Source organism: Erwinia sp. MMLR14_017 (genome assembly GCF_033657285.1).
Lineage (GTDB): Bacteria > Pseudomonadota > Gammaproteobacteria > Enterobacterales > Enterobacteriaceae > Erwinia.
This window is the reverse complement of sequence record NZ_JAWVWP010000004.1, coordinates 170,949-226,506: the sequence shown is the minus strand read 5'-3', so window position 1 is coordinate 226,506 and position 55,558 is coordinate 170,949. Positions and strand designations below refer to the sequence as shown.

Here is a 55,558-nt window from a genome sequence, read left to right as displayed (position 1 = left end):
CCTGACCCGCTGCACGCTGAGATCGCAGCCGCGCTGCTTAGGCTCCAGCAGCAGAATATCCCCTGCTACTTTATCCACGGTAATCGTGACTTCCTGATAGGTCAGCGCTTTGCGGCTGCCAGCGGCATGACGTTGCTGCCGGAAGAGCAGGTAGTGACGCTCTATAATAAACAGATCCTGATTATGCACGGCGATACGTTATGTACCGATGATGAAGGTTATCAGCGCTTCCGGCGCAAGGTGCAGCAACGCTGGCTGCAAAGGCTGTTTCTGGCTCTGCCGCTGTTTGTCCGCCAGCGTATTGCGGTGAAAATGCGCGCAGGCAGTAAACAGGCTAACAGCAGTAAAGAGAGTGCCATCATGGATGTGAATGCTCAGGCTGTAGCAGAGACGATGGCCCGACATCGGGTGAATGTTTTAATCCACGGTCACACTCATCGCCCCGCAGTGCATCAGCTTGAGGTAAAGGGTCAGCTTGCTGAACGTCTGGTGCTGGGCGCATGGCATACTGAAGGCTCGATGATCCGCGTCAGCGAGCATGAAACCACGCTCATTTCCTTCCCTTTCTGACCCGCAAAAAAAAGGGACAAATGCCCGTCTGAAGCCTGGGCAAACGTTTTCCTTGCTGCACAGTCATGCTATCCTCTTTGCCCTTCCCATCTGAGTGCCTGGGCAGTCAGATGACGTATGTCAAATCACAGGAGTCAGACCCGCATGTCATCCAACGCCGCACCGGCCCGCATTGCTATTGTTATGGGTTCCAAAAGTGACTGGGCAACCATGCAATTTGCCGCGGACATTCTCACCAGCCTGGCCGTGCCCTTCCAGTGTGAAGTGGTTTCCGCGCACCGTACGCCGGACAAGCTGTTCAGCTTTGCCGAACAGGCTGCGGATAACGGTATTCAGGTGATTATCGCGGGCGCAGGCGGGGCAGCGCATTTACCGGGCATGCTGGCAGCGAAAACGCTGGTGCCAGTGCTGGGCGTGCCGGTGCAGAGTGCTGCGCTGAGCGGCGTGGACAGCCTCTACTCTATTGTGCAGATGCCACGCGGCATTCCGGTGGGCACGCTGGCAATCGGTAAAGCCGGGGCGGCCAATGCCGCTTTACTGGCGGCGCAAATTCTGGCTATCCATGATGCCGATCTCTCCGCGCGTCTGGCCACCTGGCGTCAGACGCAGACGGATGAAGTGTTGAATAACCCGGACCCGCGGGAGGAAGCATGAAGCCGGTTTGCGTATTAGGCAATGGTCAGCTTGGCCGTATGCTGCGCCAGGCGGGTGAACCGCTGGGTATCGCTGTCTATCCTGTCGGGCTGGACGCGGAGCCAGAAGCGCTGCCGATCCATCAAAGCGTGATTACTGCAGAAATTGAGCGCTGGCCCGAAACCGCCCTGACGCGCGAACTGGCGAACCATCCGGCGTTTGTGAACCGCGACATTTTCCCACGTTTAGCCGACCGGCTGACGCAAAAGCAGCTTCTTGATCAACTGGGCCTGGCGACAGCGCCCTGGCAGCTGCTGGCAGAGAAGGCGCAATGGCCGCAGCTTTTTGCCTCACTGGGCGAGCTGGCGATCGTTAAGCGCCGTACAGGGGGTTACGATGGGCGGGGTCAGTGGCGTTTACGGGCGGGTGAAACAGACAGCCTGCCAGCTGACTGTTACGGCGAGTGTATTGTTGAACAGGGTATTAACTTCTCAGGTGAAGTTTCTCTGGTAGGCGCCCGCGCCCACGATGGCAGCACCGTGTTTTATCCGCTGACCCACAATTTGCATCAGGAGGGGATCCTGCGCACCAGCGTTGTGTTGCCTGAACCCGATCCTGCCCTGCAAAAACAGGCTGAGGTTATGCTGTCAGCTATTATGCATGAGTTGCAGTATGTCGGCGTGATGGCGATGGAGTGTTTCGTGGTGCCGGAAGGGTTGTTGATTAATGAACTGGCTCCCCGCGTGCATAACAGCGGCCACTGGACACAAAATGGCGCATCCATCAGCCAGTTCGAGCTGCATCTGCGAGCTATTCTGGACCTGCCGTTGCCCACGCCGGTTGTCAGCACCCCTTCGGTGATGGTGAACCTGATTGGCACCGCGCTGAGCCTGACCTGGCTGCAGCAGCCGCTGGTGCATCTGCACTGGTATGAAAAAGAGGTTCGTCCGGGGCGTAAAGTGGGCCACCTGAACCTTTCGGATATCAGTAAGCCTTCTCTGCAAAGAGCGCTAAACAGCCTGGTTACTCAACTGCCGGAAGAGTATGCCAGCGGCATTGCCTGGGCGGTAGAAAAGCTGGAAGCCTGAATCTGATGCGGGTAAGTCGCCCTCAGGGGCGATTTTCCTGCAAGGGCAGATAAAGGACAGTGCGCTACTGTACTTAAGTATGGCTATCTATTCGCTGCTGAAAATCGTATTGTATTAGCGAACCAAAAATATAAATATTCTTGATTATTAGTACATTAGATTTAATTTGCCAACACCAAGGGAACCAGTACCAAGCCAGAAGCGTTACAAAAGGTAAAGTAATCTTTCCTTTTGCTTCCCGAGTGCGATCTGGTTCACCCTCTAAATCTGCCCGTAACGCCGCATTTTGCCTCACTGCTCCTCCTCCTCGTTGACGCTTGATCAAGCGGTGCTGTTAACCCCTTCTGCTGCCCTTAAGGTTATGCGAAAGATTAAATATATGTTAAAGTCCCGAATCATCGATGGAAGCACTATTTTCCCAGGGAGATAATGACATGGCTAAATTATTTTTTAATAATCAGGCTATTAATACGTCAATAAAGGATTATCTGGAAAGGAAGCTTGTTCAGTTCAATAATATTAAATACGCTTATGCCATTATGAGTAAAAGGAATCCTGCGGATTTCAGCATTATCTCTAACCGGCAAGAGTGGTTTAAGGTTTATATAGATAATAACTTTCAGTTTATCGACCCGGTGTTAATGACCGCCCTTTACCGACTGACGCCTTTCTCCTGGGATGAAAACCTGATGCTGAATCAGGGAGTGAAGGTGCCAAAACTTTTTGATATGGCACGTAACCACGACATTATCAATGGTTACACATTTGTGCTGCATGATCATAACAATAACCTGGTTGTGTTGTCGATCATGTTGGATAAGCATTGCGACGATAATATTGAAGAGTTGATTCAGCTTAATAAAAACAAGCTGCAAATGTTATTACTTACCACCCATGAAAAACTGACTCAGCTTTATCAGGAGCAGGCCAGAAAAGCTGATTTTGAAGAGATGAATACCCGGGAGATTTTTTCTAACCGGGAAAATGAGATCATCTACTGGGCCAGCGTGGGTAAATCCTATCAGGAGATCGCCCTGATCCTGGGTATCAAGCTGACCACAGTGAAGTATCACATGGGGAATGCGGTGAAGAAACTGGGCGTGACCAATGCAAGACACGCCATCCGGCTTGGTATTGAACTAAATCTGATCAGGCCTGTTCTCCCTGATGGGGAAGGTTAACGGCCAGCTATCCAGCTGACAGCGGAGTGAAGGAACCCTGGATTCCACCAGCGAAATCAGGGTTTTCTGGTTTTCTCTATCTACCGGCATAAAAATCAAATAGATATTTTCATTTTTCTCCGACTTGCTCTGCTCTACTACAGAAACATCCCAGCCTGATTTTCTGAAGATCAGGTACATAGGATGACTCACAATGGCGTAAATCCCTGCATAGCCATAGTGGCGGGCATAATTAATCATGGAAAGAAACAGCAGAGCACTTACCGGCTGCTGGCGAAGCTCCAGCGCCTGGACACGCTCTTTGTCGATAAACAAACGGCTGGCCTCCACATAATTCCCTTGCGGCAGCTCAACATTTTTAAACCAATCTTTGAATGTGCCGGTAATCATATTAGGGTATTTAATTTCAATAAAGCGCAGACTGCAGATACAGATCTCTTTATAAATACCGAAAATATAGGTCGTACGGGAATTATCATATTCATCCGACTCCATATTATTCTCAGCATTGACCAGCCAGTTAAGCCGATCTTTAAACACCTTCTTTCTCAGGGTGAACAGCTCTTTTGATTTTAATTCAGAAAGAAAACTATAATTCACATCAAGCAAATGCAACATAATCATTCTATCCTTAGCTTAGCTTGCTGTTGATAATACCCTTATCATTCATCAGTCACCAAGGATTATCCTGTATCTTTCCGCCCTGAGCAGGTGAAAAGAGGTTGGCCAGAGGAAGAGTGCCCGGCCGGAAAGCAAAAGGCCGGTTTGCTACCGGCCTTTACGAGAGGAAATGGCTCCGCGCGGGCTAAGCGCCGTTAAAGCCGCGGAACAGCGCTTTGCCTTTCAACAGCCGGACGCCAAGCCAGCCGCCGCACAGGGAGAGCAGGAACGCGCCGGTCAGCGGCAGCGCTAACCACAGCAGGAAGTCTGGCTCCCAGGGGAAGTCGAACACCTTTCGTTGTAATCCCCATAATGCCGCTTCCGCACCGGTTGCGGCGGCAATTCCAGCCACTGCGCCCAGAAGCGCAAATTCGCACCACAGCGTCCCCCGCAGCAGCTTTTTGCTGGCTCCCAGCGTGCGGTAAACCACCAGTTCCTGCCGACGCTGGCGCATACCGACCTGAATCTGTGCCAGCAGCAGCAGAACACCGCAGGCGGTGACCAGCACCACCATGATTTCCAGCGCCTGGCTTACCTGCGCCAGCACCTGACCAATCTGGCGCAGGATAGAGCCAATATCAAGTAAGCTCAGCGTCGGGAATTCCCGGTTTAGCTGTGCCAGCAATGCATTACTTCCTGCAAGATGGAAACTGGTCAGCCAGGTGGCTGGTTGAACATCCAGCGCACCGACGGGGAAGATAAAGAAGAAGTTGGGTTTCAGGCTCTCCCAGTCCACTTTACGCAGGCTGGTAATCCTGGCAGAGAACTCCTGAGTATCGCCAGTAAACGTTAGCGTGTCGCCCAACTTCACGCCCAGCCTGCCCGCCAGCTCCTCCTCGACTGAAACTTCACCTTTTTTCGGCGGCCAGCTTCCTGCCGTTAGCGGATTGTGATCCGGTAATTGTGCCTGCCAGGTCAGATTCAGTTCCCGGTTAAGTGCGTTATCCATCGCCGGATCGGCTGGCTTGCCATTAAGCGCGGTCAGCCTGGCCCGGATAATCGGATAAAAGGTTTGCGGCCTGACTTGATGCTGTTCCAGGAACGTTTTGACCTGCGGCACCTGTTCCCGGGTCATATTGAGCAGGAAATAGTTGGGACTTCCTGGCGGAAGCTGCTGCTGCCAGCGATCGAGCAGATCGCCTCGCATCACCAGCAGCAGAGCCAGCAGCATAAACGACAGCGAAAAAGCCGCCAGCTGGCTGAGCGTGGTCCAGGGCTGACGCAGTAAGCGGTTGATCGCCAGCCGGAACGCCAGATTACGGACGCTAAGCCGACGCAGCAGCAGTAATCCCCCCCAACCGATAGCGCCCAGCAACAGCGACAGCAGCACAATCCCCACGACCAGTGCCCAGAGTAACTTGCTGCCGCCCACCAGCATCGCCAGCAGCCCAATCACCACCAGCGCCATCGCTGGCAGGTAATATTTCAGCGGCCAGACGTTGGCAATCGCATCGCGCCGCAGCACGCGTAAGGGCTGCGTTGCCAGCAGTAAACGGTAAGGCCGCAGCCCCACCAGCAGCGAGATAATAAATAGCGAGCCAATAGCCCACAGCCAGGGCCATGCGCTGGCTGGCGGTAACTCCCCCGGTAAAACAGGCTTCAGCATCCGCAGCAGCAATACTTCAAAGCCCATGCCAATTGCGCCACCGCAGACGGCTGCCAGCAGCAATACAGCCAGCCACTGCCCGACAATAAGTTTCCTTAACGCCGCGCGATTCGCCCCCAGCGTTTTCAGCACCGCCACCAGATCGTAGCGGCTGCGGCAATAGTGACTCATAGCAACCGCCACGGCAGCTATCGCCAGCATCAGAGTGAGCAGCGCCGAAAGCAGCAAAAATTGCTGCGCCCGCTGCATCGATTTCCCCAGCGCATCTTCAGAGTTCTCAACGCTTATCCAGCGCTGTTCCGGCTTGATGCGGGTTTCGATATAGCGGTCATAGGCGCTGAGCTGCGCTGGCGTACCCGCGAACTTATAGCGCCAGGTGACACGGCTGCCGGGCTGTATCGCCCCGGTCTTGCCCACGTCGGCCAGATTCATTAGCAGCCTTGGCGCGGTCTGGAAAGGGTTGAAGCCCGAATCAGGCTCCTGAATCACCTCGCCTGCCACCCGCAGCGTGGTGTCGCCCACATCAAGGCTCGCCCCCGTTTTCAGGTTTAACAGCGCCAGCAGGCGGGGAGCCGCGAGCACCGTTCCCGCAGCGGGCTTCACTCCTGCCGGTTCCGTTGCCAGCTTGCCGAACATCGGATAGAGATCGTCCACCGCTTTGACCGACGCCAACTGCGGCGTATCAGCAGCAAAAGTCATGGTCATAAAGGTGAGCTGACGCCCCACCTGCAACCCTTCTTTCCGCGCCGTATCCAGCCACTCCTGCGGCACTTCGCGTGAACTTTGCAGCGTCCTGTCACCGGCCATAAAGTCGCGGCTTTGCTGAGTCAGCCCCTTCTCCATCCGGTCGCTGAGCGAACCTAAAGCCAGCACGCAGGCGACAGCCAGGGTCAGCGCCAGCCAGACTATCAGCAGCGAAGGTGATTTCCATTCACGCCAGAACCAGCGCCAGATCATGCTTCCTCCCACAGCTTGCCGTCACGCACCCGCAGCCGCCGGTCGCAGCGAGCGGCGAGCTGCTCATCATGGGTCACCAGGATCAAGGTGGTGGCAAAATCGCGGTTAAGTGAGAAGAGTAAATCGGCGATGCGATCGCCCGTTTTGCGGTCCAGGTTGCCCGTTGGCTCATCGGCAAACAGCAGCGCGGGACGCCCGTTAAAAGCTCTGGCCAGCGCTACACGCTGCTGTTCCCCGCCTGAAAGCTGCGACGGCAAATGCGTCAGTCGCTCAGCCAGGCCAAGCTGGGCCAGCAGTGCCTGAGCCTGCTCACGGCTCTGGCGATCGCTCTCACCTCGTAGCAAGGCAGGAAGCTGAACGTTTTCCAGCGCATTTAGCGTGGGCACCAGCATAAAGGACTGGAAAACAAACCCGACGCTCTTCGCTCGCAGTTCAGCGCGCTGCTCCTCATCCATCTGATGCAGCGGCGAGCCAAGCAGAAACACCTCGCCTTCAGAACCGTCATCCAGACCGGCCAGGATCCCCAGCAGAGTGGACTTCCCGGAGCCGGACTCGCCGATCAGCGCAATGGTTTCAGCCGGTTTGACAACCAGCTCAACTCCGGTAAGGATGGAAAGGTGATGATCACCCTGACCGACGGACTTACTAAGACGATGAACTTCAAGAATGTTTTCCGCTGGCATTACTCTGTCCTGTTATTATTGGCTTTCATGACGCACATGGCGACGGCGGCAGACAAGCTGCTGGTGCTGGGCGACAGTTTAAGCGCCGGTTACCGCATGTCTGCCACCACCGCCTGGCCTGCGTTACTCAATGATAAATGGCAGAAATCTCCGGCCATTATTAACGGTAGCATAAGTGGCGATACCGCCACCCAGGGGCTGGCGCGCCTGCCCTCTTTGCTGAAACAGCATCAGCCGCGTTGGGTCCTGATTGAGCTGGGAGGAAACGACGGATTACGCGGATTCCCACCGCAAAATATCGAGCAGGATCTCAGTAAAATCATTGCTCAGGTCAAGGCCGCAAATGCCCAGCCGCTGCTGATGCAAATCCGTTTACCGGCCAATTACGGCCGCCGCTATACCGAATCTTTCAGTGACATTTACCCGAAGCTGGCGAAAGAGTTTTCTGTTCCGCTGGTGCCCTTCTTTATGGAGCAGGTCTACCTGAAGCCGGAATGGATGCAACAGGATGGGATCCACCCTAATCCCGATGCGCAGCCCTTTATCGCCGGTCTGATGGCGAAAGAACTGGCTCCCTTAGTTAAGCACGAGTAACGGGGTTTTCAGACGGCTTACAGGTAAAGTTATGCAAAAAATCATAGTAATAACCGGCTGTTCCAGCGGTATTGGTCTGGTGGCTGCCAACGATTTATTACGCCGGGGCTACCAGATTTTAGCCGCCTGCCGCAAGCCGGAAGATGTGCTGCGCATGAACGATCTCGGCTTTACTGGCATAGAACTGGATCTGAATAGCAGCCAGAGCGTGGAACGGGCCGCCGCGAAAATTATCGAGCTGAGCGGGAACCGTCTTTATGGCTTATTTAACAACGGCGGATATGGCGTTTATGGTCCGCTGGAATCTGTCAGTCGCCAACAGATGGAACAGCAATTTGCCACTAACCTTTTTGGCACCCACCAGCTAACCACTTTGCTGTTGCCCGCTTTGCGTGCCAGCGGCGAGGCGCGGATTATTAACACCAGCTCCGTTCTGGGGCTTATTTCCACGCCGGGACGGGGCGCTTATGCGGCCAGTAAATATGCGCTGGAAGCCTGGTCGGATGCGCTGCGTATGGAGCTGTACGGCAGCGGTATCCGCGTCAGTCTGATTGAGCCAGGCCCTGTCAGCACCCGCTTTACCGATAACGTCAGCCAGGCTCAGCAGGATAAACCGGTGAAAAATCCCGGCATCGCCGCCCGCTTCACGCTGCCTCCCGAGGCAATTTTACCGAAATTACGCCATGCTTTAGAGAGCAGGCATCCCCGCCTGCGCTATCCGGTGACCCTGGTCGCGCAGGCTATGACGGTGTTACGCCGTTTGCTGCCGGGCTGGATGTTGGATCGCATTCTGCGCGGGAAACAGGCATAAAGCGGCAATAAACCTTGAAGCGCTGCGGTGTGCCCCAATAAAGTAAGAAACCCTGTTAAAGAGACGAATTCATGTCACCACAAGCTGCAATAGTTACGATTAACGAAACCAACCTGCAACAGACGCTTGAGCAGTCAATGCAGGTACCGGTGCTGTTCTATTTCTGGTCTGCCCGTAGCCAGCACTGCCAGGAGCTGACGCCCGTTCTGGAGCGACTTGCGCAGGAGTATGCCGGGCAGTTTGTACTGGCAGAGCTGGATTGCGATGCAGAGCCTGCGGTAGCGCAGCAGTTTGGCCTGCGTTCTATTCCTACCGTCTATCTGTTCCAGAATGGCCAGCCGGTTGACGGCTTCCAGGGGCCACAGCCTGAAGAGGCAATCCGCGCCCTGCTGCAGAAAGTGCTGCCGAAGGAAGAGGAGCTGAAGGCGCAGGAAGGGATGCAGCTGATGGAAGAGGGTAAAGTGCTGGATGCGCTGCCGCTGTTGAAAGAGGCCTGGCAGCTGAGCAACCAGAACAGTGAAATGGGGTTCCTGCTGGCAGAAGCGCTGATAGCGCTGAACCGCAGCGAAGAAGCTGAAGCCGTACTGGCCGTAGTGCCGCTGCAGGATAAAGATACCCGCTATCAGGGGCTGATGGCGCAGATCGACCTGCTGAAACAGGCCGCAGACACGCCAGAAATCCAGCAGTTGCAGCAGCAGATGGAACAAGAGCCGGAGAATGCCGAGCTGGCGACCAAGCTGGCGTTACAGCTGCATCATGTGGGGCGTAATGAAGAGGCGCTTGAGCTGCTGTTCAGCTTCCTGAAAAAAGATTTAAGCGCGGCTGATGGTCACGCGCGCAAAATGTTGCAGGAAATTCTGGCCGCGCTGGGGACGGGAGATGCGCTGGCGGCGAAATACCGTCGTCAACTCTACGCCCTGCTCTACTAAAACGTCATCTACCGCTCAGCCTCCTGCCGGGCGGGACTGGGCCGAATGAATCGGCCCGTATAACAACAATCCGGAGGTTATATGCTGACTGTGATCCCCGTAATTATTGTGCTTGCCCTGATCGTTGTCTGGTCAGGGATCAAAATCGTCCCGCAGGGCTATCAGTGGACGGTGGAGCGCTTTGGCCGCTATACCAAAACGCTGCAACCCGGCCTGAATTTGCTGGTGCCTTTTATGGATCGTGTGGGTCGCAAGATCAGCATGATGGAGCAGGTGCTGGATATCCCCTCTCAGGAGATCATCTCGAAAGACAACGCCAGCGTGACCATTGATGCCGTCTGCTTTACGCAGGTGGTGGATGCGCCGCGCGCCGCTTATGAGGTGAGCAATCTTGAGCTGGCTATCGTTAACCTGACCATGACCAATATGCGCACCGTGCTCGGCTCAATGGAGCTGGATGAGATGCTCTCGCAGCGCGATAACATCAACACCCGGCTGCTGCGGATCGTGGATGAAGCGACCAATCCGTGGGGGGTAAAAATTACCCGCATTGAGATACGCGACGTCCGGCCACCAGCGGAGCTGATAGCCTCCATGAATGCGCAGATGAAAGCGGAACGCACCAAGCGCGCCGATATTCTGGAAGCCGAAGGCGTACGACAGGCGGCGATCCTGCGGGCAGAAGGTGAAAAGCAGTCACAGATCCTGAAAGCCGAGGGGGAACGTCAGTCCGCATTCCTGCAGGCTGAAGCCCGTGAGCGAAGCGCCGAAGCGGAAGCGCGCGCCACCAAAATGGTCTCGGAAGCGATTGCCGCAGGCGACATTCAGGCCATCAACTACTTCGTGGCACAGAAGTACACCGATGCTCTGCAAAAAATTGGCACCTCAAACAGCAGCAAAATGGTGCTGATGCCGCTGGAGGCGAGCAGCCTGATGGGATCTATTGCCGGCATTTCTGAACTGCTAAGCGAAACCAAAAAAGATCGGGGCGTAAAATGATCGCCGAGCTGATGGCGAACCCGTGGTGGCTCTGGCTGTCGGTGGGCGGCATCCTTCTGGCTGCCGAAATGCTGGGTGCCAGCGGCTATCTGCTCTGGAGCGGCGTGGCGGCGGTACTGGTCAGCCTGCTGGTGTGGCTGGTGCCGCTACCCTGGGAGTGGCAGGGGCTGAGCTTTGCCTTGCTGACTATTCTTTCCGCGCTCTGGTGGTACAGATGGCTGAAAGGGCGCGATCGTCAGCAGCCACCCTCCTCGCTTAATCAACGCGGCAATCAGCTGATTGGTCGCGAGCTGACGCTGGAGGAGGCGCTGATTGATGGCTTTGGTCATGTGAGAATTGGCGACAGCGGCTGGCGCGTACAGGCGACAGAAAACCTGCCGGCCGGTACGCCGGTCACGGTGGTGGCCGTGGAAGGCGTGACCCTGAGAATTGTCAGGCGCGCAGAAAATCGTGCCAGCGTCTGACCAGATAGTTATGCTCATCCATTACCGAGTTCCAGACGCCAATATGGCTCATCCGCTGATGGTAGCTACCGCCTTCGCGGCGTTCGCCTTTGGCGATAAGCGGTTTCCCGTCGGCATCAGGCAGAACTTCAGTGGCCGATTTCCCCTCGTACCAAAAGTCCCATTCCGCAGCGGAGAGATACGCACGGGATCTCTGTGGATTTGAGATGTAATAGCCCTGTCGCGCCATCACCGCGCCGGGCCAGCCCGATAGCCACCAGTTCAGGTAAGCATAAGCCGCATCTTTGATTTTTCCTGTTGCGCAGCGCGACAGAGAAAGTCCCCCATACCAGGCGCGATAGCCCTCACGCGGCGTAGCCAGCTGGTAACCGCTCTGCCGAAAATGGTGGCGAAACCAGGTGGGCGCCCACAGGCTCTGTATGCCGATCTGATGGTGCTCAGCCAGTTCAAAAGCCTGCTCCGGCGTAGACCAGAAAGCAAAATGCCCCTGCCGCTGTAAACGCACCAGCACGCCGGTCAGGCGATCGATATCTTCCAGGCTCAGATTACCGACGTCAGCAAACTCAACCAGCCCGGCTCCCTGCACAGCCAACACCGCGTCCAGCGCGCCAATTGCCGCATCATCCTGCAACGCGGCCTGCCCGGAAAAAGCGGGATGCAGCAGCCAGCTCCAGCTTTCCTCTTCACGGCTCAGCGCGGCGGGCAGCCGGTCTGGTCGCCAGGCAAAGCTGTCAGCGTTGTGAGTCAGCGGCAGCATGCTGATAAGCCCGGTAGGCTGCCCGGACAGAGTGCCATCCTGCTGCACATAGAGCCGGTTCACCGGTACGCTACCCTTGCCCGGTTTTCCGCCCGGAATAAGCGTACCCAACTTGGGCAGGGCGTTAATTTCGTCCCAGAATGCCAGACGGCTAATCTCAAGCGGCTGGATAGCGCGGCCGGGCCAGACAAAATCGATATTGTGGAACCACTGATCGTAGAGATCGTAGCTTTCTGGCTCCATGACCGCGATACGCTGGGCATCTGCCACGCTGTGTAGCTGATATGCTATTTTGATGCCGAGATCCTGCTCTGCACGCAACCGGAGCTGCTCCAGCAGAGTTACAGAAGTTCCCAGTACGCGCAGTGTGAGCTGGTTTTTCGCCATAACAGCGGAGTTCATGACATTTCATCCATAAGATAGGAGTGCTGAAAACGCATAACGGCGCACCTGCAGTAATGAACTGCCATGACAGTGTAATAGCAGCGACAGCCAGACGGCAAAGGCCAGCAACTATTCTCTCTCAGGGTTAGCCAGGTTTGATCGGCAGAAACGCTGCGGCGCGCTGCTCAGCGTCCTGATAATCTCAACTCCTGTGGCATAATGTTTTTTTTGGCAGCGGGAGAACAAGATTCGGGATGGTCAACGACAGCGAAAAAGTGAATATTGCGGTCAGGGGAGCGGCGCGTTATGAAAAGATCCGCCAGATCCTGCATGACGCCATCACTTCCCAGCAGGTTCCCCACGGGCTGGTTCTGCTTGAAGGGCCGCTGGCAACGTTGTTTGGCACCAGCCGCGTGCCGGTACGGCAGGCGCTGAGCCTGTTGCATGAACAGGGGCTGATTACCCGGTTTGAAGGCCGGGGCTTTATTGCTGCCCGCCAGAATGAAGCGGTTAATCCGCAACGTATAACGCTGACCCGCAGCGTGCTGGGGCTGGATCAGCAAAGTGAACTGGTTGATACCCGCAGCACCGGCGAAAAAGTGCTGCAAAGCCTGCAGGAGGCGCTTGCAACCTGTATGGTCTTTGGACATTACCAGCTGAATGAAGCCAGTGCCGCCGGGTTTTACAACGTCAGCAGAAACAGCATCCGCGAAAGCCTGATGCGCCTGCGCGATAAAGGATTAGTGGAAAAAGAGCCTTATGCTCAATGGCTGGCAGGCCCGCTGACCGCCAGAGAAATCAGCGACCATTACGAGATCCGCGCCAGCCTTGAATCAGCAGCGTTGCGCAAAGCGGCACCGCAGCTATCGCAGCAGCAGATCCTGCAAAACCTTGCGCGTCTGAATAAGCTTGAAGGAAAACGGGTCACTTCCGCAGAGCTTGAACAGATTGAAGACGATCTGCATCTGTTTTGCCTGGCGCCTGTGGGAAACCGCACGATGATGCAGATCCTCCGCCAGAGCCAGTCGCCCCTGATTGTGACCCTGATCTTTTACGAAAGGCTGGCCATCCCGATAGATGACGCGATTATCAGCGAGCACCGCAGGGTGTATGAGTTGCTGTTACAGGAGAAATGGGAGTCAGCCGCTCAGGCGCTGCGGGAACATCTGGAACGTTCGCACATCAGGACGCTGCAAAAGCTGAAGGTGCTTTCCATCCTTCCCGTGCCGGAGCTGCCGCCCTACCTGGTACGGCTTAGCTGATCAAACATTGCTTATCCCGTTTTAGTGGTGTGGCAGCAGCCCGCCAGGTCATTAATGATCGGGCAATCGGCGCTCTCATCGCCAGGGCAGCTGGCCGCCAGCGCAAGCAGGCGTTCGCGCATCAGCGTCAGCTCCTGAATATGCGCTTCGATCTCCGCCACTTTATCCAGCGTGCGCGCTTTAACATCGGCGCTGTGGCGCTGAGGATTGTTAAACAGCTGTACCATCTCGCGGCACTCTTCCAGGTTGAACCCGACCTGCCGCGCCTGGCGTAACAGCATCAGCTCTTCCAGATGCTTCGCGCTATAGCTGCGGTAGCCGTTATCACTGCGCAACGGCGGCGTAACCAGCCCTTTCTCTTCGTAAAAACGGATAGCCTTACTGGTTAAACCGGTTTTTTTTGCCACCTCGCTGATATTCATCTTCACTCCTTGACCTTCACCTTGATGGAAGGTTTATTCTTTATTACTACTGTAAAACCCCAGTGGGGTCAAACCAGATAAACGGGAGTTTATATCATGTCACACACTACGATACTGGCGCTGGAAGGCTTGTCCTGCGGCCACTGTGTAAAACGCGTGAAAGAGACGCTGGAACAGCGTGCGGATGTGGAACAGGCAGAAGTTTCGATCGCTGAAGCTCGGGTCAGCGGCAGCGCCCAGGCGAGCGATCTGATTGCTGCGGTTGAACAGGCGGGCTATCACGCCAGCCTGGCAGAGGCCTCTGCTTTCCCAAAGAATGAACCGCTGACAGAGACAGAATCAGAGCCGGAAGCGCTGGCAGCGGCCCCTCAACAGCTTCCGGCAACGCAGAGCTTTCATCTGCTGATTGATGGCATGAGCTGCGCCAGCTGTGTCAGCCGTGTCCAGAATGCCTTGCAGAAGGTGAGCGGCGTCAGCCAGGCGCGGGTTAACCTTGCCGAGCGCAGCGCGCTGGTGATGGGTGATGCCTCGCCTGCGTCGCTGGTCAGCGCCGTAAAAGAGGCGGGCTATGGCGCGGAGGTGATTGAAGATGATGTTGAGCGGCGTGAGAAGCAGCAAAAAACCGCCCAACAGGCCGTACGCCGCTTTCGCTGGCAGGCGGCCGTTGCGCTGACGCTGGGTATCCCTCTGATGCTCTGGGGGATGTCGGGCGACAATATGATGCTCACCCAGAGCAACCGCGCAGGCTGGCTCGCCGTAGGGATTGTTACCTTGCTGGTGATGATAGTGGCTGGCGGCCATTTTTATCGCAGCGCCTGGCGCAGCCTGATGAAAGGCACGGCGACAATGGACACGCTGGTGGCGCTGGGCACCGCAGCGGCCTGGCTCTACTCGATCACCGTAAACCTGTGGCCTGACGCATTTCCTGCTGAGGCGCGCCATCTTTACTATGAAGCCAGCGCCATGATTATCGGCCTGATCAATCTTGGCCATATGCTGGAACAGCGTGGTCGCCAGCGGGCCTCAAAGGCGCTGGAAAAATTACTCGATTTAACGCCGCCAACAGCCCGCGTTATCACCGATGAGGGCGAAAAAGTCCTGCCGCTCAGCGACGTTCAGCCCGGGATGACCCTGCGTCTGACCACCGGCGACCGGGTGCCGGTTGATGGTACCATCGCTCAGGGTGAAGCCTGGCTGGATGAGGCGATGCTGACCGGTGAAGCGATGCCGCAGCAGAAACAGATCGGGGACGATATTCATGCCGGAACGGTGTTACAGGATGGTAGCGTGCTGTTTTCCGCCAGTGCGGTGGGTAAGAACACCACCCTTTCGCGCATCATTAACAGCGTGCGTCAGGCGCAAAGCAGTAAGCCGGAAATTGGCCGGCTGGCCGACAGGATTTCAGCGGTCTTTGTTCCTGCCGTAGTGGCTGTTGCCCTGCTTAGCGCGGCGATTTGGTTCTTTGTGGGGCCGGCACCGCAGCTGGTCTATACCCTGGTGATCGCCACCACCGTGCTGATTATTGCCTGTCCCTGCGCCTTAGGTCTGGCGACACCGATGTCGATCATTTCTGGCGTCGGACGTGCTGCCGAGTATGGCGTGCTGGTGCGTGATGCCGATGCGTTGCAGCGGGCCAGCACCCTCTCCACACTGGTGTTTGATAAAACCGGAACGCTGACAGAGGGAACGCCGCGCGTGGTGGATATCACTCTGTTTAATGGCGCTGATCAACAACAGGTTCTTGCCCTGGCAGCCGCGCTGGAGCAAGGTTCTTCGCATCCCCTTGCCCGTGCACTGCTGGAAAAAGCGGGTGATGCTTCTCTGCCCGCAATTGAGCAATTTCGTACAATACCGGGAATGGGCGTGAGCGGTAAAGTTAACGGCAGTGAGCTGTGGCTGGGTAACAGCGCGTTAATGGAACAGAATCATAATCTGACAGACGAGCTGCGCCTGCAGATTGACGCTCAGGCGGCTAAAGGCGTCACCCCAGTGATGCTGGCGGCAGCGGGTCAGATAGTGGCTCTGTTCTCTGTTCGCGATCCGCTGCGTAGCGAGAGCGTCTCCGCGCTGAAGCGCCTCCGCCAGCGCGGTTACCAGCTGGTGATGCTGACCGGTGATAATAAAATCACCGCTCAGGCCATCGCGAAAGAAGCGGGCGTGGATAACGTCATCGCGGGTGTGTTACCAGAGGGCAAAGCGGATGCCATACGCGATCTGCAAAAGCAGGGCCACCGGGTAGCGATGGTGGGCGACGGCATCAATGATGCCCCCGCTCTGGCGCAGGCAGATGTGGGGATTGCCATGGGCAGCGGCAGCGATGTGGCGATTGAAACCGCAGGAATGACGCTGATGCGTCAGGATTTAAATGCGGTGGTGGATGGCCTGGCGATAGCCAAAGCGACCTTACGCAACATGAAACAAAACCTGCTGGGCGCGTTTATTTATAACGCACTGGGTATCCCGATTGCCGCTGGAGTCCTCTATCCGCTGACCGGCACCTTACTGAATCCGGTGGTGGCCGGGGCGGCGATGGCCCTCTCGTCGATTACCGTAGTCAGCAACGCAAATCGCCTGGTGCGGTATAAACCACCAACGGAATAGCGACGGTTTATCCCGCACGTTTGCGCCTTTTTTACCTGTTCCTCAGTCAGTTAAACCGTTAGCATTGGCTGAACACTGAGAAGGCGGAAAGTATGGGAAAATTCTTGCGAAAGGTGGCTGCGCTCTGGCAGAAACTGTCGCCAACGCACTACGTCTATCCGGCACAGGATGCCACCAGCGGCCAGAGCCAGCTGCATCTGGTCGGCAGTATCCATATGGGCACCCAGGAGATGATGCCCCTGCCTGCTTTACTGCAGACGCGGTTAGCGCAGGCAGATGCGTTAATTGTTGAAGCTGATATCACGGCCAGCGCCTCTCCCTTTGGGGAAAGTGAGATCTGTGCCCCGCTGGCGGAGCGTTTAACGGCCGATGAACTGGCCCGTCTGCAACATTTCTGCCATGAGGTGGCTGTCAGCCCGGAGATGATCGACACACTGCCCGCCTGGCAGGTTGCGCTGATGCTCCAGGCGCAGCAGGCACAGCGTCTGGGCTTACGGGCGGAATATGGTATTGACTTCCAGTTACTGAAGGCGGCCAGGGCGTTGCAAAAACCGGTGATTGAGCTGGAAGGCCCCGAAACCCAACTGGCCCTGCTGAAAGCGCTGCCGGATAATGGGCTGACGCTGCTCCAGGACACGCTGATCCACTGGCATACCAATGCCAGGCTGCTACAGACCATGATTGGCTGGTGGCTGGAAAGCCCACCGGGAGAGAAGCAAACGGCGCTTCCCACGACTTTTAACAGCACGCTGAACGACGTTCTGATGCTGCAAAGGAACCAGCGCTGGGCGGAGGTATTAACGGCGTTACCGCAGGGTAAATATGTGGTGGCCGTGGGCGCGCTGCATCTCTATGGCGACGGCAATCTGCCCGATTTACTGAACGGCAGATAAAAAAAAGGCCAATATCGCTATCGGCCCGTCAAAGAGGAATTTTTTTATGATTTTAGTTATCCGCCAGCAATCAGGTTGCTGACGGGGTGCAGATTGTCGCCTAAAGCCTGGATTTTCGCCACTATTTTTCACCCTGAAAGGGTCACTACGATCGCCGCAGAAGGAGAGCAGCTATGACGCCCGCCGTAAAACTTCTCGAAAAACAGCAAGTCAGCTTTGAACTGCACGCCTACGAGCATGACAATAATGACACACATTTTGGTGATGAAGCGGTGCGCAAACTCAACCAGAATGCGCAGCAGGTTTATAAAACGCTGTTAGTGGCGCTGAATGGGGACAATAAAACCCTCGCGGTGGCAGTTACACCCGTTGCCAGCCAGCTCGATTTGAAACAGGTGGCGAAAGCGTTGGGGGCGAAGAAAGCAGATATGGCCGATCCGCAGATTGCCCAGCGCACCACCGGCTATCTGCTTGGCGGCATCAGCCCGCTGGGGCAAAAAAAGCGGCTGCCCACGGTGGTAGACAGTCTGGCGCAGCAGTTCCCGACCATTTTTGTCTCTGGCGGTAAGCGCGGGCTGGAAATTGAACTCTCTCCTGCGGATTTAGCCCGGCTGCTGAATGCCCGCTTCGCGGATATTGCCCGCAAACCATAATAATCTCTGGTCAGGCTGTCCACAGTTGCCGTGGCTAGTGGGTTTCCCTCAGGGAAACCAGCCAGTCGGGCGAGATGATTCACTCCGCCCTTTGTGCCAGCAGTTGGTCAATCATCCAGCGTCCGGCGGGGCCTGGCGGCGATTTTCGTGACCAGGCCACATCCACCGAAATTTTTTGCGGCCAGCCGGTAACGGGAAGCTCACGTAAAAGCTGATGACCAAACTGCTCCACCAGCCAGCGCGGCAGAATGCTCCAGCCAAACCCCTGCTCAGCCATCTCCAGCAGCAGCAGGTATGAGGGCGCAGACCAGATCCCTTTCCCTGACTGATAGCGTTCGCTCTCGGTCCAGGTATTAAGGCAGAGCTGCCGCACATGTTTCAGCTTTTGCTCGCTGACCATGGACTCCTGCGCCAGCGGATGATCCTGATGAAGATAGATCGCCATCTGCGCTTCCACCTGCAACCTCGCCGTAGCGATCTCTTCCGGATAATCAGGCTGCACGCGGATCACCCCTATATGCGCCCTTCCCGCCTGCAGCAGATCGATCACATCGGCATCTTCAGCGATCATGCATTCAAATTCTATCTCCGGATAGCGGGCATCAAAACGCTTCAGCAACGATTCATGGTAATCCGCCTGCCAGAAGTCAGAAATAGCGAGGCTCAGGCAAGGCTCGACTTCTCCCGCCAGCCTGACAGCCAGCTCATCAAGCTGCGCGCTTGCCCGTAAAATTTCCCGTACCTGAACCAGCGCCCGTCGTCCGTTGTCAGTAAGGACCGGCGAGCGGGCTTCCCGGCTGAACAGGGCGAAGCCTAAATCGGTTTCCAGATTCGCCACGGCGGTGCTGATGGTGGACTGACTTTTGCGCAGCGTCCTGGCGGCGGCAGAAAACGAACCGCTTTCCACAGTCTGCACAAAGGCCAGTAAAGATTCCGGTGAGTATCGCAAAGAAGTATCGCTTTTTTCGATAGAACATCATTTTATCTTAGCAAAGAAAACAGGGAAAATAGCGTTCAGTCACTATTAAGGAGGGTTTATGCGTACCAGAACGCTGAAAGAACGTTTTTGTCATGCCGCAGGCTTCGAGGTACTGGCGATCCTGCTGGTTTCCCCGCTTGCCGCCTGGATCATGGAGAAGCCGCTGTTTCAGATGGGCGCGTTAGCCATTATGCTCTCGACGGTAGCGATGGGCTGGAACATGCTTTATAACGCAGGTTTCGATCGGCTGGCACCTCCCACGATAAAGCGCGGGCTAAAGCTGCGTATCCTGCATGCCGTGGGCTTTGAAGGTGGCTTTATCGGCATCGGCTTGCCGATTGCTGCCTGGATGCTGGGCACTGGATTGTGGCAGGCTTTTTTACTGGAGGTCTCTTTCTTCCTCTTCTTCCTGCCCTACACGATAGCCTATAACTGGGTTTATGACGCCCTACGCGCCAGACTGACAGAGCGAAAAGAGTGTGAGGTTTAATCCTGATAACAAAAACGGCACCGTGACAGGTGCCGTTTTGCTTATCCGCTATCTTAAAGCCGTATGGACTTCAGACGGCAGCCCCGGAAGATGTTTTCTCTCACTCTCCAGCCGCTGATTCATTGCCGTGTCGATTCTGAACAGCCGCCAGATTTTCGGCTTAGCCGGTTTTTCTTTTACCGGCTCAGGCGCTTTTTCCTGATAAACAATCTCTCCTTTCGGCGCATAGGCTGCGGCTTCCAACGGTGAATGGTTCTGAATATATTGCTTCAGCACTTCCGCATCAATAAAACCGGTATTCACATAGCTGGGCAACTGATTAACAGGCGGGTAACCATCGCCCCCCGTGGCATTGAAGCTCAGCGTCGCCATGCGGTAAGTTTTCTCTGGATCTAAAGGCTCGCCCTTGATTTTGATATCACTCACACCGCTGCCATAAGCAATCAGGCTGACGTTGGCAAACTGGGCATAGGCACCAGAATCCACCTGCTTGTTCGCCACCACCGCAAGATATTTCTCTACTTCGCTGCCTTTCATCTCTACATAGGTCAGCGTATTACCAAAGGGTTGTACTTTAAGCACATCTTTATAGGAAATAGTGCCGGACTCAATCGAGTCCCGGACGCCGCCGCCGCTCATCACAGCGAAATCAGCTTTAGTCCTTTCTATCTGCGAAGCAAGGATCACTCTGGCAAGATTGGTCTGAACAAAGCGCATTTTGCTGCGGTCGCCCTCAAGATGGCCGTTGACGCTGCCAATTTTCACCCCCAGCTGCGCCTCCCCTTTTTTCTGGAAGGGCGTCAGCAGCTTCATCATCGCCGTATTTTTGGCGATCTCCTGGGTGTAATTGATCCAGGTTTCGCTGCCATCTGCATTTTTTACTTTATGTCGCAGGTTGATGGGTACCAACTCGTAATGTTCCAGAGTCAGCTTACCGTTAAGGAAAGTGAAATCGGCGCGGCCAATATATTTGCCCCACTCATGAGCCTGAACAATCCAGGTGCCATTCTGGCGATCGGGCTGACACGGGGTGCCGGGAACATAGTCAGCCTGTTTGACGTTCTCTTTTGCCATGCAGACCGGGTCCTGCGAATGGCCGCCAACAATCATATCCAGATAGCCTGCGGGCAGCTCGCGCGCCATCTCGACATCGCCCGGTGCGTTGGAGCCATGATTGCCGTTATCGTAGTGGCCCATGTGGGTCGCCGCAATAATCACGTCCGGCTTCTCATTTTTACGCAATTCTTCCACCACCGCTTTGGCTTCAGCGGCAGGTTTATGAAACGCCATATCGGTGAAGAATTCGGGATTGCCGATCTTTGCCGTATCGTCGGTAGTCAGGCCGATAACCGCAATTTTCAGCCCGACGCGGTTAAACAAGGCGTAGGGCTGGAACAGGCGTTTGCCGGTGCTTTTCTGATAAATGTTGGCCGAAAGCAGCGGAAACTTCGCCCATTTTTGCTGCTGGCGCAGCACGGAAAGCGGATTATCAAATTCATGGTTACCGATAGCCATCGCATCGTATCCCACCAGATTCATACCGCGAAAATCGGGTTCGGCATCCTGTAGATCGGATTCCGGCACGCCGGTATTGATATCTCCACCCGACAGGATCAGCACCTGCCCGCCGTGCGCCTGTACGTCATAACGGATCTGATCCATCATGGTCTTCTGCGCAGCCAGGCCATATTCGTCGCGATCGTTTTGCCAGAAGTGACCGTGATGATCGTTGGTGTGAAGCACGGTAAATTTGTAGACCCGATCTTTAACCCAGGCCTGAGCCAGCAGTGGCGTAGTAAGCAGGACCAGCGTCAGGGCAAGCTTTTTTTTCATTGAAAGCACAACGAATCTCCTTGTTATGAATCGCGCAAGCGTAAAGCATTTGTCAAAATTTACGGCTTTAATGTCATTAATTTGTGACTATTCGATGATTATGCCGCAGGATAATCGGGCGGGCTAATGCTGATGCCTTATCTCTGCCTGTTTTAACGGCCCGCCAGCAAAATAAACGTCATTATCCTCTTAACTGTCTGGATGCACAGGTTTCTCATGGCAAGCGAACGTACTTTATCCTCTTCTTCTCTTCCCGCCAGGCGAACAGCCTTTGGCATCCTGGGCGCAATCAGCATTGCCCATCTGCTTAACGATATGATTCAGTCGCTGATTCTGGCTATCTATCCGCTGCTACAGAGTGAATTCACGCTGAGTTTTGTGCAGGTGGGACTGATCACCCTGACTTTCCAGGTGACCGCTTCGCTGCTTCAGCCAGTTATTGGTTACTACACCGATAAGCATCCCCAGCCCTGGTCACTGCCGATTGGCATGGGATTTACGCTTGGCGGACTGGTACTGTTAGCGATGGCGGGCAACTTTCCCACCATTCTGCTGGCTGCTGCGTTAGTGGGTACCGGCTCCTCAGTGTTCCATCCCGAATCTTCCCGTGTGGCGCGTATGGCTTCCGGGGGACGGCATGGTCTGGCGCAGTCCCTGTTTCAGGTAGGCGGTAACTTTGGCAGTTCGCTGGGGCCACTGCTGGCCGCACTGATTATTGCTCCTTATGGCCGCGGCAATGTCGCCTGGTTTACCCTGGCTGCCCTGCTGGCCATCGTGGTGCTGCTGCAAATCAGCCGCTGGTATCAGGCTCAGCAACGGGTCGCTAAAAGCAGCGCAGCGCCTCAGGAGATAACCACTTTACCCCGCCGTAAAGTTGCCTTCGCCATCTCAATTCTGCTGGTGCTGATTTTTTCAAAATACTTTTATCTCACCAGCCTCAGTAGCTACTACACCTTTTATCTGATGCAGAAGTTTGGCCTTTCTGTGCAAAACGCCCAGTTTCACCTGTTTGCCTTTCTGTTTGCCGTTGCGGCGGGAACGGTGATTGGCGGACCGATTGGCGACAAAGTTGGCCGTAAGCGGGTTATCTGGGTTTCTATTCTTGGCGTTGCGCCCTTCACTCTGCTGCTGCCGCATGCTTCGCTGGCATGGACAGGCGTGCTGTCGGTCATTATCGGTTTTATACTGGCCTCCGCTTTTTCCGCCATCCTCGTGTATGCCCAGGAGCTGATGCCGGGCCGTATCGGCATGGTATCGGGCCTGTTCTTTGGCTTTGCTTTCGGCATGGGCGGTCTTGGCGCTGCGGTTTTAGGCGTAGTCGCCGACCACAGCAGTATTGATGTAGTTTATCAAATTTGTGCCTATCTCCCGCTATTAGGCATTCTTACCCTGTTCCTGCCGGATAATCGCAAGAAATAGCCAGTACCGGCGCGGGATAATTGCATTCGGCGCCGCTTATTTCCTTCAATGCATCTGGCCCCATACTGGTAAACCTTGAGAAACGTCGATTACCTCTCTTTTTTCCCGCATTCCCCCTTTTTAACCCTGTTATTACCCTTTATATCAGGCACTGAGGCGAATTATGCCATACACTTAAAAATTACAACCGGATACATTTGCACACAAAGGAGAGAGGCATGCACCACACCACCCCGCTTATCACCACCCTTGTTGGAGGCCTTGTCCTCGCCTTCCTCTTCGGTATGCTGGCCAACCGTCTGCGTATTTCACCCCTGGTGGGATACCTGTTAGCGGGCGTTCTGGCTGGCCCTTTTACGCCAGGCTTTGTAGCGGATACCAATCTGGCTCCTGAGCTGGCCGAATTGGGGGTGATCCTGTTGATGTTTGGCGTTGGTCTGCATTTTTCTCTGAAGGATCTGATGGCGGTAAAGGCGATTGCCATTCCCGGCGCTGTTGCGCAGATTGCGGTGGCTACGCTGCTGGGAATGGGGCTTTCCTGGGCGATGGGGTGGCCCTGGCTCACGGGTCTGGTGTTCGGATTGTGTCTCTCAACGGCCAGTACGGTGGTGCTGCTGCGCGCGCTGGAAGAGCGGCAGCTTATCGACAGCCAGCGCGGGCAGATCGCCATCGGCTGGCTGATTGTGGAGGATTTAGTCATGGTGCTGGCGCTGGTGCTGTTGCCCGCCATTGCCGGTATGTTTGAAGAGGGCAATGCCAGCCTCAGCATTGTGCTGCTCGACTTGCTGATCACCATCGGTAAAGTCGTGGCCTTTATGGTACTGATGATGGTGGTAGGGAAACGCGTGGTGCCGTGGATCCTCGCCCGCAGTGCGGCAACCGGCTCGCGCGAGCTGTTTACCCTCTCGGTGCTTGCCCTGGCGTTAGGGATCGCCTTTGGCGCCGTCGAGTTCTTTGACGTCTCCTTTGCGCTGGGCGCCTTCTTTGCCGGTATGGTGCTGAATGAATCTGAGCTAAGCCACCGCGCCGCCCATGACACACTGCCGCTTCGCGATGCGTTCGCCGTGCTGTTCTTTGTCTCGGTAGGCATGCTGTTCGACCCGATGATCCTGCTCAATGAGCCGCTGGCGGTGCTGGGCGTGCTGGCGATTATTGTCCTGGGAAAATCACTGGTGGCGCTGCTGCTGGTGCGGCTGTTCGGCCATTCACGCCGTACAGCGCTGACCATTTCCGTCAGTCTGGCCCAAATTGGCGAATTCGCCTTTATCCTCGCCGGGCTGGGTATTTCGCTTAATCTGCTCACTGCGGAAGGCCGCAATCTGGTGCTCGCGGGCGCGATCCTGTCAATCATGATTAACCCGGTTCTGTTTGTGCTGTTGCAGCGTTATCTGGATAAAACCGGCACTCTGGACGATCGTCTCCTTGAAGAGGCGATTGAGGAAGAGAAGCAGATCCCGGTGAACCTTTGCAATCACGCCATCGTGGTGGGGTTTGGCCGGGTTGGCAGCCTGCTTGGCAAGAAACTGATGGAAGAAGGTGTTCCCATCGTGGTGGTGGAAAACAGCCGTAACCGGGTAGAAGCGCTGCGGGAGCGAGGGATCAATGCCGTGCTGGGCAACGCCGCACGCGCAGAGACGATGGACCTGGCGCGTCTGGACTGCGCCCGCTGGCTGCTGCTGACCATTCCTGACGGGTATGAAGCGGGAGAAATTGTTACCGCCGCGCGGGAAAAGCGCCCCACTATTGAGATTATTGCTCGCGCGCATTATGACGCTGAGGTGGATTATATTACCGAGCGTGGAGCAGATCGGGTTGTGATGGGGGAACGGGAAATTGCGCGAAGCATGCATCTGTTAATGCAGACGGATGCAGAGGAGATTAGGGGCCACTGTCCGGTCTGAACAGCTGCCTCCGGCGCCCGCCATGCGGATACCGGAGGCGGGAGATTACCGCTCCCAATAAGACTCTTCCAGACTGTCTTCCCGCTCCGGCAGACCGCGCGTCAGGCGCGGCGAATGCTGGTTTAACACCTGGTAGCTGACGCGGTTGGCGTATTTGCAGACCTGCGCCAGCGAAGAGTAGGTCAGGTAACTGCGCCCATGCTTGCTGGAGTTAGGGACATTCAGACGGTGATAATTATTCGCCGTAATGTCATGCAACATCGCCGCCAGCGCCCCGTCACCCGCGCCGTTGGTGTTCATGATTTTTTCCGGGCCGCCCATATACGGCGCGATGTGCGAGAAAATGCGCAGCGGTTGCTGGCAATCCTGATGACGCATCGCCCGGCTGAATTCATACTGGTTGAACTCTGGTATCGTGCCCGGCAGCAGAGGATGCTGCGTAACGCGCTTGCCCTCCTCTTCCGTAAAGCCCGCCATAAATAAACCGTTCGGTCCGGCGGTACAGAGCACTAAATCCACCCAGTCGAGCGCCATGTTTGCCGCCATTAACGGGTCACTCAGCCCTGTCAGCGCCTCCGCTTCATCTTCATTCATCGCGAGGATCGAAACGTGCTCGTGCAGAAATTCACGCCAGAACTGGGGATTATCCCCAATGACATATTTCGTGCCCAGCGTCAGCACCACCGGGACATTATGCTTTTTAGCAAACCCGATAGCCTCCATTGTCGCATCCGGCATCGGCTCGCCTGGCGCGCAGCGCACCAGATAGGAGGTCAGCACCAGCGCGGATGCGCCCGCAATCATCTCTTCCGGGATGCTCTCTTTCTTCAACTGGTTCATCAATCCGGGACTGATAGCAAAGGTTCGCTCGCCATTTTCGCCAATCAGCGTAAAGCAGCGACCAATGGCGCCGTCCACACCCTGCAAATAGTTGAGATCGGTCCGGCTGGAGGTGTTACAGAGGTAACGGTAGGCGTAGCTGCCAATCTGCACGCTGCTGCACATCACGCCAAGCAGTACAGACCGGTCGTCGGCCAGCACCGAATAGTTATGCAGCGTGTTGCCGATGGTGCCGCCGGCAAACTGATGGGTGATAAGATTTTCCCGGACCAGCTCAGCATAGAGCGCTTCCGCCACCTCATCCGTTATCACCAGTGAATGACCGCTGCTCAGGCCGTAACGGGCCACAAAGGCATCATCGACTCTGGCTTCAATATCCACCAGCGTCTGGTCGATCCCCACTATCCAACTGCCGGTCACTTCCTGCTCAGGCTGCGCCTGTTGCAGCAGCGGATCGCGGGCGCTCACCGGGAAATAGTGCTTGGATTTGCGCTTGCCGGGAAATTTCATCTGGCTATCTCCGCCCGTTAACCAACTCGACCATCATATCGATATGCAATGCATCATCATTCAGGGCGGGAATGTACTCAAATTTGCTGCCGCCCGCATGCAGGAAGAACTCGCGGTTTTGTTCGCTGATCTCTTCCAGCGTTTCCAGACAGTCGGCCGAGAACCCCGGGCTCATGATCTGCACATGCTTAATCCCTTTTGCCGGCAGAGCCTTCATGGTTTCGTCGGTATAGGGCGTCAGCCAGGGTTCGCGGCCAAAGCGGGACTGGAAGGTCAACAGCGCATTCTGGCTGGTCAGCCCCAGTGAGGCCTTAAGCGCCTCAGCTGTGTCGTAGCAGCGCTGCGGATAATCGTCGCCCTCATCGGCGAAACGCTGCGGGATACCGTGGAAGGACATCACCAGCAGATCCGGCTTACCGTGCGTGGCGAAAGAGCGTTCTACAGAAGCTTTCAGCGCGGCGATATAAGCAGGATGCTCCGCATAATCGCGGATAAAGTCGACCGACGGCAGGCTGCGATACCCGGAGAAGACGCGGGTAATGCCATCCCAGACGGCGGCCACGGTGGAGCAGGAGAACTGAGGATAAAGCGGCAGCACGATCAGGCGGGTTACACCTTGCGCCATCAGACTGTCCAGCGCGCTTTCCAGGCTGGGGTTGCCATAGCTCATGCCCAGTGCGACCGGCATATCCACACGAGCCGCCAGCGCATCACGCTGCCGCTTGCTGTAAACCATCAGCGGAGAACCTTCCTCCATCCACACGGAAGCATAAAGCTTTGAGACGCGCGGAGAGCGGATCGGCAGGATCGCGCCATTAAGGAGCGGCCACCATAACCAGCGTGGGGTATCCACGACGCGAGGATCGCTGAGAAACTGTTTCAGATAGCGTTTAACGGCAGGCGTGGTAGGCGCGTCTGGTGTGCCTAAGTTCACCAACAGCACGCCGGGTTTGTCTTGCCTCATTACTGTTCCTTATCGGGCATTTCGGGTGATGAAAACGAGACTTATTCTAGCGGAAAAAGGCGGGGGGAAAACCAATTGCTGCAGTAGGGGCCAGGAAAACCTGGCCCCTGACAACTTAACCGAGGATTTTTGCCAGCTCAGCGCTGACTTCAGACACTTTACGGGTGCCGTCGATTTTGTGATAGGCGGTGTTACCGGCTTCGGCTTCTTTGCTGTAGTAAGCAATCAGCGGCGCGGTCATCTGATGATATTCCACCAGACGTTTACGGACTGTCTCTTCCTGATCGTCTTTACGGGTGGTCAGCTCTTCGCCGGTCACGTCGTCTTTACCTTCCACCTTAGGTGGGTTGAAGGTGACATGATAAACACGGCCCGAAGGCGCGTGCACGCGGCGGCCCACGATGCGCTCAACGATCAGCTCATCAGGTACGGCAAACTCAAGCACGTTATCCACTTTGATCCCCGCTTCCTTCATGGCATCAGCCTGAGGAATGGTACGAGGGAAGCCGTCCAGCAGGAAACCGTTACGGCAGTCTTCCTGAGCGATACGCTCTTTGACCAGCGCAATAACCAGTTCGTCGGTAACCAGCTTACCGGCGTCCATGATCTCTTTGGCTTGTTTACCCAGCTCGCTGCCAGCTTTTACCGCTGCGCGCAGCATATCGCCCGTGGAGATCTGCGGAATACCGTATTTCTCCATAATAAACTGAGCCTGAGTCCCTTTACCTGCACCCGGTGCACCGAGCAGAATAATACGCATTGCGTAAATCCCCTTGCGAATCGCTTAAATTAACTGTTTATCCAAGCCTGGAACCATACCATTATGGTCCTTTATCCACAAGGAACGCAGCGTCTATCCTGCATCGGCATAGCGGGAATGCGCGATCTGACGACGTGCGTATAGCGTTTGCGCAATCACCGCGCTGATAATCACGGCACCGCCAATAACTGCCTGAATTGTAGGCTTTTCGCCCAGGAAAAGCGCCATCCATAACGGTGCCAGCGCGGTTTCCAGCAGCAGAAACAGCCCGGCATTGGCTGGAGAAACGTAACGGGTTGATAAGGCGATCAAACCCATAGCCAGCGGCATAATCAGCGCCCCTTCGGCCAGTGACCAGCCATATTGCGCAAAAGTCAGCGTTTTCAGACTGGCACCCAGCTCCGGCCCCATACAAACCACGATCGCAATGGAAGCCAGCAGCCCCCCCAGCGAAGGCAGCCCCACTGTGCCCCCTTTCACCCTCGAGGTGAAAATAAAGGCCAGCGCCATGGAAACAGCCGTGGCCAGCGCATAGAGATTGGCCAGGGCAGAATGCTCCTCACTTCGTCCGGACATAACAATGATCACCCCCACAATGCCGGCTAAAGCGGCAATCATCACGCTTCGGTCGCTTTTGATGTGGAAAAACAGCCGTGATATCAGCGCAGAGATAAAGGGTGTTGAGGAGATTATTACCAGCACGGTCGCCACATTGCCCCGGTTCAGCGCATTAACGAAGCAGGCTGAAGCGATGCAGAAAAAGAGCGTGGAGAGCGCATTCTCCCTGGTCAGCCATGGTTGACCCAGTGTGCGGCGACTTTTGCGCCAACAGGCCCAAACCAGCAGGCAGACTGCCCACATAAAAAAGCCGCGCAGCGCCACAATCGTCCATGAGTTTTCGATATTCATCATACGGATGAACAGGGAGTCGGTACTGAGGATAATGCCGCCCAGAATACCAATCATATTGCCATTAACAGGCGGGTTCGGTTTCATTCGCGCTCCCATAACTGTGTGAGTTGTTGTTCGACTTGTGCGGTCACATCAACAGCTTTCCTGCCGTCTCCTCTTGCCCAGCATGAGAGGCGAATGGTGCCTGAGTGAGGGAAATAACTGGCCCCCGCAGCTTTCACCTTCTGCTGTAGCGCCTCGCTTAACGGCGGTACGTTAAAGCAGCTGAACGGTAAACCGGGATGGCTCACTGAGGTGAAATCCATGCCGCCCACATCCTCTATCTGCACTTTCATCACCCGTGCCACATTGAAAGGCTGCCAGCTCTGGCTACAGAGATTGCCCAGCGCCTCTTCCAGCGGTTTTGATGAGGCGGTCGACTCTTCAAAAAGCCGGAGTTCGCTACGCATCAGGGTGCTGAAGTGCTCCGGGCGCAGGGCAATAATCGCCAGCCCCACGGTTAATGAAGCGTGTTTGTGCATCGGGGCCACAAAGATCGAGCTGTTTTCAATCAGCTCACTGTGCAGGTTAGTGGCGAAGCTATGGGAGCCGTCCACTACCCCTTTTCCTTTGCAATCGGTCAGTGAATTCACAGCACCGGTGTAAGGGTTAACATGGGTGATAATCGGGACATTGCCCGGCCCGGTGAACTGCGACGCAGGATGATGAAACAGCTCGCTGATCGGCTGATAATGGGCATGTTTTGCCAGGCAAAGGGTCGTTTCCTGCTTATGAAAAAGATGCGAAAGGATCACCAACCCTACCCGCACTGACTGCACGAAGAAAATATCGTAATCCTGTAGCTTATAGAGTCGGGAGAGCTCTTCCCGTAATTCATCTCTTTGCATACGCGCTTGCTTATAAAACTGCTCGCCGTGGATTTTTTGTAGCTGAGGTGATAATGAGGAAGCGTCCATTAATTGATCAACTCTTGTTGATAAAGCAGTGGCAAAACGTTATCGCGGAAAATCGATCCCACCGCGATTTCACAGGGGGGCTTGCGGTAATTGACCCAGGCAATTTCTTCAATTTCCGATCCGGCGCGCGGTTGCCCGGTGATCTCAACGTGATAGACGTGATTTTCAATGGCAGTGGCTTCAAACTCCGCCAGCCCATGAAAAAGACCAAAAGGCCGGAAGGCTTTCACCTGCACACCCAACTCTTCCTGCAATTCCCGTTTCAGACAGGCCAGATGATCTTCTCCCACCAGCGGCTTACCGCCGGGGGAGATAAAAACAGAGGTGCCACGCTTACGCGTTAGCAGCAGTGAACGCTGCCAGATAATGATGGCCGCGCACTTCACGATGACTTTCATATCAGGCTCCAGAAAAGGACCTAACCCAAAGGTTATGTCCTGGGTTAACGTGGCTTCAGGCTGCCGCACTGGTCGCTTTACTCATCACTGGCGTGGAGAGTGTTTCACCCGCCAGGAAACGGACAATGTTAAGAGCCAGCGGGGTCTTATCTTTCAGGTAAGAGAGGATCACTTCATCACTGGGCGTGGAGAAGCTGTCGGCAAAAATGCTGATCCCTTCCAGGGATTTGGTAGAGATACCAAGCTGCAACAGGCGATATTTCACATCATCCGCAGACTGGGCGAATTCATAGATTGGCGACTGATAGTTGATGTCAAACTGCGCCATCATCTCCATCAGAAACGACTTCGCAACCTGTCGCTGTTCCGGGAATTCCATTTGATAATGGGTGATGCCGTCATTAATGGTGTTGATGTCGTTGCGACGGCAGAAATCTACCAGGTGCGCATGGATGGCCAGTTTCTCACCCAACAGCACCAGGTTTTTGCGGTATTTAAGGATATCGTCTTCCAGATGCTCGATAGCGATGGAGCGAAACGCCCCGCTGATATCGGCCACGGTATGGCCCACGACCAGATCGCCAAACCGGTTTTTTAATTCATCCACCCGGTGCGATAAAATGCCACGATGCAGTGAACATCCACTGTTTCCTGACCAGAGGTGTATAGGGATACCCTGTAACATCAGATAACATGCCGCCAGGGTGCTATCCCGACCACCGGTAAACATTACAAGCTGTGTTTTTACGGAATGCTGGTTTGTCATTTTCCTTTCCTTCACGTCGCTGTTGAATGTAATCGTGGGCTAAATTGGGGACAAAAGGGCTGAACAGGGAGTTCTTGTCGCTTCGCTGTGGCGCAGGCTTTCCCGTCTCCAGATTCAGATTAGGGAAAACAGGCTGGACTTTAAAATGATATAAACAGACACTCACTGTTAGTTTTTCTAACAGAGAATGCTTATGTCCGGGCTACCTTCCCTGCGCGCCCTGCGCTATTTTCATCAGGCGGCGCTGCACCAGAGCTTCAGTCTGGCTGCGCAGTCGCTCAACGTGACGCACAGTGCTGTCAGCCACCAGATCAAATTGCTGGAGGAGTGGCTGGAAAAGCCGTTGTTCTTGAGGGCAAACGGGCGCGTGCAGCTCACCTCAGACGGCGAGCGGCTGAAGGTGTGCTGCATGCAGACGTTTCGGGAGATTGAAAAAACGTGTGAGAAGATCCGGGCAAGAAACCTTAACAGTCTGACCGTTTCCTGTGCGCCCAGCTTCCTTGCGCAGTGGCTGATCCCCAGGATTAGCCGCTTCACGGAGCGGCATAAGGATATAGCGCTGACGTTTCAGACGCATGTGGATATCGGGCGGGTGAGAAACGAGCATTCTGATGTGCTGATCCTGAGCCATGAACAGCCGGTGCAGGATGATATCGCCGCGACACTTATCACCGTAGATTATATTGGTCCGGTTTGTGCGCCCTCCTTCAGCAACCGCTTCACTTATGAAACGGACTTCTCCACCCTGCCATTACTGCATGCGGATACCAAGCTGCATGCCTGGGCTGAGTGGGCGAGGAAAACCGGCGCTCGCGGGGATTTCTGGGCGGGCAAGCATTTCGACAATCTGACGCTGGCCATTCAGGCAGCAAGAAATGGACTGGGGATCATTATGACGCCGCAAATTCTGGTTAAAAAAGAGGTCCGTGAGGGCATGCTGATCGCGCCATTAGGCTTTGCGGAAGTAGACAGAGCGACCTGGATGATGGTCAAGGCGTCACGCAAGGAAGAGAGGGAAATTGAGCTGTTTCGCCGCTGGCTGCTGGAAGAAGCGGGAATGACTGGATAAGCAGAGAGTGCTCCCGGCTCTGTTTCTGGCTGAAAACAGGGGGTGCCTGTTTTCTCATCTGGCAGCAGAAAGAAAAAAGGAGCGCATCTCTGCGCTCCCTCATTATCTCCGCTTAGCCCAGCAGTAGCTGGTTCATGCGGCGGATAAACTGGTTAGGATCTTCCAGCGTACCGCGTTCAGCAAACATCGCCTGATCCAGCAGCAGTTCTACCCACTCGGCAAACTGCGCCTCATCCTGCGTATCGGCAGCACGCTTCACCAGTGCGTGATCCGGGTTCAGCTCGAACAGGTACTTCACTTCCGGCACCGCCTGACCAGCAGCAGCAAACAGCTTCGCCATCTGCGTACTCATGTCGTTGGCTTCGGTGGTGACAATGGCTGGCGTATCGGTCAGACGATGCGTGAGACGAACTTCCTTCACGCGGTCGCCCAGCAGCGTTTTCACCCGCTCCACGAACGGCTCCAGCGCTTTCTCCGCCTCTTTCTGCTCTTCGCTCTCCTCATCGGCCAGCTTGCTCAGCGCATCATCTGCTTTGCTGACAGACTGGAACGATTTGCCGTCGAACTCGGTGAGATAGCTCATCATCCATTCATCGATACGATCGGAGAGCAGCAGCACCTCGATGCCTTTTTTGCGGAACAGCTCCAGATGCGGGCTGCTTTTCGCTGCGGCATAGCTGTCCGCAGTGATGTAATAGATCTTATCCTGACCTTCAACCATGCGGCTGACGTAATCTTCCAGCGACACGGTCTGAGCTGGCCCTTCGCTGCTGGTGCTGGCGAAACGCAGCAGCTTAGCGATGGTCTCGCTGTTGCTGCTGTCTTCCGCTGGCCCCTCTTTCAGGACCATACCAAACTGCTGCCAGAATTTCTGATACTGCTCTTCGTCATCTTTCGCCACTCTCTCCAGCATCTGCAGGGCACGCTTGCTCAGCGCATTACGCAGCGTCTGAGTGATGCGGCTATCCTGCAGAATTTCGCGGGAAACGTTCAGCGGCAGATCGCTGGAGTCGATCAGCCCTTTCACAAAGCGCAGGTAGTTCGGCATAAACTGTTCAGCGTCGTCCATGATAAACACGCGCTGCACGTAGAGTTTCAGACCGTGCTTGTGGTCGCGGTTCCACATATCAAACGGTGCCTGAGTCGGGATATAGAGCAGGCTGGTATATTCCTGCTTCCCTTCAACGCGGTTGTGGCTCCAGGTGAGCGGATCGGCAAAGTCGTGAGAAACGTGCTTGTAGAACTCTTTGTACTCTTCATCGCTGATTTCAGACTTATTGCGCGTCCACAGCGCCTGCGCTTTATTGATCTTTTCCCAACTGCTGGTGCCATCTTCTTCGTTATGGTTTTCAATTTCGACGGGCAGCGCGATATGGTCGGAGTATTTGCTGATGATGCTACGAACGCGCCAGGTATCCAGGAACTCATCTTCACCTTCACGCAGATGCAGCGTGATCTCGGTTCCGCGATCCTCTTTGATGATATCCGCCAGGGTATATTCGCCTTCACCTGCGGATTCCCAGAACACACCCTCGTCAGCTGTAGCACCCGCCGCACGGGTGCGCACGGTCACTTTATCTGCCACGATAAAGGCGGAGTAGAAGCCCACGCCGAACTGACCGATCAGCTGGCTGTCTTTCGCCTGGTCAGATCCCATCGATTCGAGGAAGGATTTAGTCCCGGATTTGGCAATGGTACCCAGGTTTTCAATGACCTCGTCACGCGTCATGCCGATGCCGTTATCGCTCAGCGTCAGCGTGCGGTTCTCCTTATCCACGGAAACCCGCACGCGCAGGTCGCCATCGCCCTGATAGAGATCCGGCGTGGAAAGCGCGCGGAAGCGCAGCTTGTCGGCGGCATCAGAGGCGTTGGAGATCAGTTCACGCAGAAAGATTTCTTTGTTTGAATAGAGGGAATGGATCATCAGGTGCAGAAGCTGTTTTACCTCTGACTGGAAGCCACGCGTCTCTTGTCCTTTCATGGTCATTGCTACCTCAACTAATACGGATGTACGGATGGATATAGGTTGAGAAGTAGAGTGGGGGCAAAAGCGAGAATTTCAAGCAGGCACGACGGATCGTGCCGTTGAATGGCTAGAATCTAATCTTGTGACGTCCGGCAAGGGAGTGCGACAGCGTGGTGCCATCGACCATTTCCAGCTCGCCGCCAACCGGCACGCCGTGAGCAATGCGGCTGGCTTCCACGCCATATTGCCCGCACATTTCCGCAATGTAGTTGGCGGTGGCTTCCCCTTCCACCGTGGGATTGGTGGCGAGGATCACTTCCTGAATCGTCTCTTTTTCCAGCCGCTGTTCCAGCCTGTCCAGCCCGATATCATTGGGGCCAATGCCATCCAGCGGCGACAGATGCCCCATCAGCACAAAGTAGCGTCCGGCAAACTGACCGGTCTGCTCAATGGCGTGAATATCGGCCGGGCTTTCCACAATGCAGATCAGCCCGTTTTGCTGTCGACGCGGATTGGCGCAGATGGTGCAGATCTCCTGCTCGGTAAAGGTCCGGCAGTCGGCACAGTGACCAATCTCTGACATGGCACGCGTCAAAGCCTGCGCCAGGCGCATGCCACCGCTACGATCGCGCTGTAACAGCTGGAAAGCCATACGTTGGGCCGACTTCGGCCCCACGCCCGGCAAACAGCGCAGCGACTCCATCAGGCTTTCAAGGAGCGGGCTGGTTTGCATCAGAACGGCATCTTGAAGCCAGGTGGCAGCTGCATACCGTTAGAAACGCCGGCCATTTTTTCTTTCTGTGCTTCCGCTACGCGGCGTGCCGCATCGTTAAATGCGGCAGCGACCAGGTCTTCCAGCATATCTTTGTCATCTTCCAGCAGGCTGGGATCAACTTCCACGCGACGGCAGTTGTGTGCGCCATTAATGGTGACTTTCACCAGGCCTGCGCCTGATTCACCGGTCACTTCCATGGCAGCAATCTCTTCCTGCACCTGAGCCATTTTGTCCTGCATTTGCTGGGCCTGTTTCATCAGGTTACCCAGTCCGCCTTTTCCAAACATAGTTTTCTCTCTCAGATCGGGCCGCATCTCACTGGCGCGAGCATGCAGCGTTTCAAAGGGGGCGAATACTCTCTTCATCCACGTCTGCATCAAAGAACCGACGCAGCGTCTGAATATGATTATCCGCGATAATCGACTGACGCGCCTGCGCCAGCTTCTCTTCGTAAATTGCCTGACGCCATTCCAGCGGCGTTAACACTGCTGGATTATCATCTTCTGTCACTGTGAGTTCAACCGGCTGACCGGCTGCCTCACTCATTGCTTCTGCCAGCACTTTCAGCGCCGACGGTGAATTAAGGTGGCGCTGGCTGGAACGGAGGTGCAGGCAAACGCCGCTTTCCGTCTCCTCTTTCCATGCATTCAATGCCATCTGCTGCACCAGTTTCGGTAATGTCAGCGCGGCGATTTCTGCGGCCCAGGGATCGCGTAACAGAGATTCGGCAGCCAGTTTCGCCATCAGCTCTGGGGTTTTCTCATGCTCCAGCGCCGTACGCAAGGCCTTTGGTGTGGCAACCGGCTCCGGCTTAACTTCGCTCTGGATCGTCGCCTTCCAGCGATAAGCCTCTTTTTTTACCGGCGCGGCAGGTTCAGCGGCTGCCTGCCGCTTCTGGCTGCGCTCGGTAACTGAAGCCAACCGCTCCAGCGCCGAACTTGCCGGCCGCGCACTTTGCGCTGCCGGCTCACCCTTTTTTGGTTTGGTCGCTCCCTGCTGGCGCATTAACTGCGTTCGCGCCTGCAGCAGCTGACTGGTGGTATCGGGTAAATTGCCGGGAGGCTCGGCCTCCTGACCGGTATGCGGCGGCGTGGCTGCCACCGGCGGTGCTGGCGGTGCCACCGGCTGAGCCTGCGGCGTCATTGCCGGACGGGCAACTGGTTCGGCAATCACCTCTTTTGGATGAAAAGCCAGCGCGCGCAGCAGCGCCATTTCCACGCCCATGCGGCGATCCGGCGCCAGCGGCAGTTCTTTACGGCCTACCAACAGCGTCTGATAGTAAAGCTGCACATCCGTTGGCGGCAATACGCGCGCGAGTTCGCGCAGGCGCTGCTCTACGGCGGCGTAATCGTCACCCAGCGCGGAAGGAAGCAGCTGGATCATCGCCACGCGGTGCAGCAGGGTCAGCATTTCAACCAGCAACGCTTCCCACTCCACGCCGCGCGAGGCCGCCTGATTCAGCAGCGACATCACCTGCTCGCCTTCAGCATTCACCAGCGCTTCAATCAGCGCCAGCGGCTGTTCGTCATCCAGCGTGCCGAGCATGGCATTCACGGTGTCGGTGGTTACCTGCCCTTGCCCCATGGCAATAGCCTGATCGGTAAGACTCAGCGCATCGCGCATACTGCCATCAGCGGCACGCGCCAGAAGCTGCAGCGCACGAGTTTCAGCCTCTATCTTCTCTTCGTGCAGCACATGCTCCAGCTGCCCCCGAATCTGCCCGACATCCAGCGCTTTCAGATGAAATTGCAAACAGCGCGAGAGGATTGTTACCGGCAGTTTTTGCGGGTCCGTGGTCGCCAGCAGGAATTTGACATGCTCGGGCGGCTCTTCCAGCGTCTTTAACAGCGCATTAAAGCTGTGACGCGAGAGCATATGCACTTCATCAATCAGATAGACTTTAAAGCGTCCACGCGCTGGAGCGTACTGCACGTTGTCCAGCAGATCGCGCGTGTCTTCAACTTTCGTTCGGGAAGCGGCGTCAATCTCAATCAGATCGACAAAACGGCCCTGCTCAATCTCGCGGCAGTTATCACACTGACCGCATGGCGTAGCCGTAATGCCCGTTTCGCAGTTCAGGCCTTTCGCCAACAGACGGGCAATGGTGGTCTTTCCCACACCTCGGGTGCCGGAAAAAAGATAAGCGTGATGGATGCGGCCGAGCGACAGGCCATTAGCCAACGCTGTCAGGACATGCTCCTGACCGACTACATCAGTAAACGCTTGGGGACGCCACTTGCGGGCCAGTACCTGATAGCTCATTAATTCGCGGAATGTGTTGTGAACCGGAGGGTAATGCTAACACAGCCCCACCTTTACGGCGAGGCTGAACGTCTGGTCTCAGTGACCCGGGAAGTTAACCAGGCTGTAAGAGTCGATGCCTTGCGCCTTCAGGCGCGCTTCGCCGCTTAAGTCGAACAGATTGATGATGAAAGCGGCGTGATTTACTTCACCACCAGCGCGGCGGATTAGCTTAACGGTGGCTTCAATGGTGCCGCCTGTTGCTAACAGATCGTCCACTACCAGCACAACGTCACCTGCACCAATCGCATCACAATGCAGCTCCAACTGATCCGTGCCGTACTCCAGCTCGTAGCTTTGAGCAAAGGTTTTGCGCGGCAGTTTGCCTGGCTTACGCACCGGGACAAACCCGACGCCCAACGCTAAAGCCACCGGAGCGCCGAACAGGAAACCACGGGCTTCGGTGCCGACAACTTTGGTGATGCCTTTATCACGGAAACGCTCTACCAACAGCTCGATACTGAGCGCAAACGCTTTAGGATCTTCCAGCAGGCTGGTCACGTCACGAAACAGAATGCCCGGCTTGGGGTAATCCGGGATGCTTTTGATACTGTTTTTAAGAAATTCAAGCTGCTGAGCAGTCGCGGTCATAATGTTATGCCTGGTAAATACAAATCTGACTCGCGCGGCTTCCTGAGCGCTGACGATCGGAAATCGCAGAGCAAAACGGGTCGGTCAGGGGGAAACCACGCACGAAAACGACCAAATCTATGCAAACCCACGGGCAATTGCAACCATACTCCATAAAATCACCGCTTTTCTTGCCCCTCTTTCACTACAGGTAACCGTAGCATAAAGACGATCAGAACCGAGAGCAGACAGAGTAACATCAGTCGTACCCAGAGGATGTTGACCAGCCACAAGGAAATGGCAAAGGTGATCAGCGTAAACGCAATCATTCTGCCTTTGGCTTTAGGCGGCAGCGCACGATATTGCTGCCAGTGACGCAAATAGGGGCCGAAAAGAGAGCGGTGCAGCAGCCAGTGATGAAAACGCGGGGAAGAGCGTGCAAAGCACCAGGCCGCCAAAAGCAGAAAAGGCGTGGTCGGTAGCAGCGGTAAAATCACGCCCAGTGTGGCTAACCCCATCGCTAACCAGCCAATAATCAGTAAAATGATACGCTGCATTGCCTGAATCCTCCTCTTAACGAGGTGAGGCTAGCATACTCTGTGCAATCTCTGGAGAAACGAAATGAAAAGTGCCCTGCTGCTTCAGCAGCTTGAAGAGAAGCTGGAGCAACTGGCTGAAGCCGTAGCCCCTCAAAGTAACCAACGCACGCCCCGCGCCCGATTCGATGCACAGCTGTTTCATTCGCACAGCACCCGGCTGGGCGACTATCTGTTGGAAGTCAAAGAGAGCATGGTGATGCTCAGGCAGAGCGTTGCTTATCAGCGAACCGATCGTGTCGCCTGGATGGCGGAGCGCGTGGTGTTGCAAATGAGTGCGTTACAACGTGAGCTGGCCACGCAATCGTTACGGAAAAATGAAACCGTTGCCGTGCCGGTTAGCGAGAACCTGTACGAGAAGCTGGCTAAGCATCAGGATTACGAGCGGCGACTACAGGCCATGATCGCAGACAGAGAGAGCCAGCTCGGCCTCTGCGAAACGCTGATCCAACAGCAAAACATGCAGCGAGAGATCGCCGCGCTGGAGGGCCGTCTTCAGCGATGCCTGCACGCTACCCGACGTATTGAGCGGGCGATTGAAAAGCGCGAACACTAGAACCGGTTATACTTGGGAAAATTGTTAAGTGGAGAGAATGGATGGGCCTGCTTTCGTGGATAATCATTGGATTACTGACAGGTTTCCTCACCCGACGCTTTTTTCCGGGGCGGCCTGGAGGGCTTATCCCAACGCTGATCCTGGCGACAACAGGCGCACTGATCGGCGGTTACGTTAGCGTGTTCTTTAATTACGGGACGCTGGCTCACCTTGAACCGCGGGCTATGCTAATCGCCCTTGCTGGCGCGCTAATGATGGTTTTACTGGTCAAAAAACTGCGGATCTGAGTCTGGACCGGGAGAGGAACAGCGTATGTCGCTCGAAAGCGCACCTGAAGAGGTTAAACTGGCGGTAGATTTAATTATGCTGCTGGAAGAGAACAATCTGGATCCCCATACGGTGCTGGCCGCGCTGGCAATCGTACAAAAGGATTTTGAAAAAAAGGTGGCGCGTCAGGATTAAACCATTACGCCTTGCGTAGGGCGGGACTGTGCTGCAGCATATCAATAAGCACTTCCACCAACTGCGGCGCATCAGCTTCAAGATCAAAGCTTTCCGGCATAAACAGCCAGTTCTCCATTATTCCCGTGACATAGGCGCGCATCACCACTGCGGTACGCCGCGTTTCGAGGCCTGGCGGTAATTGCCCCGCTTCCACACACTGGCGCAGGACATCTTCAATCTTCTCGTAACATTCCAGATAGAGAGTTTGTTGCATCAACTGCAGAGTCGTCATTTCACCCACAAACTCACATTTATGGAAAATGATTTCCAGAAGCGAACGTCTGCGCTGGTCCCTTACTGTGGCTACAAGGACATAGGTGATCATTGCGCGCATAACAGAGAGTGGATCAGAAGGGTATTTTAATTGATACTCAAGCTCTAAGTCTTCCAGTCCAGATTCGGACTGTGCCCAGATTTCATTAAGCAAGTCGGTTTTGTTTTTGAAATGCCAGTAAATTGCACCACGCGTCACCCCTGCCGCAGCCGCGATATCAGCCAGTGACGTTTTGGAGACGCCATGCCCGGAAAATCGTTCAATTGCCGCGTCAATAATGTGATTTCGCGTTTCTAACGCCTGTTGTTTGGTTTTTCGTGCCATAGGGTGGTTTTTACAAAAAGGTGGACTTACATACATTTGCGAATGTATGTACCATAGCACGACCATAATTTAAACGCAGCAATGGGTTTATGGGTATGTGATCCATTGAACAATCGATATCGGACACTCGAGGTTTATTTATGAACAAAAACAGAGGGATAACGCCTCTGGCGGCCGTTCTGATGCTTTCTGGCAGCTTAGCGCTGACCGGATGTGATAACAAAGAAGCGCAACAGGCCGGGCAACAACAGCCACCCGAAGTGGGTGTGGTAACGCTGAAAAGCGCCCCGCTGAAAATCACTACCGACCTTCCGGGACGTACCTCTTCGTTTCGTATTGCAGAAGTTCGCCCACAGGTTTCGGGCATTATTTTAAAACGTAACTTCGTTGAAGGGAGCGATATCAAGGCGGGTGAATCACTCTATCAGATTGATCCTGCAACCTATCAGGCGGCTTATGACAGCGCTAAGGGCGATTTAGCTCAGGCAGTGGCAAATGCACAAATTGCGGCGGTAACCGTTAAACGTTACAAACCGTTATTAGGCACCAAGTACATCAGTCAGCAGGATTACGATCAGGCTATCGCTACGCAGAGCCAGACGGCAGCTGCCGCTCAGGGAGCGAAAGCGAATGTCGAGACAGCCCGCATTAACCTCGCCTATACCAAAGTGACCTCGCCTATCAGCGGACGCATTGGTAAATCTTCCGTGACGGAAGGTGCGCTGGTTCAGAGCGGTCAGACCACCGCTCTGGCTACCGTGCAGCAGCTGGACCCTATCTATGTTGACGTCACCCAGTCGAGCGAAGACTTTTTACGTCTGCGTGGCGAGCTGAACGCCGGCAAACTGCAGCAGGTTGACGGCAAAGCTCAGGTCAAACTGTTACTGCAGGATGGTAGCGAATACGCTCAGGGCGGAACATTAGAATTCTCTGATGTCACCGTGGATGAAACTACCGGTTCCATTACGCTGCGTGCAGTTTTCCCTAATCCGGATCACACGCTGTTGCCAGGTATGTTTGTGCGTGCCCGTCTGGAAGAGGGAACCAACCCAAGCGCGTTGTTAGTGCCACAGCAGGCGGTGACCCGTACGCCAACAGGCCAGGCTTCAGCCATGGTCGTAGGCGCGGATAACAAGGTTGAAGCCCGCACGCTGACGGCAGATCAGGCGGTTGGTGACAAATGGCTGGTGACCAGCGGTCTGAAAGAAGGCGACAAAGTCATTACTGTTGGTGTTCAGCGAGCTAAGCCGGGTGCGCAGGTTACCCCGCAAGAAGTGAGTGCAGACGAGGCCAAAAAGGCTGGTTCTGAACAACCGAAGTCTTAAACAGGAGCCGCTGATACATGGCTAAGTTCTTTATCGATCGCCCCATTTTTGCGTGGGTTATCGCCATCATCATCATGCTGGCGGGCGTGCTGTCGATTCTAAAACTGCCGATTGAGCAATATCCCAATGTTGCGCCGCCGGCCGTGCAGATTCGTGCAACCTATCCGGGTGCCGATGCGAAAACACTGCAGGACTCCGTCACGCAGGTCATTGAACAAAACATGAATGGTATCGATGGCCTGATGTATATGTCATCGAACAGCGATTCCTCCGGTACGTTGCAGCTTACTCTGACCTTCCAGTCAGGTACCGACCCGGATATCGCGCAGGTTCAGGTGCAGAACAAACTGCAGCTGGCCACGCCATTACTGCCGCAGGAAGTGCAGCAGCAGGGGATTCAGGTTCAAAAATCCTCCAGCAGCTTCCTGATGGTAGCCGGTTTTGTCAGTGATAATGACAACATGACGCAGAATGACATCGCCGACTATGTGGCGTCGAATATCAAAGATCCCATCAGCCGAACCCTCGGCGTAGGGGATACGCAGATATTTGGTGCGCAGTATGCGATGCGAATCTGGATGGATCCGCACAAGCTGAATAACTATCAGCTGACGCCGGTAGATGTGATTAGCGCGATTAATTCACAAAACTCCCAGGTGGCAGCCGGTCAGCTGGGCGGCTCACCGCCGGTGCCGGGGCAGCAGCTTAACGCCTCTATTATTGCGCAAACGCGTCTGACCTCTACGGATGAATTTGGCAAGATCCTGCTGAAAGTTAACGCAGACGGTTCACGGGTACTGTTAAAAGACGTAGCGAAGATTGAACTCGGCGGTGAAAACTACGAGATTGTCGCTAAATATAATGGTAAACCCGCTTCCGGTATTGGTATCAAGCTGGCAACCGGTGCTAACGCTCTGGATACGGCCGCTGCGGTAAAAGCGGAGCTGGCTAAACTGGAACCTTTCTTCCCGAATGGGATGAAGACCGTTTACCCTTACGATACAACGCCGTTTGTGCAAATCTCTATCAATGAGGTGGTGAAAACCCTGGTTGAGGCGATTGTGCTGGTGTTTATCGTGATGTATCTGTTCCTGCAGAACTTCCGTGCAACTCTGATCCCAACCATAGCGGTGCCGGTGGTGCTGTTAGGGACCTTTGCCATTATCAATGCCTTTGGCTACTCGATAAACACCCTGACGATGTTCGGGATGGTGCTGGCGATAGGCCTGCTGGTGGATGATGCCATCGTGGTGGTCGAGAACGTCGAGCGCGTGATGGCGGAAGAGGGCCTGCCGCCGAAAGAAGCGACCCGCAAGTCGATGGAGCAGATTCAGGGCGCCCTGGTGGGGATTGCCATGGTGCTGTCAGCGGTATTTATTCCGATGGCCTTCTTTGGCGGCTCTACCGGGGTTATCTATCGTCAGTTCTCCATAACAATCGTCTCGGCGATGGTGCTGTCGGTGATTGTGGCGTTGATCCTGACGCCAGCGCTTTGCGCCACCATGCTGAAACCGATCAAAAAAGGCGATCACGGTAAAACCACCGGTTTCTTCGGCTGGTTTAACCGCATGTTCGACAAGAGTACCGACCACTATACCAACAGTGTTGGTCATATCATCCGCAGCACCGGGCGTTATCTGGTTATCTACCTGGTGATTGTAGTGGGTATGGCTTACATGTTCGTTAAGCTCCCTTCCGCCTTCCTGCCGGAAGAGGATCAGGGTCTGCTGCTGGCTCAGGCACAGCTGCCTGCCGGTGCGACCCAGGGCCGTACGCAGAAGGTACTTGATCAGGTTACCGACTACTTCCTGACCAAAGAGAAAGATAACGTTCGTTCAGTCTTTACCGTTAACGGCTTTGGTTTTGCGGGTCGTGGCCAGAACACCGGTATCGCCTTTGTCAGCCTGAAGCCGTGGGACGAACGTTCCGGTTCTGAAAACAAAGTCGACGGTATTGCCGGGCGCGCCATGCAGGCCTTTGGTGCTATCAAAGATGCGATGGTGATCCCGTTTAACCTGCCGGCGATTATCGAACTGGGTAACGCCACCGGCTTTGACTTTCAGCTGATTGACCAGGCTAACCTTGGTCATGAAGCACTGACGCAGGCCCGTAACCAGCTGCTTGGCATGGTCGCCAAACATCCGGATATGCTGGTAGGCGTTCGTCCGAACGGTCTGGAAGATACCCCTCAGTACAAGCTGATGATTGATCAGGAGAAAGCAGAAGCCCTGGGCGTCACTATCTCCGATATCAATACCACGCTGGGTGCTGCCTGGGGCGGCTCGTACGTTAACGACTTTATCGACCGTGGTCGTGTGAAGAAAGTATACGTGATGGGCCAGGCCGACTCTCGTATGTTGCCGGACGATATCAGTAAATGGTACGTGCGCAACTCATCCGGTGAGATGGTGCCCTTCTCTGCGTTCTCTTCTGCTAAATGGCAGTATGGGTCGCCGCGTCTGGAGCGCTATAACGGTTTGCCATCGATGGAACTGCTGGGGCAGCCCGCACCGGGCAAAAGCTCGGGTGAGGCAATGGGCCTGATGGAACAGCTCGCTTCTCAGCTTCCGGAAGGGATCGGTTACGACTGGACGGGAATGTCCTATCAGGAACGTCTCTCTGGTAACCAGGCACCGGCGCTCTATGCTATCTCGCTGATTGTTGTTTTCCTCTGTCTGGCGGCGCTCTATGAGAGCTGGTCGATACCCTTCTCGGTTATGCTGGTTGTGCCGCTCGGGGTTATCGGTGCGCTTCTCTTCACCACCATCCGCGGTTTGAGTAATGACGTGTACTTTGTGGTGGGACTGCTGACAACCATTGGCCTCTCGGCGAAGAATGCGATATTGATCGTAGAATTCGCCAAAGACCTGATGGAGAAAGAGGGCAAAGGGCTGGTTGAATCAACGCTTGAAGCGGTGCGTATGCGTCTGCGTCCGATTCTGATGACCTCACTCGCCTTTATCCTGGGCGTACTGCCGCTGACTATCAGTACCGGTGCAGGCTCCGGTGCGCAGAATGCGGTAGGTACAGGGGTAATGGGCGGTATGGTTACCGCGACTATTCTGGCTATCTTCTTCGTACCGGTCTTCTTTGTAGTGGTTCGCCGCCGCTTCGGTAAGGACAAAGAAGAGCTGGAACAGGGCCATCCTGTAGAGCATCAACAGCACTAACCCTGGTTTAGTTCCTGATCAAGAGGCCGCTTATGCGGCCTCTTTTTTTTAGCCCTGCCCTGCCCGTTTTCCCGTTGCATTCTTGCGACAGTGCGCGCATAATTAATGTTACGTTACGTTATAACATAACTAATTCAGCGAGGATTTATGAAAAAGGGTATTCATCCTGCTTATCGCACCGTCGCCTTTCACGATACCAGCGCAGATACCTGGTTCACCGTAGGCTCGACAATCAAAACGGACCGCACTATTGAGCTTGACGGCAAAGTGCTGCCCTATGTGCCGCTGGACGTTTCTTCAGCGTCACACGCTTACTACACCGGCAAGCAGAAAGAGTTTGCCAAAGAAGGCAGCGCGCATCGCTTTAACCAGCGCTTCGGTCGTTTCTTTACTGCTGCAAAATAGGGTGTCGCCATGCAGGTATTAAGCTCTCTGGCCTCGGCCAAAAAACGCCACAAAGATTGCAAAGTCGTGCGTCGTCATGGCCGCGTTTTTGTTATTTGCAAAAGCAATCCACGCTTTAAAGCGGTTCAGGGCGGGAAGAAAAAACGTTAACTTACTCTTCAATAGCAAAAGTGGGCCGCAATATGCGGCCCTTTTTTTGGCAACGGCAACTCGAAATGCTTGCTGTGGATAGCTCTCTGTTACCGCTACCTTAAACATCCGCTTATAGTCAGGCTCATTATTACCGTTTTAAAAGCTGACGACGGCCACCCTGCGTGGCCGCCATACTGATTATTTCATGCTGCTAATCATGGCATTAACGTTGTGTTGAAACGCTGTCACGTAAGTATCCGCCTCGCCGCCTTTTTTCGTCAGGGCTTCGGGAAAGAGTTCGCCACCTGGTTTTGCGCCAGAGGCAGAAGCAATCTGCTTAACCAGCCGCGGATCGGTCTGGTTTTCAATGAAGTAGCTATGAATATGCTCAGTTTTAAGCTGCGTGATCAGCCTGGCGACATCAGAAGCGCTGGCTTCTGACTCGGTGGAAAACCCTACCGGTGACATAAAACTCACGCCGTAACGCTGGCCGAAATAGCCAAAAGCATCGTGACTGGTCAGCACTTTGCGCTTCGTCTGTGGGATAGCCGCAAAGCTCTTAGCGGCCCAGCTATCCAGCTTATTTAGCTGACTAATGTAGGCAGAACCACGCTGACGGAAATAGTCTGCATCTTCAGGATCGGCGGCGATCAGGGCATTCATAACATTGTTGGCATACACTGCGCCATTCTTCATGCTGTTCCATGCGTGCGGGTCGGTAATGGTTTTGCCCTCCTCTTCCATAGAACGGGTGGCGATCCCCTGGGAAGAGACGATCACTTTACCCTTATAGCCGGAGGCGGTGATAAGACGATCCATCCACCCTTCCAGCCCGAGTCCACTGACAAACACCACCTCCGCCTGCGCCAGCGCCTGGCTGTCCTGCGGCGTGGGTTCAAAGCTGTGCGGGTCGCCATCCGGCCCAACCAGACTTTTCACCTTAACGTGCTTACCTCCAACTTCTTTTACAATGTCCGCCAGCACGGAAAAGCTGGCAACGCTATTCACAGTTTTTGCCATCGCCATTGGGGTGAGCACTATTCCCGCCAGTGCCAGGGCTACAGGTAACTTCTTCATACTTTCTCCTTACCAGTTGAAAAGGGGCGCGGACGCAAGATCCCACCGCATGGCCCCACTAAAATCGAGATGAAAAACAGAATTGCGGCGCTTAACACCACCGCCGGTCCGGCAGGCAGTGAGAGAAAGAAAGAGGCAATAAGTCCGCTAAAGCTGGCCAGCAATGCCAGAATCATCGCGGCTGCAATCATGGACGGAAGTTCCCGGCCCCAGAAGCGAGCGGCAGCAGCTGGCAGCATCATCAGTCCAACGCACATTAGCGTTCCCAGCACCTGGAAACCCGCTACCAGGTTGGTGACCACCAGAACCAGAAAGATGCCGTGTACTAACGGAGCGACCCAGCGGTTCTGCGCACGTAAAAAACCAGGATCAAACGCATCAATCACCAGAGGGCGGTAAATCAGGGCCAGCACCGCCATTGACAGGGCAGAAATGGTGCTGACCAGCAGAATGGAAGGATTGTCTACAGCCAGCAGGGAGCCAAACAGTACGTGCAGCAAGTCAATACTGGAACCGCGTAGAGAGACAAGCGTGACGCCTGTGGCCAGCGAGCCGAGATAGAATCCAGCAAAGCTGGCATCTTCCTTTAACGGCGTGTAGCGACTGACCGCACCGGACAACAGCGCCACGGACAGGCCGGCAATAATGCCTCCAATTCCCATCGCTACCAGCGACAGGCCTGAAATCAAATAACCTATAGCGGCACCGGGCAGCACGGCATGAGACAGCGCATCCCCAACCAGACTCATTCTGCGCAGCAACAGAAATACGCCCAGCGGTGTAGCGCTGAGTGAAAGAGCGATGCAGGCGACCAGCGCCCGACGCATAAAGCCGAATTCAATAAAGGGATGAAGCAGCGTCACCATCAGGATGCTCCCTGACTGCGTAGCCGTGTTACCGGTTTGCTCATACCAGACCATTCAGCATGGCCGTTATTAAGACGAAGCGTCTGAGGGAAAAATTTTTCAACGGTGGCCATATCGTGCAGGACAACGATTACCGTGCAACCTGCCTGATGACGCTCCTGCAACAGCTTCATTAATAATTCACTGGTCTGGCTGTCTATGGCGGCAAAAGGTTCATCAAGCAATAACAGCTCGGCGTTCTGGATTAGCAAACGGGCAAACAACACCCGTTGCAACTCTCCACCCGATAAAGTACCCGGTAATGCAGTGGCAAAATCCAGCATGCCAACTTTGCCCAGCGCCGCCATAACATTCTGACGAAGTTGCCGGTTTACCGAACCAAACCAGCCACATTGTCGCCAGCTTCCCATCGCGACCAAATCAAAGACGGTGATAGGGAAGCTCTTCTCTATTTCTGCCTGCTGGGGCAGCCAGCCAAGAGAGGCTGGTGCTTGTGATATATTGACTGACCCGCTAACAGGACGCAGTAAACCAGCCATCGTTTTCAGCAAGGTAGACTTTCCGGAACCGTTAGCGCCCACCAGGGCGGTCAAAGATCCTTTCTGGAACTCTCCTTCCAAAAGAGGCGTTACTGCTCTGCCCTGATAACCTGCTCTGAGCTGATTTAAGGTAATCATCAGGCGGTTGCCCAATATGTCAGGCCTGCCAGCAGCACAATGACTAACGAAGATATCGCCAGGCGCACCAGGGCAGAGTGGGTAAACAAGCTACCGAAGTGAATCAGAGAGTGAGGGGACGGCATAAAAGTGACCATTGTTATGTTATAATATAACAATTATCATACGTTGACTGAGTGTGAAGGCACTAAAGAAAGTGTATCTAAGTATTACTTGCTAATAACGTTCAGATTGCCGAGGTTATATAAACTTTTTTCAACTTCCCGCAATCTGATGTCGCGAAAAAGCGCATTATCTACTAAGATAAATAAGAATTAAATCATTAAGATAGTCTGAATTACACTAAACAGCCTTGATTAATCCATCAAGCCGACTAATTATCTCTATAAGCGTTAATTAACTCTGTGGAGAAAAAATGCGCAAATCCATTCCCATTCCTGACAAAGGTAATGAACCAGATCTGAATCTACTTTCAGAAAACGTTCAGCGGATTATTCCCAAAATAGAAACGGCGCTAACCGGCTCGTTGTTATGGTATTCACAAAATGCGCAATATGTTCCCGATAGCATAAAAATTATTTCTATAGAAGATTCTGGGGAATCGCGTTATAAGATGAGATACAGCTTTCGCTGGAACGTTTTCAATGCCTGTCTTGATATTGATGAAGATGAAACGACTTTTGAAACCGTGAATTTTGAGTACCAGCCGGGACAACTGATTTTTGATTTCATTCAAACCGAGCAGTCAACGTCAGCGGATGAATTGTAATAGTACGTAATAGCGTCAAAATAAAATCGCTGACGTTATAGTTATTAATATTTTTAGGTTAAGATTAATTATCGCTTCCTGGCATACTCAACGCTGAAAGCCCGCGCTAACGGCATCTTTCACTCGCTATGGAGGGGAAAAAGATGGACGAATACTCACCAAAAAGGCATGATATCGCCCAACTGAAATTCGTGTGTGAAAATTTGTATGACGAAAGCCTGGCAACATTAGGTGACAGTCATCATGGCTGGGTTAACGATCCTACATCTGCGGTCAATTTACAGCTCAACGATTTGATTGAGCATATTGCTGCCTTCACCATGAATTACAAAATCAAACATATCGAAGATAGTGACTTGATTAGTCAGATAGATGAATATCTTGATGATACATTTATGCTGTTCAGTAATTACGGCATTAATGTTCAGGATTTGCAGCGCTGGCAAAAATCAGCGAAACGATTGTTCAACATTTTCGCAGAGGAATGCGCTCTCGTGCCGATACAGACGAGCCATTCATTTTAGCAACCCTTTATTTTTTCTACGGTTTAACAATGACAGATAAACTCCTGACTAAAACTGATTATCTGATGCGTTTAAGACGTTGTCGTTCTATTGACACGCTGGAACGTGTGATTGAAAAAAACAAATACGAATTATCCGATAATGAACTGGCCGTATTTTATTCTGCTGCGGATCACCGTCTGGCTGAGCTGACAATGAATAAGCTTTACGACAAAATTCCGGTATCTGTCTGGAAATTTGTTCGATAAGTTTTTTGATGAGAAAGAGAAGGCTGGCAGGCAAAGGCAGAATTGGGTGGGGGCCCTGCCAGCTACATCCCGGCACACGCGTCACCTGCTGCGGCTGCTTCCTTCCGGATCTGACCGAGTTCACAAGTTAGCATTGCGGGAGAACCAACCGGGCCCCCATTGAGTGCTCCATCAGATGGAGCGAGGGCATTATCAATGAAGGCTCAGGCAATTGCAAGCCTGTGCCGGATGACCGTTGCTTTCTTGTGCAAATCTCTTCTCCCCGCTATCTGCTTGTTTTCAAAGCCAAAGCAGCGCTGTCTGATGGCAGCCCGATAACTTCCTGAAATCGCTTCAGATGTTCTGCCGTTTCGATTATTGTTGAGATCGAATCAGGGAGAATTTATGGATCACTTCGATACTTTTCAACAGCGCATCTACCAAATTCTTGCCGCCATTCCCTGCGGTAAAGTCACCACATATGGTGATATCGCCCGTCTGGCTGGCTCGCCACGAGCGGCCCGACAGGTTGGGGGCGTACTCAAACGCCTGCCAGAAGGCAGTAAACTTCCCTGGCATCGGGTTATAAACAGGTTGGGCGAGATCTCCTTAACGGGTGACGATCTGGATCGGCAGCGCCAGGCTCTCCTTCAGGAAGGGGTCGATGTCAGCCCGGAAGGAAAAGTAGTGCTCAGCCTCTATCGCTGGCAAGGATAACCGCCCCCGCAGGGGCGGAGAAGCTTACAGGGAACTTGGAGCAGGCACCGATGAAGAAGGCGTAATCTGCGTTGGCGATGTAGAAGGTACTGTGGTCGCCGCCCCGCTTTGCGTCGGCATAGCCATTGAAGGGACCGGAACCAGTAACAACTCCTGCTTATTGCCACCGTTATTAATCACCGGTTTGACGTTATCGGTAATAAACATCATTTTACCGTCTACCGTGATCGCCGCGCTCAGAAGAATGCGGGCGTTTGGCTGAACATCAGCCGGATTGAAAGGCAGAATAAAGTTGAAAGGTGCCTGCTTGCCTTCCGTTCTTACCGCGCGCTGTGACAGGACTTTTGAAGGCTGATCGGCAATAGAAGCATCTGAGAGCGTGACGGTTAGTACCGCATCCGGTGGCAGCGACACGCGCTGACGGATATAGACCGTACCACTCACGTTAGGCTGCCGTAGCGTGGCCTGCTCACCCGCTACCTGAGAAGCCAGCGTAGCCGTAGGTACGTCCTTCCCTTTATCAGCGCATCCTGAGAGTGCAACCGCCAGTGCGGCACCCGTTAACATTGGCCAGACTTTCATTGATTTAATCTCCTTGCTATCAATGTAGAGGTTGATGTTTCTGTTAGCCTGAAGAGCAGCGATTTGCTGCTCTGTTACCTTTAATTCTGGCACAAGTTACTGATTTTGCCTGGCAGCCTTTTTGTCCTCCTTTCGGCAAAGATAATTTTTGCTGACCCGTTGACCTTAACTGGTCGGATCTCGCACACTGAGGGCAAGACGATCAATGAGGATGGCCGCCATGAGTCACGCTTTGCAAAACCTGTTAAATCTGTTGAATCTGGAAAAGCTGGAAGAGGGTCTGTTCCGCGGTCAGAGCGAAGACCTGGGATTGCGCCAGGTATTTGGTGGCCAGGTGGTAGGCCAGGCGCTGTATGCAGCAAAACAGAGCGTGCCGGCGGACCGGATCATTCACTCTTTTCACAGCTATTTTTTACGTCCCGGCGACAGCCAAAAAGCGATTATCTATGATGTGGAAACGCTGCGTGACGGGCAAAGCTTCAGCGCCAGAAGAGTTAGCGCGGTACAAAATGGTCATCCCATCTTTTACATGACCGCATCATTTCAGGCGCCGGAAAGCGGATTTGAGCATCAAAAACTGATGCCAGAGGTGCCCGGCCCAGATAATTTGACCAGCGAAAGCGAGATGGCCAGGCAGTTAGCCCACTTTATTCCAGAAAAAGCGCGCGAGAAATTCCTATCTGAAAAGCCTTTTGAGATCCGCCCCGTTAAATTTCATAACCCGTTAAAGGGCCATGTGGATGAGCCGACCCGGCACGTCTGGATCCGTGCCAACGGCGCTATGCCGAAAGATATGCGGATCCACCAATATCTGCTGGGCTATGCCTCAGACTTTAACTTTCTGCCGGTCGCGCTGCAGCCGCATGGTAAAGGATTTCTTGAGCCAGGCATGCAGGTTGCCACCATCGATCACTCCATGTGGTTCCATCGCCCTTTCGACCTGAATCAGTGGCTACTCTACAGCGTGGAGAGTACCTCTGCTTCCAGCGCCAGAGGGTTTGTTCGCGGGGAGTTTTATACTCAGGATGGCACGCTGGTTGCCTCTACCGTGCAAGAGGGCGTAATGCGCCTCCGCCAGACGAAGCAGTAATAAAAAAAGGCTCCCGAGGGAGCCGTTTTTTTCTCATCTTTATAACCAGTCCATTACTGGTTATAAGCATTCTCGCCGTGGCTGTTTACGTCCAGACCTTCACGTTCCTGCTCTTCCGGAACACGCAGACCAACAATCATATCTGCCACTTTGAAGGCGATAAAGGCAACCACGCCGGTCCAGACGATGGTTACGCCTACGCTGAACAGCTGGACCCAAACCTGATGACCCATCGTCACGCCTTCTGCGTAGCCCACGCCACCCAGTGAAGAGGAAGCGAAGACGCCAGTGAGAATACAGCCAACGATGCCGCACACGCCGTGCACGCCGAATACATCGCAAGGGTCATCAACACGCAGCCACTTCTTCAGGGTGGTCACACCCCAGATACCCGCCAGTCCACCAACGATACCAATAATCAGTGCGCCGCCCACGCCAACATAGCCACAGGCTGGGGTAATAGCGACCAGACCGGCAATCACGCCAGAACAGACGCCCAGCAGTGAAGGCTTGCCGCGAAGAGCCCACTCACCGAAGGTCCAGCTCAGCATTGCGCCTGCGGTGGCCATCACGGTGTTAATAAAGGCCAGACCAGCGACTTCGTTGGCCGCACTGGCAGAGCCAGCGTTAAAGCCAAACCAGCCCACATACAGAATAGCGGTGCCGGTAAAGACCATTGGCAGATTGTGAGGCTTGAAGGCTTCTTTACCGAAGCCAGCGCGTTTGCCCACCAGATAAGCCCCCACCAGTCCTGCCACAGCAGCATTGATGTGTACAACGGTGCCGCCAGCGAAGTCCAGCGCGCCATCCTGAGCCAGCAGACCGCCAGACCAGACCATGTGCGCAATAGGCAGATAAGAGAAGGTCAGCCAGATAGCCACAAAGATCAGTACGGCGGAGAAGCGAACGCGTTCAGCGATAGCCCCTACAATCAGCCCCACGGTGATACAGGCGAATGAGGCCTGGAATGATACGTGGATATACTGATAGAAGGTGCCAACCAGCGACGTCAGCTGAATGTTTTTCAACATAGCCATGCTGAAGCCGCCAAAGAAGGCGTTTCCTTCACTGAAAGCCAGCGAGTAGCCATAAACCATCCACAAAACGCAGACCATAGCGAAGGTCACGGCAACCTGGGTCATCATGGAGAGAACGTTTTTAGCGCGGATTAAACCGCCGTAAAACAGGGCGATACCTGGTAAAGTCATAAACAGCACCAGAGCGGTGCAGATCATCATAAAGGCGTTATCGGCTTTATCAGCCACTGCGGGTGCCGCAGCCATCGCAAGCGAGGGTAATAAGGCCAGGGTGGCGAGGCCGAATGTAGCAATTTTTTTATTCATTTTATTCCATCCTTCACTATTCTAAGCCCCTACAGCGCAGCTTCATCCGTTTCGCCAGTGCGAATACGGATGACACGCTGCAGTTCCGCAACAAAAATCTTACCGTCACCGATTTTGCCGGTGTAAGCCGCCTTGCTGATAACGTCAACCACTTCGTCAAGCTGGTCATCTGCAATGGCAATGTCTATTTTTACTTTTGGCAGGAAGTTCACGCTGTACTCAGCACCGCGATAAAGTTCTGCATGCCCCTTCTGGCGACCAAAACCTTTAACTTCGGTAACGGTAAGCCCTTGAATACCGATAGAGGACAATGCTTCACGCACGTCTTCCAGCTTAAACGGTTTGATTACCACGGTAACCAGCTTCATACGATCCCCTCCAGGTATTGAAAATGGTTGATGCGCCCGACACGGAAGGATTAAAGCAAAGGCTGTGCCATAAATTATAAATTGGCATTTTTCAGACGATTAGTCAGTCCGGCTCTGAGTTTCTTATCAGCGTTAACCCGCTTCCAGCCAGACCCTGATGAAATCTACGCAGAAAAAACGCACCATTAAGGTGCGTTACGCTTTAAATTTGTGCAGAGCGTTCGTTTAAGGCGATTTTGCGCCTGATTGTGGTGCAGCGAAGCGGTAAAAAATTACGCTTCTTCGCCCGCTTCCAGCTCTTCGCCAGCCTGCTGCAACTGGTACATCTGCCAGTAGCGGCCCTGTTTTTCCAGTAGCGCCTGGTGGCTTCCCTGTTCGACAGCACATCCACGGTGCAGAACAAGAATGGTATCCGCCTCAATAATTGTGGAAAGCCGGTGTGCGATTACCACCAGCGTGGTCTGTTCCCGCACGGCTTTCAGCGCTTTTTGAATCGCCTGTTCAGTACCAGAATCGATATTTGCCGTAGCTTCATCCAGGATCAGGATCTGCGGCGCAGCCACCAGCACTCTGGCCATTGCCAGCAGCTGCTTCTGCCCGACAGAGAGATTATTCCCCTGCTCGCCCAGCCGGGTATGGATGCCATTGGCAAGGCTGCGGGCGAGTTCGGCAAGCTGCACCGTTTCAAGCGCCTGCCACACCGCTTCTTCGCTGATATCACGGCCCAGCGTGATGTTGGCGAAAAAGGTATCCGCCAGTACCACCGGGTCCTGCTGGACCATCGCCACGCCCTGACGTAATACGCTATGACTGAGCTGGCTGAGTGGTCTGCCATCCAGAGAGATCTCGCCATGACGTATCGGGTAGTAGCCCATCATCAGGTTGGCCAGCGTGCTTTTACCGCTGCCGGTGTGCCCTACCAGCGCCACAAAATTTCGTGAGGGGACATGGAGCGAGATATCGCTTAATACATTGCGGTTATCACGATAGGCAAAGGTCAACCCTTTGATTTCTATCTCGCCAGAGGCCAGAGGCCGGGTGTCCGCACCATAGTGCTGACGGGGCGCGTCAATCAGTTCAAAAATTCGTTCCCCGGCAACCACAGCCTGTTGCAGCATAGACTGCTGCGTGGTGAGCTCGATCAGCGGTTCATTAAGCCGCCCCAGGTAATTGATGAAGGCATAAAGTACGCCAACTTTTATGCTACCGGCGGCCGAGAAACCAAACAGCATCATCAGCCCACAAAGGATCATGGCTGAGAACAAACTCAGAAGAGGACGCAGTAAAAAGCCATCCAGCTTCAGCGTTTCCATCCTCGCCAGATAGTGTGAACGACTGGCCTCTCCCATTCGCTCACCAAAACGGGCCTGCTGGCGAAACTGCTGGATCACGCTCATGCCGTTAATTACTTCATTGAAGCCATTATTAATATCAGCCAGATAACTGCGCACCCGACGCACAATTGGCGTGCTGTAACGCTGATAGATCAGCATTACCGTCACTACGGCGGGGAAAATCGCAATCGCGACCAGCGCCATACGCCAGTCGAGGCTGAACATCGCCACCAGCATGGCGCCAATCAACGCTGCACTGCGTAAAACGGTGGCCACCACGGTGACATAAAGATCGCGGACAACTTCAGTATCATTGGTAACGCGAGAGATAATCTGCCCTACTGGCTGAGTATCAAAAGCGCTTAAAGGCTGGCGCAGCGCAGCATCCATCACGTCCATTCGCAGCTGCTGAACCACGCCAACCGCCGCCTGGTTAAACAGCAACGCCTGCCAGTAGTGCAGCGAAGCCGCAAGGATTTGCAACAGGATAAAGCTGACCGCCAGTCCCGCTGCCAGCCCCAGCGGCATTTGGTGTTTCGCCACCATATTATCGATAAAGTAGCTGACCAGAATCGGGCCAAGCACCTCTGCCGCCGCCGCAATCCACAGCAGCAGCACAGCCAGGCCAAGGGATTTTCGCCAGGGCGAACCATAGCTCAAAAGGCGTTTCAGGGTGGGCCAGAGTTGGGTCATCTTAGCCATGTGGAACCCCCTTTTCGCTCTCTTCATCATCCAGCGCAGCTTCAAGTTGCTGATAGCGGTACATCTCCTGATACCATCCTGGCTCAGCAACCAGCCGCTCATGCTGCCCTCGTTGTGCCACACTCCCTTTTTGCATCACCAGAATTTCGCTGGCTTCCGTCAGGGCAGATAAACGGTGTGCGCTGATGATCACTGTTCTTCCCTGCCCCCAACGCCGGAGATTATGCAGGATCAGGTGCTCTGTACGCCCGTCCACAGCGGATAGCGCATCGTCCAGAATCAGGATTTCGGCATCCAGTAACAGCGCCCGCGCAATGGAGATACGCTGCTTCTGTCCGCCAGAGAGCATTACGCCCCGCTCGCCCACTTCTGTTTCATAGCCTTCAGGCAGGCGGAGAATATCATCATGGACGTTTGCCAGCCTGGCCGCCTCTTCAATC

The 55,558-nt window shown here is 54.4% G+C and carries 57 protein-coding genes, 1 other RNA gene, 1 pseudogene and 1 other annotated feature (2 of these 60 only partly in view); of the genes and pseudogenes, 29 read left to right on the top strand and 30 right to left on the bottom strand.

The features are described 5' to 3' along the window. The 4 genes from lpxH to SD961_RS08665 form a co-directional block, all read left to right on the top strand. A protein-coding gene (gene lpxH / locus SD961_RS08680; protein ID WP_318789980.1) for a UDP-2,3-diacylglucosamine diphosphatase crosses the window boundary here: on the top strand, positions 1-570 show its 3' portion. It extends 156 nt beyond the left edge of the window; 570 of the gene's 726 nt are visible here — the last part of the coding sequence; its start codon lies off the left edge, out of view; its stop codon occupies positions 568-570. A 144-nt stretch (positions 571-714) separates the two neighbouring features. Continuing rightward, positions 715-1,224 carry a 5-(carboxyamino)imidazole ribonucleotide mutase gene (purE, locus tag SD961_RS08675; protein ID WP_318789979.1) on the top strand — a complete coding sequence of 170 codons (510 nt, stop codon included), beginning with the start codon at positions 715-717 and terminating at the stop codon, positions 1,222-1,224. After that, entirely contained in the window at positions 1,221-2,291 is a 1,071-nt protein-coding gene (gene purK, locus SD961_RS08670) for a 5-(carboxyamino)imidazole ribonucleotide synthase (RefSeq protein ID WP_318789978.1), read from the top strand. Before purE ends, purK begins: the two co-directional genes overlap by 4 nt. A 434-nt stretch (positions 2,292-2,725) precedes the next feature. Next, the gene (locus SD961_RS08665; protein ID WP_318789977.1) at positions 2,726-3,472 is read left to right on the top strand and encodes a LuxR family transcriptional regulator; all 747 of its coding nucleotides are present in this window, start codon (positions 2,726-2,728) and stop codon (positions 3,470-3,472) included. Here SD961_RS08665 and SD961_RS08660 read toward each other — a convergent pair. The 3 genes from SD961_RS08660 to ybbA all read right to left on the bottom strand — a co-directional run bounded on the left by SD961_RS08660 (position 3,431) and on the right by ybbA (position 7,378). Then, the gene (locus tag SD961_RS08660) at positions 3,431-4,090 is read right to left on the bottom strand and encodes an acyl-homoserine-lactone synthase (protein WP_318789976.1); all 660 of its coding nucleotides are present in this window, start codon (positions 4,088-4,090) and stop codon (positions 3,431-3,433) included. The genes SD961_RS08665 and SD961_RS08660 overlap by 42 nt on opposite strands. Positions 4,091-4,277: 187 nt before the next feature. Continuing rightward, on the bottom strand, positions 4,278-6,695 hold the full coding sequence (gene ybbP / locus SD961_RS08655; protein WP_318789975.1) for a putative ABC transporter permease subunit YbbP: 2,418 nt from the start codon (positions 6,693-6,695) through the stop codon (positions 4,278-4,280). Then, the gene (gene ybbA, locus SD961_RS08650) at positions 6,692-7,378 is read right to left on the bottom strand and encodes a putative ABC transporter ATP-binding protein YbbA (RefSeq protein WP_318789974.1); all 687 of its coding nucleotides are present in this window, start codon (positions 7,376-7,378) and stop codon (positions 6,692-6,694) included. Before ybbA ends, ybbP begins: the two co-directional genes overlap by 4 nt. On the opposite strand from ybbA, the gene tesA reads away from it, so the two are divergent. From tesA to SD961_RS08625, 5 genes are all read left to right on the top strand, one after another. Further along, the gene (gene tesA / locus SD961_RS08645; protein ID WP_318789973.1) at positions 7,349-7,972 is read left to right on the top strand and encodes a multifunctional acyl-CoA thioesterase I/protease I/lysophospholipase L1; all 624 of its coding nucleotides are present in this window, start codon (positions 7,349-7,351) and stop codon (positions 7,970-7,972) included. The genes ybbA and tesA overlap by 30 nt on opposite strands. A gap of 31 nt (positions 7,973-8,003) precedes the next feature. After that, positions 8,004-8,783 (top strand): SDR family oxidoreductase, encoded by a 780-nt coding sequence (locus tag SD961_RS08640; protein WP_318789972.1) that lies wholly within the window; start codon positions 8,004-8,006, stop codon positions 8,781-8,783. A gap of 71 nt (positions 8,784-8,854) precedes the next feature. Next, positions 8,855-9,712 carry a co-chaperone YbbN gene (locus SD961_RS08635; RefSeq protein ID WP_318789971.1) on the top strand — a complete coding sequence of 286 codons (858 nt, stop codon included), beginning with the start codon at positions 8,855-8,857 and terminating at the stop codon, positions 9,710-9,712. Positions 9,713-9,793: 81 nt separating this feature from the next. Continuing rightward, positions 9,794-10,711, top strand: coding sequence for an SPFH domain-containing protein (locus SD961_RS08630; protein ID WP_318789970.1), 918 nt, complete (start codon positions 9,794-9,796; stop codon positions 10,709-10,711). Further along, positions 10,708-11,175 (top strand): NfeD family protein, encoded by a 468-nt coding sequence (locus SD961_RS08625; protein ID WP_318789969.1) that lies wholly within the window; start codon positions 10,708-10,710, stop codon positions 11,173-11,175. Before SD961_RS08630 ends, SD961_RS08625 begins: the two co-directional genes overlap by 4 nt. Here SD961_RS08625 and SD961_RS08620 read toward each other — a convergent pair. Then, positions 11,144-12,334: a signal peptide prediction gene (locus SD961_RS08620; RefSeq protein WP_318789968.1), complete on the bottom strand. Its 1,191-nt coding sequence runs from the start codon at positions 12,332-12,334 to the stop codon at positions 11,144-11,146. The two genes, SD961_RS08625 and SD961_RS08620, sit on opposite strands and share 32 nt — an antisense overlap. Before the next feature lie 236 nt (positions 12,335-12,570). Here SD961_RS08620 and SD961_RS08615 point away from each other — a divergent pair, with 236 nt between their 5' ends. Beyond that, positions 12,571-13,578 (top strand): GntR family transcriptional regulator, encoded by a 1,008-nt coding sequence (locus SD961_RS08615; protein WP_318789966.1) that lies wholly within the window; start codon positions 12,571-12,573, stop codon positions 13,576-13,578. 11 nt (positions 13,579-13,589) lie between these two features. Here SD961_RS08615 and cueR read toward each other — a convergent pair whose 3' ends face one another. Then, positions 13,590-14,000 carry a Cu(I)-responsive transcriptional regulator gene (cueR, locus tag SD961_RS08610; protein WP_318789965.1) on the bottom strand — a complete coding sequence of 137 codons (411 nt, stop codon included), beginning with the start codon at positions 13,998-14,000 and terminating at the stop codon, positions 13,590-13,592. A gap of 96 nt (positions 14,001-14,096) precedes the next feature. On the opposite strand from cueR, the gene copA reads away from it, so the two are divergent. The 3 genes from copA (at position 14,097) to ybaK (ending at position 18,147) form a co-directional block, all read left to right on the top strand. Next, positions 14,097-16,601 (top strand): copper-exporting P-type ATPase CopA, encoded by a 2,505-nt coding sequence (copA, locus tag SD961_RS08605; RefSeq protein WP_318789964.1) that lies wholly within the window; start codon positions 14,097-14,099, stop codon positions 16,599-16,601. A gap of 92 nt (positions 16,602-16,693) precedes the next feature. Continuing rightward, on the top strand, positions 16,694-17,494 hold the full coding sequence (locus SD961_RS08600) for a TraB/GumN family protein (RefSeq protein ID WP_318789963.1): 801 nt from the start codon (positions 16,694-16,696) through the stop codon (positions 17,492-17,494). A gap of 173 nt (positions 17,495-17,667) precedes the next feature. Further along, positions 17,668-18,147, top strand: a complete 480-nt coding sequence (gene ybaK / locus SD961_RS08595) for a Cys-tRNA(Pro)/Cys-tRNA(Cys) deacylase YbaK (protein ID WP_318789962.1) — start codon at positions 17,668-17,670, stop codon at positions 18,145-18,147. Between the two features lie 79 nt (positions 18,148-18,226). Here ybaK and SD961_RS08590 read toward each other — a convergent pair whose 3' ends face one another. Then, positions 18,227-19,096 carry a LysR family transcriptional regulator gene (locus SD961_RS08590; RefSeq protein ID WP_318789961.1) on the bottom strand — a complete coding sequence of 290 codons (870 nt, stop codon included), beginning with the start codon at positions 19,094-19,096 and terminating at the stop codon, positions 18,227-18,229. 88 nt (positions 19,097-19,184) lie between these two features. Between SD961_RS08590 and SD961_RS08585 the strand changes: the two genes are divergently transcribed. Continuing rightward, positions 19,185-19,616: a multidrug/biocide efflux PACE transporter gene (locus tag SD961_RS08585; RefSeq protein WP_318789960.1), complete on the top strand. Its 432-nt coding sequence runs from the start codon at positions 19,185-19,187 to the stop codon at positions 19,614-19,616. Positions 19,617-19,814: 198 nt separating this feature from the next. Here SD961_RS08585 and ushA read toward each other — a convergent pair. Further along, positions 19,815-21,449, bottom strand: a pseudogene (gene ushA, locus SD961_RS08580) (bifunctional UDP-sugar hydrolase/5'-nucleotidase UshA); the annotation flags it as partial. A 216-nt stretch (positions 21,450-21,665) separates the two neighbouring features. Between ushA and SD961_RS08575 the strand changes: the two are divergent. Next, positions 21,666-22,868 (top strand): MFS transporter, encoded by a 1,203-nt coding sequence (locus SD961_RS08575; protein ID WP_318789959.1) that lies wholly within the window; start codon positions 21,666-21,668, stop codon positions 22,866-22,868. A gap of 218 nt (positions 22,869-23,086) precedes the next feature. Beyond that, positions 23,087-24,769, top strand: a complete 1,683-nt coding sequence (ybaL, locus tag SD961_RS08570) for a YbaL family putative K(+) efflux transporter (protein ID WP_318789958.1) — start codon at positions 23,087-23,089, stop codon at positions 24,767-24,769. A 45-nt stretch (positions 24,770-24,814) separates the two neighbouring features. Here ybaL and SD961_RS08565 read toward each other — a convergent pair whose 3' ends face one another. From SD961_RS08565 to SD961_RS08535, 7 genes are all read right to left on the bottom strand, one after another. Further along, positions 24,815-26,119: an inosine/guanosine kinase gene (locus SD961_RS08565; protein WP_318789957.1), complete on the bottom strand. Its 1,305-nt coding sequence runs from the start codon at positions 26,117-26,119 to the stop codon at positions 24,815-24,817. A gap of 4 nt (positions 26,120-26,123) precedes the next feature. After that, positions 26,124-27,083 carry a ferrochelatase gene (hemH, locus tag SD961_RS08560; protein WP_318789956.1) on the bottom strand — a complete coding sequence of 320 codons (960 nt, stop codon included), beginning with the start codon at positions 27,081-27,083 and terminating at the stop codon, positions 26,124-26,126. A 115-nt stretch (positions 27,084-27,198) separates the two neighbouring features. Then, positions 27,199-27,843 (bottom strand): adenylate kinase, encoded by a 645-nt coding sequence (gene adk, locus SD961_RS08555; RefSeq protein WP_318789955.1) that lies wholly within the window; start codon positions 27,841-27,843, stop codon positions 27,199-27,201. 93 nt (positions 27,844-27,936) lie between these two features. Further along, positions 27,937-28,839, bottom strand: coding sequence for a DMT family transporter (locus SD961_RS08550; RefSeq protein WP_318789954.1), 903 nt, complete (start codon positions 28,837-28,839; stop codon positions 27,937-27,939). Then, the gene (locus SD961_RS08545; protein ID WP_318789953.1) at positions 28,836-29,711 is read right to left on the bottom strand and encodes a DUF6024 family protein; all 876 of its coding nucleotides are present in this window, start codon (positions 29,709-29,711) and stop codon (positions 28,836-28,838) included. The genes SD961_RS08550 and SD961_RS08545 overlap by 4 nt, the downstream gene beginning before the upstream one ends. Further along, on the bottom strand, positions 29,711-30,109 hold the full coding sequence (locus tag SD961_RS08540; RefSeq protein ID WP_318789952.1) for an NUDIX domain-containing protein: 399 nt from the start codon (positions 30,107-30,109) through the stop codon (positions 29,711-29,713). The genes SD961_RS08545 and SD961_RS08540 overlap by 1 nt, the downstream gene beginning before the upstream one ends. A 55-nt stretch (positions 30,110-30,164) precedes the next feature. Further along, positions 30,165-30,875 carry a hypothetical protein gene (locus SD961_RS08535; RefSeq protein WP_318789951.1) on the bottom strand — a complete coding sequence of 237 codons (711 nt, stop codon included), beginning with the start codon at positions 30,873-30,875 and terminating at the stop codon, positions 30,165-30,167. Positions 30,876-31,068: 193 nt separating this feature from the next. Between SD961_RS08535 and SD961_RS08530 the strand changes: the two genes are divergently transcribed. Further along, positions 31,069-31,944: a LysR substrate-binding domain-containing protein gene (locus SD961_RS08530; RefSeq protein WP_318789950.1), complete on the top strand. Its 876-nt coding sequence runs from the start codon at positions 31,069-31,071 to the stop codon at positions 31,942-31,944. Positions 31,945-32,056: 112 nt separating this feature from the next. On the opposite strand, the gene htpG is transcribed toward SD961_RS08530, so the two are convergent. The 6 genes from htpG to SD961_RS08500 form a co-directional block, all read right to left on the bottom strand. Continuing rightward, the gene (gene htpG / locus SD961_RS08525) at positions 32,057-33,925 is read right to left on the bottom strand and encodes a molecular chaperone HtpG (RefSeq protein WP_318789949.1); all 1,869 of its coding nucleotides are present in this window, start codon (positions 33,923-33,925) and stop codon (positions 32,057-32,059) included. A 112-nt stretch (positions 33,926-34,037) separates the two neighbouring features. Then, positions 34,038-34,643 carry a recombination mediator RecR gene (gene recR, locus SD961_RS08520; protein ID WP_318789948.1) on the bottom strand — a complete coding sequence of 202 codons (606 nt, stop codon included), beginning with the start codon at positions 34,641-34,643 and terminating at the stop codon, positions 34,038-34,040. Beyond that, a complete protein-coding gene (locus SD961_RS08515; protein WP_147195861.1) occupies positions 34,643-34,972 on the bottom strand; it encodes a YbaB/EbfC family nucleoid-associated protein in 330 nt (109 codons plus the stop codon). Before SD961_RS08515 ends, recR begins: the two co-directional genes overlap by 1 nt. A gap of 52 nt (positions 34,973-35,024) precedes the next feature. After that, a complete protein-coding gene (gene dnaX / locus SD961_RS08510; RefSeq protein WP_318789947.1) occupies positions 35,025-36,947 on the bottom strand; it encodes a DNA polymerase III subunit gamma/tau in 1,923 nt (640 codons plus the stop codon). Continuing rightward, positions 35,622-35,683: a sequence feature (DnaX frameshifting element), on the bottom strand. Its footprint overlaps the gene before it by 62 nt. Before the next feature lie 78 nt (positions 36,948-37,025). Next, a complete protein-coding gene (gene apt, locus SD961_RS08505; RefSeq protein WP_318789946.1) occupies positions 37,026-37,577 on the bottom strand; it encodes an adenine phosphoribosyltransferase in 552 nt (183 codons plus the stop codon). Positions 37,578-37,735: 158 nt separating this feature from the next. Beyond that, a complete protein-coding gene (locus tag SD961_RS08500) occupies positions 37,736-38,113 on the bottom strand; it encodes a DUF454 family protein (protein ID WP_318789945.1) in 378 nt (125 codons plus the stop codon). A 64-nt stretch (positions 38,114-38,177) separates the two neighbouring features. On the opposite strand from SD961_RS08500, the gene priC reads away from it, so the two are divergent. Genes priC through rsmS form a run of 3 tightly spaced genes read left to right on the top strand, consistent with a single transcriptional unit; the run spans position 38,178 to position 39,170 of the window. Then, positions 38,178-38,708, top strand: a complete 531-nt coding sequence (gene priC / locus SD961_RS08495) for a primosomal replication protein (RefSeq protein ID WP_318789944.1) — start codon at positions 38,178-38,180, stop codon at positions 38,706-38,708. Between the two features lie 41 nt (positions 38,709-38,749). After that, the gene (locus tag SD961_RS08490; protein ID WP_318789943.1) at positions 38,750-38,995 is read left to right on the top strand and encodes a hypothetical protein; all 246 of its coding nucleotides are present in this window, start codon (positions 38,750-38,752) and stop codon (positions 38,993-38,995) included. A gap of 25 nt (positions 38,996-39,020) precedes the next feature. Beyond that, on the top strand, positions 39,021-39,170 hold the full coding sequence (gene rsmS / locus SD961_RS08485) for a pleiotropic regulatory protein RsmS (protein ID WP_306207377.1): 150 nt from the start codon (positions 39,021-39,023) through the stop codon (positions 39,168-39,170). Positions 39,171-39,174: 4 nt separating this feature from the next. Here the strand turns inward: rsmS and acrR are convergent, their stop codons facing one another. After that, entirely contained in the window at positions 39,175-39,810 is a 636-nt protein-coding gene (gene acrR, locus SD961_RS08480; RefSeq protein ID WP_318789942.1) for a multidrug efflux transporter transcriptional repressor AcrR, read from the bottom strand. 140 nt (positions 39,811-39,950) lie between these two features. On the opposite strand from acrR, the gene SD961_RS08475 reads away from it, so the two are divergent. The 4 genes from SD961_RS08475 to ykgO all read left to right on the top strand — a co-directional run bounded on the left by SD961_RS08475 (position 39,951) and on the right by ykgO (position 44,860). Then, positions 39,951-41,135 carry an efflux RND transporter periplasmic adaptor subunit gene (locus SD961_RS08475; RefSeq protein ID WP_318789941.1) on the top strand — a complete coding sequence of 395 codons (1,185 nt, stop codon included), beginning with the start codon at positions 39,951-39,953 and terminating at the stop codon, positions 41,133-41,135. Positions 41,136-41,152: 17 nt separating this feature from the next. Then, positions 41,153-44,305, top strand: a complete 3,153-nt coding sequence (locus tag SD961_RS08470) for an efflux RND transporter permease subunit (protein ID WP_318789940.1) — start codon at positions 41,153-41,155, stop codon at positions 44,303-44,305. 147 nt (positions 44,306-44,452) lie between these two features. After that, a complete protein-coding gene (locus SD961_RS08465; protein WP_318789939.1) occupies positions 44,453-44,710 on the top strand; it encodes a type B 50S ribosomal protein L31 in 258 nt (85 codons plus the stop codon). Between the two features lie 9 nt (positions 44,711-44,719). Then, entirely contained in the window at positions 44,720-44,860 is a 141-nt protein-coding gene (ykgO, locus tag SD961_RS08460; RefSeq protein ID WP_318789938.1) for a type B 50S ribosomal protein L36, read from the top strand. A gap of 180 nt (positions 44,861-45,040) precedes the next feature. Here ykgO and SD961_RS08455 read toward each other — a convergent pair whose 3' ends face one another. The 3 genes from SD961_RS08455 to SD961_RS08445 are packed head-to-tail and all read right to left on the bottom strand — an operon-like array spanning position 45,041 to position 47,462. Then, entirely contained in the window at positions 45,041-45,919 is an 879-nt protein-coding gene (locus SD961_RS08455) for a metal ABC transporter substrate-binding protein (RefSeq protein WP_318789937.1), read from the bottom strand. Next, complete coding sequence (locus SD961_RS08450; RefSeq protein ID WP_318790165.1) at positions 45,916-46,782, bottom strand: metal ABC transporter permease; 867 nt, start codon at positions 46,780-46,782, stop codon at positions 45,916-45,918. The genes SD961_RS08455 and SD961_RS08450 overlap by 4 nt, the downstream gene beginning before the upstream one ends. A 2-nt stretch (positions 46,783-46,784) precedes the next feature. After that, complete coding sequence (locus SD961_RS08445) at positions 46,785-47,462, bottom strand: ABC transporter ATP-binding protein (RefSeq protein WP_318789936.1); 678 nt, start codon at positions 47,460-47,462, stop codon at positions 46,785-46,787. A gap of 415 nt (positions 47,463-47,877) precedes the next feature. On the opposite strand from SD961_RS08445, the gene SD961_RS08440 reads away from it, so the two are divergent. The 3 genes from SD961_RS08440 (at position 47,878) to SD961_RS08430 (ending at position 49,003) form a co-directional block, all read left to right on the top strand. Continuing rightward, the gene (locus SD961_RS08440; protein WP_318789935.1) at positions 47,878-48,231 is read left to right on the top strand and encodes a hypothetical protein; all 354 of its coding nucleotides are present in this window, start codon (positions 47,878-47,880) and stop codon (positions 48,229-48,231) included. Between the two features lie 143 nt (positions 48,232-48,374). Continuing rightward, positions 48,375-48,755, top strand: coding sequence for an Hha toxicity modulator TomB (gene tomB, locus SD961_RS08435; RefSeq protein ID WP_306207395.1), 381 nt, complete (start codon positions 48,375-48,377; stop codon positions 48,753-48,755). 29 nt (positions 48,756-48,784) lie between these two features. Next, positions 48,785-49,003 (top strand): HHA domain-containing protein, encoded by a 219-nt coding sequence (locus SD961_RS08430; protein WP_034889649.1) that lies wholly within the window; start codon positions 48,785-48,787, stop codon positions 49,001-49,003. 53 nt (positions 49,004-49,056) lie between these two features. Here the strand turns inward: SD961_RS08430 and ffs are convergent. Next, an RNA gene (ffs, locus tag SD961_RS08425) (signal recognition particle sRNA small type) lies at positions 49,057-49,153 on the bottom strand. 234 nt (positions 49,154-49,387) lie between these two features. On the opposite strand from ffs, the gene SD961_RS08420 reads away from it, so the two are divergent. After that, complete coding sequence (locus SD961_RS08420) at positions 49,388-49,699, top strand: MGMT family protein (protein ID WP_318789933.1); 312 nt, start codon at positions 49,388-49,390, stop codon at positions 49,697-49,699. Between the two features lie 24 nt (positions 49,700-49,723). Here the strand turns inward: SD961_RS08420 and SD961_RS08415 are convergent, their stop codons facing one another. Continuing rightward, on the bottom strand, positions 49,724-50,281 hold the full coding sequence (locus tag SD961_RS08415; RefSeq protein ID WP_318789932.1) for a YbaY family lipoprotein: 558 nt from the start codon (positions 50,279-50,281) through the stop codon (positions 49,724-49,726). A gap of 220 nt (positions 50,282-50,501) precedes the next feature. On the opposite strand from SD961_RS08415, the gene tesB reads away from it, so the two are divergent. Further along, complete coding sequence (gene tesB, locus SD961_RS08410) at positions 50,502-51,371, top strand: acyl-CoA thioesterase II (RefSeq protein WP_318789931.1); 870 nt, start codon at positions 50,502-50,504, stop codon at positions 51,369-51,371. A 53-nt stretch (positions 51,372-51,424) separates the two neighbouring features. Here the strand turns inward: tesB and amtB are convergent, their stop codons facing one another. From amtB to SD961_RS08390, 4 genes are all read right to left on the bottom strand, one after another. After that, positions 51,425-52,714, bottom strand: a complete 1,290-nt coding sequence (gene amtB, locus SD961_RS08405) for an ammonium transporter AmtB (RefSeq protein ID WP_318789930.1) — start codon at positions 52,712-52,714, stop codon at positions 51,425-51,427. Positions 52,715-52,743: 29 nt separating this feature from the next. Continuing rightward, on the bottom strand, positions 52,744-53,082 hold the full coding sequence (gene glnK / locus SD961_RS08400) for a P-II family nitrogen regulator (protein WP_007886947.1): 339 nt from the start codon (positions 53,080-53,082) through the stop codon (positions 52,744-52,746). 272 nt (positions 53,083-53,354) lie between these two features. After that, a complete protein-coding gene (locus SD961_RS08395) occupies positions 53,355-55,118 on the bottom strand; it encodes a SmdB family multidrug efflux ABC transporter permease/ATP-binding protein (RefSeq protein ID WP_318789929.1) in 1,764 nt (587 codons plus the stop codon). Next, positions 55,111-55,558, bottom strand: partial view of a SmdA family multidrug ABC transporter permease/ATP-binding protein gene (locus tag SD961_RS08390; protein WP_318789928.1) — the 3' portion only. 1,322 nt of this gene lie beyond the right edge of the window; 448 of the gene's 1,770 nt are visible here — the last part of the coding sequence; its start codon lies beyond the right edge, outside the window; its stop codon occupies positions 55,111-55,113. Before SD961_RS08390 ends, SD961_RS08395 begins: the two co-directional genes overlap by 8 nt.

Excerpts from the sequence above, each read along its gene's own strand:
- SD961_RS08415 (WP_318789932.1), bottom strand. The coding sequence starts at position 50,281 with ATGAAAGTCTGGCCAATGTTAACGGGTGCCGCACTGGCGGTTGCACTC.
- ybbP (WP_318789975.1), bottom strand. The coding sequence starts at position 6,695 with ATGATCTGGCGCTGGTTCTGGCGTGAATGGAAATCACCTTCGCTGCTG.
- ybaK (WP_318789962.1), top strand. The coding sequence starts at position 17,668 with ATGACGCCCGCCGTAAAACTTCTCGAAAAACAGCAAGTCAGCTTTGAA.
- SD961_RS08615 (WP_318789966.1), top strand. The coding sequence starts at position 12,571 with ATGGTCAACGACAGCGAAAAAGTGAATATTGCGGTCAGGGGAGCGGCG.
- SD961_RS08455 (WP_318789937.1), bottom strand. The coding sequence starts at position 45,919 with ATGAAGAAGTTACCTGTAGCCCTGGCACTGGCGGGAATAGTGCTCACC.
- hemH (WP_318789956.1), bottom strand. The coding sequence starts at position 27,083 with ATGAGGCAAGACAAACCCGGCGTGCTGTTGGTGAACTTAGGCACACCA.
- SD961_RS08545 (WP_318789953.1), bottom strand. The coding sequence starts at position 29,711 with ATGGACGCTTCCTCATTATCACCTCAGCTACAAAAAATCCACGGCGAG.
- SD961_RS08475 (WP_318789941.1), top strand. The coding sequence starts at position 39,951 with ATGAACAAAAACAGAGGGATAACGCCTCTGGCGGCCGTTCTGATGCTT.
- SD961_RS08540 (WP_318789952.1), bottom strand. The coding sequence starts at position 30,109 with ATGAAAGTCATCGTGAAGTGCGCGGCCATCATTATCTGGCAGCGTTCA.
- SD961_RS08535 (WP_318789951.1), bottom strand. The coding sequence starts at position 30,875 with ATGACAAACCAGCATTCCGTAAAAACACAGCTTGTAATGTTTACCGGT.
- SD961_RS08550 (WP_318789954.1), bottom strand. The coding sequence starts at position 28,839 with ATGAAACCGAACCCGCCTGTTAATGGCAATATGATTGGTATTCTGGGC.
- SD961_RS08630 (WP_318789970.1), top strand. The coding sequence starts at position 9,794 with ATGCTGACTGTGATCCCCGTAATTATTGTGCTTGCCCTGATCGTTGTC.
- priC (WP_318789944.1), top strand. The coding sequence starts at position 38,178 with ATGAAAAGTGCCCTGCTGCTTCAGCAGCTTGAAGAGAAGCTGGAGCAA.
- purK (WP_318789978.1), top strand. The coding sequence starts at position 1,221 with ATGAAGCCGGTTTGCGTATTAGGCAATGGTCAGCTTGGCCGTATGCTG.
- SD961_RS08600 (WP_318789963.1), top strand. The coding sequence starts at position 16,694 with ATGGGAAAATTCTTGCGAAAGGTGGCTGCGCTCTGGCAGAAACTGTCG.
- adk (WP_318789955.1), bottom strand. The coding sequence starts at position 27,843 with ATGCGTATTATTCTGCTCGGTGCACCGGGTGCAGGTAAAGGGACTCAG.
- ybbA (WP_318789974.1), bottom strand. The coding sequence starts at position 7,378 with ATGCCAGCGGAAAACATTCTTGAAGTTCATCGTCTTAGTAAGTCCGTC.
- SD961_RS08530 (WP_318789950.1), top strand. The coding sequence starts at position 31,069 with ATGTCCGGGCTACCTTCCCTGCGCGCCCTGCGCTATTTTCATCAGGCG.
- cueR (WP_318789965.1), bottom strand. The coding sequence starts at position 14,000 with ATGAATATCAGCGAGGTGGCAAAAAAAACCGGTTTAACCAGTAAGGCT.
- SD961_RS08430 (WP_034889649.1), top strand. The coding sequence starts at position 48,785 with ATGACAGATAAACTCCTGACTAAAACTGATTATCTGATGCGTTTAAGA.
- tesA (WP_318789973.1), top strand. The coding sequence starts at position 7,349 with ATGAACTTCAAGAATGTTTTCCGCTGGCATTACTCTGTCCTGTTATTA.
- tomB (WP_306207395.1), top strand. The coding sequence starts at position 48,375 with ATGGACGAATACTCACCAAAAAGGCATGATATCGCCCAACTGAAATTC.
- SD961_RS08620 (WP_318789968.1), bottom strand. The coding sequence starts at position 12,334 with ATGAACTCCGCTGTTATGGCGAAAAACCAGCTCACACTGCGCGTACTG.
- rsmS (WP_306207377.1), top strand. The coding sequence starts at position 39,021 with ATGTCGCTCGAAAGCGCACCTGAAGAGGTTAAACTGGCGGTAGATTTA.
- SD961_RS08490 (WP_318789943.1), top strand. The coding sequence starts at position 38,750 with ATGGGCCTGCTTTCGTGGATAATCATTGGATTACTGACAGGTTTCCTC.
- copA (WP_318789964.1), top strand. The coding sequence starts at position 14,097 with ATGTCACACACTACGATACTGGCGCTGGAAGGCTTGTCCTGCGGCCAC.
- amtB (WP_318789930.1), bottom strand. The coding sequence starts at position 52,714 with ATGAATAAAAAAATTGCTACATTCGGCCTCGCCACCCTGGCCTTATTA.
- SD961_RS08440 (WP_318789935.1), top strand. The coding sequence starts at position 47,878 with ATGCGCAAATCCATTCCCATTCCTGACAAAGGTAATGAACCAGATCTG.
- SD961_RS08575 (WP_318789959.1), top strand. The coding sequence starts at position 21,666 with ATGGCAAGCGAACGTACTTTATCCTCTTCTTCTCTTCCCGCCAGGCGA.
- glnK (WP_007886947.1), bottom strand. The coding sequence starts at position 53,082 with ATGAAGCTGGTTACCGTGGTAATCAAACCGTTTAAGCTGGAAGACGTG.
- SD961_RS08395 (WP_318789929.1), bottom strand. The coding sequence starts at position 55,118 with ATGGCTAAGATGACCCAACTCTGGCCCACCCTGAAACGCCTTTTGAGC.
- htpG (WP_318789949.1), bottom strand. The coding sequence starts at position 33,925 with ATGAAAGGACAAGAGACGCGTGGCTTCCAGTCAGAGGTAAAACAGCTT.
- SD961_RS08635 (WP_318789971.1), top strand. The coding sequence starts at position 8,855 with ATGTCACCACAAGCTGCAATAGTTACGATTAACGAAACCAACCTGCAA.
- purE (WP_318789979.1), top strand. The coding sequence starts at position 715 with ATGTCATCCAACGCCGCACCGGCCCGCATTGCTATTGTTATGGGTTCC.
- SD961_RS08640 (WP_318789972.1), top strand. The coding sequence starts at position 8,004 with ATGCAAAAAATCATAGTAATAACCGGCTGTTCCAGCGGTATTGGTCTG.
- recR (WP_318789948.1), bottom strand. The coding sequence starts at position 34,643 with ATGCAAACCAGCCCGCTCCTTGAAAGCCTGATGGAGTCGCTGCGCTGT.
- SD961_RS08660 (WP_318789976.1), bottom strand. The coding sequence starts at position 4,090 with ATGTTGCATTTGCTTGATGTGAATTATAGTTTTCTTTCTGAATTAAAA.
- acrR (WP_318789942.1), bottom strand. The coding sequence starts at position 39,810 with ATGGCACGAAAAACCAAACAACAGGCGTTAGAAACGCGAAATCACATT.
- tesB (WP_318789931.1), top strand. The coding sequence starts at position 50,502 with ATGAGTCACGCTTTGCAAAACCTGTTAAATCTGTTGAATCTGGAAAAG.
- SD961_RS08565 (WP_318789957.1), bottom strand. The coding sequence starts at position 26,119 with ATGAAATTTCCCGGCAAGCGCAAATCCAAGCACTATTTCCCGGTGAGC.
- SD961_RS08500 (WP_318789945.1), bottom strand. The coding sequence starts at position 38,113 with ATGCAGCGTATCATTTTACTGATTATTGGCTGGTTAGCGATGGGGTTA.
- SD961_RS08445 (WP_318789936.1), bottom strand. The coding sequence starts at position 47,462 with ATGATTACCTTAAATCAGCTCAGAGCAGGTTATCAGGGCAGAGCAGTA.
- SD961_RS08625 (WP_318789969.1), top strand. The coding sequence starts at position 10,708 with ATGATCGCCGAGCTGATGGCGAACCCGTGGTGGCTCTGGCTGTCGGTG.
- SD961_RS08420 (WP_318789933.1), top strand. The coding sequence starts at position 49,388 with ATGGATCACTTCGATACTTTTCAACAGCGCATCTACCAAATTCTTGCC.
- SD961_RS08665 (WP_318789977.1), top strand. The coding sequence starts at position 2,726 with ATGGCTAAATTATTTTTTAATAATCAGGCTATTAATACGTCAATAAAG.
- SD961_RS08515 (WP_147195861.1), bottom strand. The coding sequence starts at position 34,972 with ATGTTTGGAAAAGGCGGACTGGGTAACCTGATGAAACAGGCCCAGCAA.
- apt (WP_318789946.1), bottom strand. The coding sequence starts at position 37,577 with ATGACCGCGACTGCTCAGCAGCTTGAATTTCTTAAAAACAGTATCAAA.
- ykgO (WP_318789938.1), top strand. The coding sequence starts at position 44,720 with ATGCAGGTATTAAGCTCTCTGGCCTCGGCCAAAAAACGCCACAAAGAT.
- ybaL (WP_318789958.1), top strand. The coding sequence starts at position 23,087 with ATGCACCACACCACCCCGCTTATCACCACCCTTGTTGGAGGCCTTGTC.
- dnaX (WP_318789947.1), bottom strand. The coding sequence starts at position 36,947 with ATGAGCTATCAGGTACTGGCCCGCAAGTGGCGTCCCCAAGCGTTTACT.
- SD961_RS08470 (WP_318789940.1), top strand. The coding sequence starts at position 41,153 with ATGGCTAAGTTCTTTATCGATCGCCCCATTTTTGCGTGGGTTATCGCC.
- SD961_RS08585 (WP_318789960.1), top strand. The coding sequence starts at position 19,185 with ATGCGTACCAGAACGCTGAAAGAACGTTTTTGTCATGCCGCAGGCTTC.
- SD961_RS08465 (WP_318789939.1), top strand. The coding sequence starts at position 44,453 with ATGAAAAAGGGTATTCATCCTGCTTATCGCACCGTCGCCTTTCACGAT.